At 68.8% G+C, this 57,671-nt stretch carries 47 protein-coding genes (1 of these 47 only partly in view); 20 read left to right on the top strand and 27 right to left on the bottom strand.

Annotated features, from left to right (window positions below):
- The 3 genes from KY661_RS22520 to KY661_RS22510 form a co-directional block, all read right to left on the bottom strand.
- Positions 1-3,889, bottom strand: partial view of a hypothetical protein gene (locus KY661_RS22520; RefSeq protein WP_225412174.1) — the 5' portion only. It extends 257 nt beyond the left edge of the window; 3,889 of the gene's 4,146 nt are visible here — the first part of the coding sequence; it begins with the start codon at positions 3,887-3,889; the stop codon falls past the left edge of the window.
- A gap of 125 nt (positions 3,890-4,014) precedes the next feature.
- Positions 4,015-5,475, bottom strand: coding sequence for an MFS transporter (locus KY661_RS22515; protein WP_225412173.1), 1,461 nt, complete (start codon positions 5,473-5,475; stop codon positions 4,015-4,017).
- Between the two features lie 78 nt (positions 5,476-5,553).
- Positions 5,554-6,225: an NUDIX hydrolase gene (locus KY661_RS22510; RefSeq protein ID WP_225412172.1), complete on the bottom strand. Its 672-nt coding sequence runs from the start codon at positions 6,223-6,225 to the stop codon at positions 5,554-5,556.
- Between the two features lie 127 nt (positions 6,226-6,352).
- On the opposite strand from KY661_RS22510, the gene KY661_RS22505 reads away from it, so the two are divergent.
- The 3 genes from KY661_RS22505 to KY661_RS22495 all read left to right on the top strand — a co-directional run bounded on the left by KY661_RS22505 (position 6,353) and on the right by KY661_RS22495 (position 12,379).
- Positions 6,353-8,707, top strand: coding sequence for a bifunctional metallophosphatase/5'-nucleotidase (locus KY661_RS22505; protein ID WP_225412171.1), 2,355 nt, complete (start codon positions 6,353-6,355; stop codon positions 8,705-8,707).
- Positions 8,707-10,776 (top strand): hypothetical protein, encoded by a 2,070-nt coding sequence (locus KY661_RS22500; protein WP_225412170.1) that lies wholly within the window; start codon positions 8,707-8,709, stop codon positions 10,774-10,776. The genes KY661_RS22505 and KY661_RS22500 overlap by 1 nt, the downstream gene beginning before the upstream one ends.
- Positions 10,777-10,843: 67 nt before the next feature.
- Complete coding sequence (locus KY661_RS22495) at positions 10,844-12,379, top strand: hypothetical protein (RefSeq protein ID WP_225412169.1); 1,536 nt, start codon at positions 10,844-10,846, stop codon at positions 12,377-12,379.
- 51 nt (positions 12,380-12,430) lie between these two features.
- Here KY661_RS22495 and KY661_RS22490 read toward each other — a convergent pair whose 3' ends face one another.
- The 8 genes from KY661_RS22490 to KY661_RS22455 are packed head-to-tail and all read right to left on the bottom strand — an operon-like array spanning position 12,431 to position 20,823.
- Positions 12,431-14,254 (bottom strand): GspE/PulE family protein, encoded by a 1,824-nt coding sequence (locus KY661_RS22490; protein ID WP_225412168.1) that lies wholly within the window; start codon positions 14,252-14,254, stop codon positions 12,431-12,433.
- On the bottom strand, positions 14,239-16,017 hold the full coding sequence (locus tag KY661_RS22485) for a matrixin family metalloprotease (protein WP_225412167.1): 1,779 nt from the start codon (positions 16,015-16,017) through the stop codon (positions 14,239-14,241). The genes KY661_RS22490 and KY661_RS22485 overlap by 16 nt, the downstream gene beginning before the upstream one ends.
- A complete protein-coding gene (locus KY661_RS37335; RefSeq protein ID WP_263437251.1) occupies positions 16,014-16,559 on the bottom strand; it encodes a hypothetical protein in 546 nt (181 codons plus the stop codon). Before KY661_RS37335 ends, KY661_RS22485 begins: the two co-directional genes overlap by 4 nt.
- A 12-nt stretch (positions 16,560-16,571) precedes the next feature.
- Positions 16,572-17,333: a uroporphyrinogen-III synthase gene (locus KY661_RS22475; RefSeq protein ID WP_225412166.1), complete on the bottom strand. Its 762-nt coding sequence runs from the start codon at positions 17,331-17,333 to the stop codon at positions 16,572-16,574.
- A gap of 11 nt (positions 17,334-17,344) precedes the next feature.
- Positions 17,345-18,289: a hydroxymethylbilane synthase gene (gene hemC, locus KY661_RS22470; RefSeq protein ID WP_225412165.1), complete on the bottom strand. Its 945-nt coding sequence runs from the start codon at positions 18,287-18,289 to the stop codon at positions 17,345-17,347.
- A complete protein-coding gene (gene hemA / locus KY661_RS22465) occupies positions 18,286-19,611 on the bottom strand; it encodes a glutamyl-tRNA reductase (RefSeq protein ID WP_225412164.1) in 1,326 nt (441 codons plus the stop codon). Before hemA ends, hemC begins: the two co-directional genes overlap by 4 nt.
- A 2-nt stretch (positions 19,612-19,613) precedes the next feature.
- A complete protein-coding gene (locus tag KY661_RS22460) occupies positions 19,614-20,423 on the bottom strand; it encodes a cytochrome C assembly family protein (protein ID WP_075008075.1) in 810 nt (269 codons plus the stop codon).
- Positions 20,424-20,457: 34 nt separating this feature from the next.
- Positions 20,458-20,823, bottom strand: a complete 366-nt coding sequence (locus tag KY661_RS22455; protein WP_225412163.1) for a hypothetical protein — start codon at positions 20,821-20,823, stop codon at positions 20,458-20,460.
- Between the two features lie 198 nt (positions 20,824-21,021).
- On the opposite strand from KY661_RS22455, the gene trxA reads away from it, so the two are divergent.
- The 3 genes from trxA (at position 21,022) to mgtE (ending at position 23,642) form a co-directional block, all read left to right on the top strand.
- Positions 21,022-21,354 (top strand): thioredoxin, encoded by a 333-nt coding sequence (trxA, locus tag KY661_RS22450; protein ID WP_225412162.1) that lies wholly within the window; start codon positions 21,022-21,024, stop codon positions 21,352-21,354.
- 429 nt (positions 21,355-21,783) lie between these two features.
- On the top strand, positions 21,784-22,128 hold the full coding sequence (locus KY661_RS22445) for a hypothetical protein (RefSeq protein WP_225412161.1): 345 nt from the start codon (positions 21,784-21,786) through the stop codon (positions 22,126-22,128).
- Between the two features lie 134 nt (positions 22,129-22,262).
- Positions 22,263-23,642 carry a magnesium transporter gene (gene mgtE / locus KY661_RS22440; protein ID WP_075008072.1) on the top strand — a complete coding sequence of 460 codons (1,380 nt, stop codon included), beginning with the start codon at positions 22,263-22,265 and terminating at the stop codon, positions 23,640-23,642.
- Between the two features lie 12 nt (positions 23,643-23,654).
- On the opposite strand, the gene rodA is transcribed toward mgtE, so the two are convergent.
- The 4 genes from rodA to mreC are packed head-to-tail and all read right to left on the bottom strand — an operon-like array spanning position 23,655 to position 28,138.
- On the bottom strand, positions 23,655-24,782 hold the full coding sequence (gene rodA, locus KY661_RS22435; protein ID WP_225412160.1) for a rod shape-determining protein RodA: 1,128 nt from the start codon (positions 24,780-24,782) through the stop codon (positions 23,655-23,657).
- A 7-nt stretch (positions 24,783-24,789) separates the two neighbouring features.
- Positions 24,790-26,787 (bottom strand): penicillin-binding protein 2, encoded by a 1,998-nt coding sequence (gene mrdA, locus KY661_RS22430; protein WP_225412159.1) that lies wholly within the window; start codon positions 26,785-26,787, stop codon positions 24,790-24,792.
- The gene (locus KY661_RS22425; RefSeq protein WP_075008069.1) at positions 26,784-27,287 is read right to left on the bottom strand and encodes a hypothetical protein; all 504 of its coding nucleotides are present in this window, start codon (positions 27,285-27,287) and stop codon (positions 26,784-26,786) included. The genes mrdA and KY661_RS22425 overlap by 4 nt, the downstream gene beginning before the upstream one ends.
- Entirely contained in the window at positions 27,284-28,138 is an 855-nt protein-coding gene (gene mreC, locus KY661_RS22420; RefSeq protein WP_075008068.1) for a rod shape-determining protein MreC, read from the bottom strand. Before mreC ends, KY661_RS22425 begins: the two co-directional genes overlap by 4 nt.
- A gap of 228 nt (positions 28,139-28,366) precedes the next feature.
- On the opposite strand from mreC, the gene KY661_RS22415 reads away from it, so the two are divergent.
- On the top strand, positions 28,367-29,932 hold the full coding sequence (locus tag KY661_RS22415; protein ID WP_225412158.1) for a SurA N-terminal domain-containing protein: 1,566 nt from the start codon (positions 28,367-28,369) through the stop codon (positions 29,930-29,932).
- Positions 29,933-29,996: 64 nt separating this feature from the next.
- On the opposite strand, the gene KY661_RS22410 is transcribed toward KY661_RS22415, so the two are convergent.
- Positions 29,997-31,091 carry a sensor domain-containing diguanylate cyclase gene (locus tag KY661_RS22410; protein ID WP_075008066.1) on the bottom strand — a complete coding sequence of 365 codons (1,095 nt, stop codon included), beginning with the start codon at positions 31,089-31,091 and terminating at the stop codon, positions 29,997-29,999.
- Positions 31,092-31,142: 51 nt separating this feature from the next.
- Here KY661_RS22410 and KY661_RS22405 point away from each other — a divergent pair, with 51 nt between their 5' ends.
- Positions 31,143-31,739 (top strand): Maf family protein, encoded by a 597-nt coding sequence (locus KY661_RS22405; protein ID WP_225412157.1) that lies wholly within the window; start codon positions 31,143-31,145, stop codon positions 31,737-31,739.
- Positions 31,736-32,401 carry a YggS family pyridoxal phosphate-dependent enzyme gene (locus tag KY661_RS22400; protein WP_225412156.1) on the top strand — a complete coding sequence of 222 codons (666 nt, stop codon included), beginning with the start codon at positions 31,736-31,738 and terminating at the stop codon, positions 32,399-32,401. Before KY661_RS22405 ends, KY661_RS22400 begins: the two co-directional genes overlap by 4 nt.
- Positions 32,402-32,422: 21 nt before the next feature.
- On the opposite strand, the gene KY661_RS22395 is transcribed toward KY661_RS22400, so the two are convergent.
- On the bottom strand, positions 32,423-32,632 hold the full coding sequence (locus KY661_RS22395) for a hypothetical protein (RefSeq protein WP_225412155.1): 210 nt from the start codon (positions 32,630-32,632) through the stop codon (positions 32,423-32,425).
- A 263-nt stretch (positions 32,633-32,895) separates the two neighbouring features.
- On the opposite strand from KY661_RS22395, the gene KY661_RS22390 reads away from it, so the two are divergent.
- The 6 genes from KY661_RS22390 to KY661_RS22365 all read left to right on the top strand — a co-directional run bounded on the left by KY661_RS22390 (position 32,896) and on the right by KY661_RS22365 (position 40,191).
- Positions 32,896-33,705: a DUF3108 domain-containing protein gene (locus tag KY661_RS22390; RefSeq protein ID WP_398577224.1), complete on the top strand. Its 810-nt coding sequence runs from the start codon at positions 32,896-32,898 to the stop codon at positions 33,703-33,705.
- Positions 33,706-33,723: 18 nt separating this feature from the next.
- Positions 33,724-35,388 (top strand): DUF4091 domain-containing protein, encoded by a 1,665-nt coding sequence (locus KY661_RS22385; RefSeq protein ID WP_225412154.1) that lies wholly within the window; start codon positions 33,724-33,726, stop codon positions 35,386-35,388.
- A 26-nt stretch (positions 35,389-35,414) separates the two neighbouring features.
- On the top strand, positions 35,415-36,302 hold the full coding sequence (locus KY661_RS22380; protein WP_225412153.1) for a DUF3108 domain-containing protein: 888 nt from the start codon (positions 35,415-35,417) through the stop codon (positions 36,300-36,302).
- Between the two features lie 114 nt (positions 36,303-36,416).
- Positions 36,417-37,748, top strand: a complete 1,332-nt coding sequence (locus KY661_RS22375) for a hypothetical protein (RefSeq protein WP_225412152.1) — start codon at positions 36,417-36,419, stop codon at positions 37,746-37,748.
- A 21-nt stretch (positions 37,749-37,769) separates the two neighbouring features.
- Positions 37,770-38,867, top strand: coding sequence for an imelysin family protein (locus KY661_RS22370; protein WP_225412151.1), 1,098 nt, complete (start codon positions 37,770-37,772; stop codon positions 38,865-38,867).
- A 31-nt stretch (positions 38,868-38,898) separates the two neighbouring features.
- Positions 38,899-40,191, top strand: coding sequence for a di-heme oxidoreductase family protein (locus KY661_RS22365; protein ID WP_225412150.1), 1,293 nt, complete (start codon positions 38,899-38,901; stop codon positions 40,189-40,191).
- On the opposite strand, the gene KY661_RS22360 is transcribed toward KY661_RS22365, so the two are convergent.
- From KY661_RS22360 to cysS, 7 genes are all read right to left on the bottom strand, one after another.
- The gene (locus KY661_RS22360; RefSeq protein WP_225412149.1) at positions 40,148-40,525 is read right to left on the bottom strand and encodes a hypothetical protein; all 378 of its coding nucleotides are present in this window, start codon (positions 40,523-40,525) and stop codon (positions 40,148-40,150) included. The two genes, KY661_RS22365 and KY661_RS22360, sit on opposite strands and share 44 nt — an antisense overlap.
- 62 nt (positions 40,526-40,587) lie before the next feature.
- Positions 40,588-42,159 (bottom strand): elastin, encoded by a 1,572-nt coding sequence (locus KY661_RS22355; RefSeq protein WP_225412148.1) that lies wholly within the window; start codon positions 42,157-42,159, stop codon positions 40,588-40,590.
- Between the two features lie 51 nt (positions 42,160-42,210).
- Positions 42,211-42,729 carry a DUF507 family protein gene (locus tag KY661_RS22350; RefSeq protein ID WP_075008055.1) on the bottom strand — a complete coding sequence of 173 codons (519 nt, stop codon included), beginning with the start codon at positions 42,727-42,729 and terminating at the stop codon, positions 42,211-42,213.
- A 141-nt stretch (positions 42,730-42,870) separates the two neighbouring features.
- Complete coding sequence (gene uvrC / locus KY661_RS22345; protein WP_225412147.1) at positions 42,871-44,811, bottom strand: excinuclease ABC subunit UvrC; 1,941 nt, start codon at positions 44,809-44,811, stop codon at positions 42,871-42,873.
- Positions 44,812-44,820: 9 nt separating this feature from the next.
- Positions 44,821-46,914 carry an excinuclease ABC subunit UvrB gene (gene uvrB, locus KY661_RS22340; RefSeq protein WP_225412146.1) on the bottom strand — a complete coding sequence of 698 codons (2,094 nt, stop codon included), beginning with the start codon at positions 46,912-46,914 and terminating at the stop codon, positions 44,821-44,823.
- Positions 46,915-46,993: 79 nt separating this feature from the next.
- A complete protein-coding gene (locus KY661_RS22335) occupies positions 46,994-48,655 on the bottom strand; it encodes a M28 family peptidase (protein WP_225412145.1) in 1,662 nt (553 codons plus the stop codon).
- A gap of 19 nt (positions 48,656-48,674) precedes the next feature.
- Positions 48,675-50,153: a cysteine--tRNA ligase gene (cysS, locus tag KY661_RS22330; RefSeq protein WP_225412144.1), complete on the bottom strand. Its 1,479-nt coding sequence runs from the start codon at positions 50,151-50,153 to the stop codon at positions 48,675-48,677.
- 97 nt (positions 50,154-50,250) lie between these two features.
- Between cysS and KY661_RS22325 the strand changes: the two genes are divergently transcribed.
- Positions 50,251-50,946, top strand: coding sequence for an FHA domain-containing protein (locus KY661_RS22325; RefSeq protein WP_225412143.1), 696 nt, complete (start codon positions 50,251-50,253; stop codon positions 50,944-50,946).
- A 12-nt stretch (positions 50,947-50,958) separates the two neighbouring features.
- Here KY661_RS22325 and KY661_RS22320 read toward each other — a convergent pair whose 3' ends face one another.
- Complete coding sequence (locus KY661_RS22320) at positions 50,959-51,615, bottom strand: hypothetical protein (protein WP_225412142.1); 657 nt, start codon at positions 51,613-51,615, stop codon at positions 50,959-50,961.
- Between the two features lie 63 nt (positions 51,616-51,678).
- On the bottom strand, positions 51,679-52,176 hold the full coding sequence (locus tag KY661_RS22315; protein ID WP_075008048.1) for a CarD family transcriptional regulator: 498 nt from the start codon (positions 52,174-52,176) through the stop codon (positions 51,679-51,681).
- A 164-nt stretch (positions 52,177-52,340) separates the two neighbouring features.
- Between KY661_RS22315 and KY661_RS22310 the strand changes: the two genes are divergently transcribed.
- Positions 52,341-54,848, top strand: coding sequence for a DNA internalization-related competence protein ComEC/Rec2 (locus KY661_RS22310; protein ID WP_398577225.1), 2,508 nt, complete (start codon positions 52,341-52,343; stop codon positions 54,846-54,848).
- On the top strand, positions 54,848-55,102 hold the full coding sequence (locus KY661_RS22305) for a hypothetical protein (RefSeq protein WP_075008047.1): 255 nt from the start codon (positions 54,848-54,850) through the stop codon (positions 55,100-55,102). Before KY661_RS22310 ends, KY661_RS22305 begins: the two co-directional genes overlap by 1 nt.
- Positions 55,103-55,109: 7 nt before the next feature.
- On the opposite strand, the gene KY661_RS22300 is transcribed toward KY661_RS22305, so the two are convergent.
- Positions 55,110-56,297, bottom strand: a complete 1,188-nt coding sequence (locus KY661_RS22300; protein ID WP_225412140.1) for a carbohydrate-binding family 9-like protein — start codon at positions 56,295-56,297, stop codon at positions 55,110-55,112.
- Between the two features lie 117 nt (positions 56,298-56,414).
- Here KY661_RS22300 and KY661_RS22295 point away from each other — a divergent pair, with 117 nt between their 5' ends.
- Together KY661_RS22295 and KY661_RS22290 are read left to right on the top strand one after the other, a co-directional pair.
- Complete coding sequence (locus KY661_RS22295; RefSeq protein WP_225412139.1) at positions 56,415-57,206, top strand: RICIN domain-containing protein; 792 nt, start codon at positions 56,415-56,417, stop codon at positions 57,204-57,206.
- Between the two features lie 36 nt (positions 57,207-57,242).
- Positions 57,243-57,668, top strand: coding sequence for a translation initiation factor (locus KY661_RS22290; RefSeq protein ID WP_225412138.1), 426 nt, complete (start codon positions 57,243-57,245; stop codon positions 57,666-57,668).
- Positions 57,669-57,671 lie beyond the last annotated feature (3 nt).

Here is a 57,671-nt window from a genome sequence, read left to right as displayed (position 1 = left end):
AGGCCAGGAAGCTCTGGTAGTGCAAGGGGCTGCGCACCGAGCCATTGGAGGCGAGATCCTTGTCCGTGAGCTCGAAGTCGATGATCCACGGATCGCCCGTCGAGGCGTTCCGGCCCACGAAGAACGAGTCGAGCATGTCCCGCACCAGGAAGATGGAATGCCGTGCAGTCCCCCCATTCGTCCCCAGGAAATTGACGCGCACATCCCGGATGCGGTGCTTGAGCAACGCGGAGTTCAGCCCGCCGTAGGTGATGTTGACGTGGAAGAGGTAGGGCGTGTTCAGGTAGTCCAGCCCCAGGGCCGTCAGCACCTCCTTCTCGCCCGTGGACGCTTGCGCGAAGGGATTGCCCGTCACGCGCCGGTAGTGGGAGCGCTGGCCACTCGTGAAGTGGTTGAGCTGGGCGTCCAGGTCGATCAGCCGAAGCTTCATCTGCTCGAAGTTGACGAAGGTGAAGGCCTCCTCCTTGATCACATCTCCGCTCAGGAGGTTCTGCCCCGTCTGGCTGGAGAACGGCAGCTTCTCGTACTGCGCCTGACGGACCACCTTCCAGTAGCGCCTGCCCAGGTCATCCAGCAGCAGCATCGTCATGGCATACGTCTGCTTGAGGAGCAGCAACCGGTCCAGCGCGCTGAGCGCGGCCTGCTGACTGACATAATCGGACACCTGCTGCTTGAGCCGCTGCACGCTCGCATGATGCGATCGCAGGGTGAAGGCATCCATCTTCGCCGCCTCCAGATCCAGCTTCGCCTTCTCCAGGCTGGCCACCAGATCCAGATACTCGTTGATGGTGCGGCGCTGAGACTCGGAGGCCACCGTGGCCGACACCTGGTTGGTGATGAGGCTCCGGGCCCTCGGGAACGGCTCGATGCCGTCGACGACCTTCAAGAGGTCCGGCTTCGTCTGTGCAAACGCCTTCTTCAGCGCGCTGCCCGCCGCAGAGCCCGCGATGCCCGTGAGGGAGCCGAGAAAGTCCTTGGACTGCGCCGTGTCTCCAGCCGTCGCGGGCGCCTTGCCGGACTCCTGGTTGAACCAGCCGCCGAGCGCATCGGTGAGGGAGCTGAAGGCCTGCTCGCCCGCCTTGGTGAGAAACTCGGAACCAAAGGCCGAGAGCGCCGCCTTGCCCAGCCCCAGCAAGAAAGAGCCCAGGGTGACCTGCGTCGAGGCTTCATAGGTTTGCAGGGCCTCGGTCGTGGCCTCGTACTCGTTCTTGCGGCGCGTGATGCTTTGCAGGAGGCCATCCAGTGCGGCCTCCGCGGCATCGATCCGCAGGTTGGCGGTTTCCAGATCCAACGCCGTCTTGTCGAGTTCCAGCTGGAGCTTGCTCCCCTCGATGCTGAACCAGGCGGCCAGATCCTGGCTAACGGACAGGGTGATGTAGCGGTCGACGTTGCCCTTCAACAACTCGAAGCGGTCATCGAAGTCCTCGCGCAACGCCTGGTAGCGGTCACGGGGGTTGATGCGTGGCTCCCTCGACTGGCCATAGAAATCCAAGCCCGCCTTCAGATGTGAGAAGTGGAGCTGAACCCGGCCGAGGCTGGGGCACACATTCTGGGCGACTTGCCGCTGCACCAGGGACGCCGTGGCGGGAAGCTCCTCGCACGACGCGATGTCCGCGTCGGCCAACACGCCCCGCAGGCGCATCAACGTGAGCATGTACAGGAACGAGGCCTTCTGCGCGTTGCCGTTCTTGAAGTGGGCATTGCCCAGCGCGGCATTCACGACCCACTGGTTGGGAGATAGCTGCGAGCGCAGGATGTCGGTGGACCGGCGGGGGGTAAAGCGAAGCTCGGTTCCCCCCGGCAGGCCATCCTGGCCCGTGTTGGCTCCATTGAAGGACTCCCGGCCGAGGTGGCAGGTATAGACGATGGGTCCATTCGGCGGGGTGTTGACCACCCGGCTCTGGGTCAGCATCCCACCCTTGGCGCCCGGGAACCCTCGCGTTCCCTTGGCGGACTTCATCGAGATGGCGGCCGAGAGGTAGACCCCGTTGTAGGTAGGCGGCGGCACCACCTGGGTGTGGTTCGTCTGGATCCGCCCCGTGCAGACATACGTCCCGAAGAAAGGATTCTCGCGGCAGGTCCCCTCGGAGCAATCGGTCACGCCATCGCCGTCATTGTCCAGCCCGTCGGAACACTCGGTCATGGAGTTCTCCTGGTTCCCGCACACGGTCACCAGGGGATTGTTCAAGCACTGGTAGTCCCTGCAGTCCTTGTAGCGATCCGAGTCATTGTCCAGCCCGTCGGAGCAGGTCGCATTGGAGCTCTCGGCCAGGAACGGATAGCCGCTCACATTGCAAACCTTCACGTACGGGTTGCGCGAACAATCGAAGTCACTGCAGTCGACGTAGCCATCGCCGTCATTGTCCAGGCCATCCGCGCAGGCCTCGACGGAGTTCTCCTGGGTGCACACCGTCACCAGGGAGTTGTACCTGCATTCATTGTCCTTGCAGTCCGTGTAGCCATCGCCATCGTCATCCAGGCCATTGCTGCACGAGGCGTTGGAGGACTCCTCGAATCCCGTCGTATAGGGATAGAGGGGTCCGATAGGCTCCGTGCCCCCGCACTGCTCCAGATACCTGCACCCAGTGCTGGCGCAGTCCGAGCCAAAGCCATCGCTGCAAGCCTCGGGAGATCCCTCCACGATATGGCTGGTGGCCGTGGGGCCCATCGGGCAGACCGTGACAAAAGGATTGTCGAAGCAGCTCGGATCCGAGCAGTCCAGGAGCCCGTCCCCATCGTTGTCGATACCATCGAAGCACTGCTTGTTGTCCGCCTCGGTGAGGACGTCACAGATGGACACGGACGGGTTGTCCGTGCAGCGGGCCGATTCACACCCCAGCGCCGGATCACTGAAGCATTCCCAATCGCTGACCGGCGCCGTCTTCTCTGGCTTCCGGGGCGCGCCCGTTCCGATCAAGGTGGAGTACCGCACGAGGACAGTGCCCCCGCTGCCCCCGTTGCTGCCATTCCCGCCATCCTGCGCATCCTTGTCCGGATTCGTTCCCAGACACACCAGGTGGGGGCTGCTGGCGGAGCCTCCCATCTCGGTGCCTGTGATTTGTCCGCCCACGTACGGGGTGCCCGGGTGTCCCGGCTCTCCGTTCATTCCCGAGGCATTCACGCTCAGCGTGTCGAGCACGTTGGTGTAGAGCAGGAATGCCCCACCCGGGTGGCCATGGCGTCCATTGGAGGCCTTCGTGGGAGAGGACTCATTCTCGGCCATCCGGAAGAAGCGGGGCTGGGTGCTGATGGCATTCCCATGGCCCCGGAAGTTCTCGGCGATGATGAGGAGCGACCGGCCCTCGGTGAAGACCGGCCCTGCCACCTCCACATCCCATCCCAGCAACACGATGATGTCCGCGAGCTGTGTCTCCGAGGCCTCCTCGGTGGAGGAGGACTTGCGGTTGTACAGTTCCTCGCACAGGTGCGTGGTGTTGCAATGCACCGTGGGGTTCACCATCTCCTTCGTGACCCGGGGGTTCTGTTCCAGGTGGACCCCATCTCCCTTGGGCAACAGCACCTGATTGCCCAAGAGGAACGTGGGGTAGTCGCGCGAGTAGGCCTCCAGGAACCGCACCTGCGCGGAGTCCTCATGCAGCTTGCGCAACGCGACAATGACTTCCGACTCTTCGCCGAGCCGGGCCGCCAGGCCCGCGAGCGACAGTTTCGCGGCGCTGGGCTCCAGCGGCAGGCCCCAGGTCGCGTCATACGAGGACGGATCCTGGAACTGGCTGGTCAGGGAAGCCGTGGTAGAGCCAGGAGAGGGAGCCTCGGGCACCCCTTCCCCGGGCGTCACCGGCTGACAGCCATACACCCAGAGCAGCAGCAACGAGAGGGCTTGAATCCGCCTTCTCGCATCTCGAGAGGGAACGTTCTTGAACAATCGCATGGGTGGGCTCTACAGCCCCCCTGCCGCCCTCCGCGCGGGCCTTGCAGCAAGGCGCTCCTCCCGTGCAGTGAAGTGGCCTGCTCAGCCCGCGAGCTGGCCGGCGAACAGGCCTCCTCCGCCCGGAATCACCCTCCCGTGCCCGTCCGGGGCGTGGGAAGCGTCTCCACGGGCGCCGCCGTGGGCAGGGGCGCCGCCTTCGGTTGGGGCCTGGCGTTCCACACCCGCGTGGCGAGCAGCAGCCCCACGAAGGACAACGGCACCAGGGCGATGGGCCAGTTGCTCCAGTTGGCCGCGCTCTTGGCGGCCTCCCCCGAGGGAAGGATGCGCCCGAGCAGCAGCGACTGCACGGCGGTGCCCAGGTAGACGGAGCCGTCGATGATGCCCACCGCGACGCCCGCGTTCTTCTTGCCCCCGAAGTCCATGCTGGCCGTGCCGGAGAGCATTCCGTGCACGCCAATGACACACAGGGACATGAAGATGACCGTCCACCCCAGCATCATGCTGTCGATGAGAAAGAGGCTGGCCACCGCCCCCACGCTCATGCCCCCGTAGAGCACTGCGGAGACGGGCCCCCGCCGGGAGTCGAAGAGCCGGTCGGAGATGACTCCCGCGAACATGCCGCCGGTGATGCCCGCCACGCACAGCAGCATGCCCCAGTTGGAGGCGACGAACGTTCCGCCAATGCCTGTCGCATCCGCGAACTTGGGGTACCACTGCATGATGGCGTTGCGCATGTAGCCGCTGCAGAACTCGATGAACAGGATGACGACGATGGTGGGATTGCGGAGCATCCGCGGCACCACGGCCTTCAATCCCAGCCGGGGGCCCGTGTCCCCCGAGGAGGCATCCGCGGTGTCGAAGTCCGGGTGGCCCGTGTCCCCCGGCGTGTCCCGGATGACGAAGAAGTCCAGCACCACGAAGGCCAGCAAGATGGCGGCCGGAACGAAGAACACCCAGTAGGTGGGCGCCGCCTTGACGATCAGCGCACTCCAGTCATACGCGAAGTAGACACCCAGCGAGATGAGGATGCCGAACACGCCGCCCAGCAGCCCGCGCTCACGGACGTGGAACCAGGCCGCGTTCACCTTGACGATGGAGACCGCCCCGAAGCTCTGGAAGTACATGTTGGCTGCGTAGAGGACCGACAGCACCGCCACGAGCCCCCCGGGCGGCTGCCAGTCCTGGGTCAACACCGCGTAGACCACCGCGCCCATCAACACGTTGCAGACCGAGGAGCCGGCGGCGGACAGAAGGATCGTCTTGCGGCCGCCCAGCCGGTCCGCCAGCGGACCATTGAGCAGGAACGAGAAGCCGTAGACGATCGCACCCCAGAAGAAGATGGTGCCGAAGTCCGCGTTCGTCATCCGGTTGCCCATCGCGCTGGTGGCGCTGTTCACGTTGTAGCGCCCCATGTACAGGAACGCGTACGTCATCCCCAGCGGGAACCAGTTGAAGAACCGGCGGCGCTTGAAGGCCTCGGAGTGTCCCAGTTCCACCTTGGGCAGCCGCGCGAAGACCAGGCCAATCGCCGCGAGCAGGATGAGGATCGGCAGCAGCTTTTGCAGCCACTCGGGCATCGACGACATGCGGGGGGACCTCAGGGCCGGAAGGGAACCGCCGCGCACCCTATCCGGTCCCCCCGTGCTGGCCAACCCGCGGCGGCGCTACGGCTGGCTGGCCAGCAGCCGGGTGATGGCGATCTCCGTCTTCGCGTCCGGCACCTCGCCGCGCCGGCACGCCGCGAGCAACGCCTCGATGGGGTGCCAGCGCAGCTCCGTCCCCTCCTCCAGGGGCGAGCCATCTCCCTCCGGCGTCTGTGGCTGCTTACCCGTCACATCCACCGCCGCCGGAAACACCTTCTCCGACAGGATGCCCGGGGCCACGAAGAACCCCGCGCCCAGCAAGCGGATCTCCTCGGGCGACACCACGTAGCCCGCCTCCTCGCGCACCTCCTCCGCCGCGCGGTGCCGCAGCCCCTCCTCGCCCTTGTCCTCCAGCTCCAGCAGCCCCGCGACGATCTCCTCCACGCGCAGGTAGCTGCGCCCGTCCGGCAGCGCCATGTCCTTGCCCTTGCGGAAGAACGCCGCGGGCCGGAGGTTCATCCGCGTGAGCACCTCCAGCCCTGTTTCACCGCGCCGGTAGACGAGCACCGCCACCGCGTCCAGGCGGGGCCGGTCCACCACATCCACCCGGTACACCTTGGAGGCCGAGCCATCCGCGCGCCGGTTCTGGCAGCGCAAGCGCCTCACCCGCAGAAAGCCCTCGTCGCATCTCGCGGTAGGCGAGAAATCCTCGATGATCTCGATATCAGTGACAGACGTGTTGTTTGACCGCATGCCTGCTCCGTGAGCGAAAAACCGTCATCGGGGCGTTGCTTGCCCGAATCCGTTTGATTTCGTACCTTGCGCCGTCTCCCGCGTCACCCCCCTCGACAAGCGTTCGGACCCACTGATGCGCTGTGCCTTGCTCGGCCTCTCTTGTCTCCTGGTCTCCGCCTCGTGCATGCCGTTGATGGATGGCGAGGAGTACAACCTGGCGGGACAAGAGGTTCGTCTCTCCATCCTTCACACCTCCGATATTCACTCGCGGCTCATCCCGTACGACTTCGCCCCGCTGAAGACGGATACGGACCTGGGGCTCATCCCCGAGGCAGGCCCCTTCGGCGGTGCGACCCGTATGGCCGCGCTGCTCAAGCGCGAGCGCCAGCGCGGTGAGCGCGTCATCCACCTGGACTCGGGTGACTGCTTCCAGGGCGCGCCCATCTTCAACACCAACAAGGGCGAGGCGGAGTTCCGCTTCCTGTCCGGTGTGGGGCTGGACGCGGCGGTGGTGGGCAACCACGAGTTCGACGCGGGCGCCCCCAACTTCGTCCAGAAGGCGCGCGACCACGCCGTGTTCCCGCTGCTGTCGGCCAACTACTTCTGGAACGACGCCCGCGAGAGCGGCAACAACGGCGCCTCGGCCGTCACCATGCCCTACACCATCCGCACCATCAAAGGCCTGCGGGTGGGCATCATCGGCATGGCCAACATCTCCTCGCTCAACTCCATCGTCGAGGGTGGCAACTCGCTGCAGGCCACCCCGCTGGAGCAGAACGAGGCGGCGCGCGCCTACGTGGACCTGCTGCGCCCGGTGACGGATCTGGTCGTCATCGTCAGCCACCTGGGCCTCACCGAGGACCAGGACCTGGTGCTCGGCTACGAGGGCTACTACGAGTACGAGGCGGCCCGTCCCTTCATCCTGCGCGAGAACAACCCCTGGAAGATCCTCGAGTGGCGCGGCGAGGAGGGCAACCTCAAGTCCGTGGTCCGGGTGCAGATCCCCGGCGTGAGCGGCATCGACGTCATCATGGGCGGCCACCTGCACGTGGTGCTCAACCCGCCGCAGAGCATCATTGACCCGAGCGGCCGCAAGGTGCTGCTGTCCCACTCGGGCGCGTTCGCCAAGTACGTGGGCCGGTTGGATCTGGTGGTGAAGGTGCCCCAGGAGCCGTCGCTGGATGGCGCGGAGCTGGTGAGCCACGACTACCGCGCCATGCCGCTCGACGCGCTGTGGTGCAACGACGCCATGCGCGCCTACTACCAGGACAGCTTCTGGAACCCGGGCCAGTTCGCCACCAACCCCCGGGTGCGCACCGCCATCGAGGAGTGCCAGAACCTGGAGGACCGTTGGACCACGGGGCTGATGCAGTCCTACATCCTGGGCATGGACACCAACCTCCAGCTCACGTCCATCTTCTCCTACGCGCCGAGCGATGTGGCGCGCCGCAACAACTCCACGGGCGGCGACTCCCCGCTGGGCAACCTCACCGCCGACTCCATGCGCAAGCGCCGCCGGGTGGAGGCGGAGATGGCGCTCACCAACTCGCTGGGCATCCGCGACAACCTCTACGCGGGCGTCATCACCCAGGAGGCGATGTTCAACGTGTTCCCCTTCGAGAACACGATCAACATCATGTACCTGTCCGGCGTGGAGATGCAGGAGCTGTTCGACTTCGTCACCGAGCGCTCCGCGGAGCGCGGCTGTGTCAGCCAGGCCCAGGTCTCCGGCGCCCGCTTCACCATGGACTGTGCCCAGGCCCAGCTCAATGCCCTGAGCATCCCCTGCAATCCCGATGATGGAGGGGCCGCCAAATGGTGTCCCCAGACGGACCGGGCGGGCCATGCCCCCTGGCAGTGCCTGGCGGACCAGAACCAGAGCCGGTGCTGGGCCAACCCCGCCACCGACATCCAGATCAACGGCAAGCCGCTGGACCCCCGAGGCACCTACCGCATCGCCGTCAACGACTACATCGCCAAGGGCGGCTCGGGCTTCCGGGTGCTCAAGAGCAACACCACCCGCATCGAGACGGGCATCTCCCTGCGCGACTCGCTCATCGGCTACATGCAGGGCTTCTGCACCTGCGAGGACATCAACGAGGGCCGGGAGACGTCCAAGACGGGCGAGCGCTGCGGCACCCTGATCGATGGCCAGTGGACGGTCAGCGAGCAGGTCCGCTCCTTCTGCGCCCAGGCCCAGGACTTCAAGAGCGCCCTGCAGAAACAAGTGGGCAGCTGCACCTGCGGCGGGCTGCTGAGCAAGCCCGATGATCTGCAGCGGTGCGGGGTGCCGGACCTGACGCCCGAATCCCTGCAGGCCACCTGCAACATCCCCCCGGGCCCCTTCACGGGCCGGTGCAACTGCCGCGAGGCGCTGGCGGGGACCAACCCCACGTGCGGCACCATCACCCCGCAGCTGAAGAACTTCTGTGAGAACCCCACCGCCATGGGCATTTCGGGCGAAATCGAAGACGGCCGGATCGGCCGGAGGGTGAAGTGATGAAGCGGCTCCTTCTGGGCACGGCCCTGATGATGGCCGGCTGTTACACCGACTCGAGCGACACGCCGGACCCGTCCTCGGCCAGCAAGCTGAGCACCTTCCAGGTGAAGGTGAAGAAGCTGTCCGCCGTGGCCTCCAACGGGGCCCTCACGCCCCTGTCCGTGACGACCTCCTGCATCTACCGCTACGGCGTGAGCACGGACGCGGTGCCCGCCGAGGTGCGCGGGACGCCGGAGTGCCGCTACGCCATCCCCAAGAACCCGGTGGACATCGAGCTGGAGATCACCGCGCTGGATGCCGCGTCCCAGCCCCTCACCTCGTTCAATGGCCCCGTCTCCTTCCGCGCGGTCCCGGGAGACCTGTCCGGGGACTACGCGACGCGGTGGACGACCCTCACGAACGGCACCGGCACCGGCACCGTGCGCGTGTCCCACCTCTACGGGGACGTCCGCGTGTGGGTGCAGGATGAGCCGCCCCAGGTGGACTTCCTGGACGGCGGCGTGTCGGGAGACCCCAGCCAGCTTCCCCCGGATTCGGACACCCCGCCGACCTTCGCCACCGGCATCACCCCGGCCATTCTCTTCGAGGAGCCGACGATCGCCCGGATGCAGGAGCCGGACGTGCAGACCGACAGCCGCGGCTCGCCCTTCGACCGGCAGTACCTGACCGTGGGCCGGGCGCCCGAGAATGGCACCCCACTCGTCCAGAACTGCCCCCTGGGCTACAACCTGCAGGACCCGAACGCGAAGGACCCCAACCACGGCAAGCTCGTCACCATGGTGGTGACCGGCCTGGATCCGGGCGGCTTCTTCGTCACGGACCTCACCGCCTGCCGCGTGCGCGAGTACACGGGCACGGGCTCCAACGTCCGCACCCCCGAGGAGGACGGCTTCACGCCGGGCACCTACGGCTCGGTCTACGTCTACAACTACTCCTTCCCCGAGGGGCTGTACCCGGGCGATCTGCTCTGGTCCCTCTCGGGCTCGGTGCAGGACTTCACGGCCACCACCCAGCTCACCTTCCCCTCGTGGATCATCCGCGAGCGCGTGCGGGACACCCTGCCGCCCGCCCAGTGGACGAAGTACCTGGATCAGGTGCCGGTGCGTGAGGTGCTCCTGCGCTACTGCGGCCTGGACAACAAGCCGGAGGTCTTCAACACCGACCCGCTGTGCGGCTACAGCTACGGCAACATGAAGATGGAGAGCATGGAGTCCTCGCTGGTCAAGGTCCGGCGCGTGCGCTTCCCCCAGGTCTTCAAGAACTGTGACGCCAATGGCGACGGCGCGGTGACGTTCTTCTGCCCTGGCCGCAGCAACGGGGCCTGGACAACCTGCGCCAACGTGGAGCCTCCTGAGGAGGCCGTCGAGCGCAAGTGCAATGCCGAGTGCACCACCGGCACGGGCGAGTTCGCCGGGCAGATCTGTTCGGAGCGCACCACGCTCAACAGCTATGGCCAGTTCGTGGTGGAGATGGCGAACCCGGGTCCCCGCGAGGCGGGCCGGGACAACTCGCTGAGCGGGCGCACCCAGGTACTCAAGGTCTCGGCCCAGTCCACGGCCACCACCGTGGCGCTCAACTCCACCGTCGCCAACGGCCCTGCCCAGGTCAACGTCTGGTGTGACACGCCGGTGAAGGTGAAGTTCGGCGCCCGGACCGTGGCGGCCACCGCGGGAGACACGGCCCTGGCGGCCCGCACGAACCTGGAGCACTCGATGGCCAGCACCGAGCAGTACGTGGCCGTCATCGCCGACGGCGCCATCAGCGGCCGGGGCGAGTGCCACGTGTCGCTCAACAGCCGCACCCGCATCAACATCATGACGCGCGATGCCATCCCGGAACTCCGGGTGGACTGCAGCGAGAGCGACGCGGACGCCGAGAGGGCCCGGCAGTGCCGGTTGCTGCACGCGGCCACCTACAACGTGACTGGACACCTGAAGCAGGTGAGCGCCGCACGGCCCCGCTGGGTCATCAACCTGCGTGACGCGGATGACCTCTGCTGCTTCCCGGGCCCCGAGGGCGAGTGCCCGAGTCCCATCAAGACGTGTCCTGACGAAAACGCTGTTCCGTAAGAGCCATCCAGCCCCGGTCACGGGGCTTCTGGGAAGAGGGGCCTCGCGGCCCCTCCGTGGAGGGAATTTGAAAACGTTGCGCACCGTGGCCCTGACCGGGCTGTTGTCCCTTGCCGCGCCCGCCTGGGCCGGTGACTTCGTCGATACGCGTCTGTCCTTCGTCTTCGCGGATGACAACGTCCTGGCCGGCGCCGGGGAGACGACGCCCAACAGCCCCAATGCGCGCTTCGGCGCGGGGAACCAGAACACCCAGTTCTACGACAACTTCAACACCCGGTTCTCCGGCTTCGAGTCGCTGTCGAACCTGACGCTCTACAAGCGCATGCCCGCGTTCTTCGAGGGCCTCACGACCGAGGCGGCCCTCACCGTGCTCTTGCTGGAGAGCCCCTCCGGCGGCGTGACGCTCCAGGACAACTCCAGCTACATCCGGCTCAACTACACCCCTCCGGGCTGGGGCGAGAAGGAGGGCATCTCGCTCACCGGCTTCCCGGTGTCCGCGGACCGCTTCCGGCTCGGCTACGCCTACCGCATCTCGTGGGGCGGCAGCAGCATCTTCACCACGCGCGCCACCGCGCAGGGCGTGCCGGGCGCCAAGCTGCAGATTACCCGGGACCGCTGGTACGCGTACGTCGGCGGCAAGACGGCGCTCGTGCTCAATGATCTCATCCTGGAGCAGGAGACGCTCTACGGTGCGATGGCGGGCGCGGGCGTGGACATCCTGGAGACGCTGCGCCTGGAGGTCGGCGGCGGCTACTTCCAGAAGGGCATCATCCCGGGCCTGGCCAACCAGGGCATCCGGGCGCCCGTGAACTCGGCGGGCGTCTCGGGCCAGGCCGTCTACCACGTGGGCGTCCCCGTGGGCACCAGCGTGGACTTCCGGCTCTACCGGAATGACCCCGAGGTGTACCAGCGGTTCTTCGCGCCGGAGTCGTACCCGGGCGGCCTTGCCTACTCCATCTCGCTCGAGGGCAGCTATCTCACCCAGTCGCTGGAGGATCCCGACGTGAGCGCGCGCACCGTGCCCCAGGGCGCCACGGCGATCGCCCTCCAGGCCCGCGCGAAGCTCGACTACCTGCGCCTGCACGTGCTCGGCCTCTACCGCAGCCTGTCCTTCATCCAGTTCGACGTGCCCGGCCTGCCGCCCTTCCGCGACTTCCCGGATGGCACGGAGCTCAAGCCCGAGATGTTCATCGCCGTGGGCGCGGACTACCACCTGAAGGATCTGCACCTCACCCCGGGCTTCATCGCCGGTGTGCAGATGCCCGCCTCCTACCGCAGCCCCCAGTTCCTGGGCGGTGGCAACAACCCGCCCCCGGGCCTGTCCGGCACGCGCACCGTGGTGGTGCGCGACGTGAACCAGCTCAGCATCCTGCCCCAGACGTGCGGCTCCTCCTCGGAGGCGTGCGAGGCCGAGCCCATCCTCTCCGCCAAGGCCACCTTCCGGTGGGATCTCTCGGAGACGGTCGCCGCGGTGGGCGAGGTCTATTACACGTACGACTCGAACCGGACCACGTTCCGGGACGACACCACCGGCGTGGCCCAGCCCCGCTTCGAGGATCCGCACGGGCTGGGATTCAACACCCTGCTCCAGGCCCGCTTCTAACGCGGGGCCACGGGCCCCGGCGGTGGCGCTCCCCGCGCCCCGGGGCCCTCCTCAGCGGGACGTCATCCGCACCACCTCTTCGAACGAGGTGAGCCCCTGGGCCAGCTTGCGCACCGCCGCCTCGCGCAGCGTGCGCATGCCCGCGCGCCGGGACGCCTCCACCAGCGTGTGGTAGGGCGCCGCCTGGGTGACGAGCTCCTTCAGCTCCGCGCCCACGCTGACGATCTCGAACACGCCCGTGCGGCCCAGGTAGCCCGTCCCCCGGCAGCGCACGCACCCCGCCCCCTTGCGCAAGCGGACGCCGCCGGGAAGCAACGGCAGGGGCACCTGGAGGGCGATCAGCTCGTCCGGCGTCAGCGTGGCCTCCTGCGCGCAGTGCGCGCAGACCCGGCGCAGCAGGCGCTGCGCCATCAGCCCCACCAGGCTCTGCGAGAGCAGGAAGGGCGGCACGCCGAGATCCTTCATGCGCGCTACCGCGCCGATCGCGTCGTTGGTGTGCAGCGTGGAGAGCACCAGGTGGCCGGTGAGCGCGGACTGGATGGCGTTCTCCGCCGTCTCCCCGTCGCGAATCTCGCCGACCATGATGACGTCCGGATCCTGCCGGAGGATGTGGCGCAAGGCCCCCGCGAAGTCGAGCCCCACCTTGGGCTGGACCTGCACCTGGTTGAAGCCCTCCCACACCATCTCGATGGGGTCCTCCACGGTGGTGACGTTGACGTCCGGCCCCGCCACCGCCTTGAGCGCCGAGTAGAGCGTCGTCGTCTTGCCGCTGCCCGTGGGGCCCGTCACGAGGATGAGCCCGTGGGGCTGGTCGATCCAGGACTCGAAGGCGCCCTTCTCGTCCGGCTCGAAGCCCAGCTGGGCGATGTCCTGGACCAGCGTCTCCGGATCGAAGATGCGGATGACCACCTTCTCGCCGAAGGCGGTGGGCAGCGTGGACACGCGCAGCTCCACCTCCCGGCTGTCCCGCTCCGTCTTGATGCGCCCGTCCTGGGGCTTGCGCTTCTCGGAGATGTCCATGCGCGAGAGCATCTTCACGCGCGAGACGATGGGCGGGTGGACCCCGGCGGGCAGCGTGTACACGGTGTGCAGCACGCCATCGATGCGCAGGCGGACCTGGGAGGTGGACCGCTTGGGCTCGATGTGGATGTCCGAGGCCCGGTTGTCGAAGGCGTAGCGCAGCAGGTAGTCCACCGCCTGCACCACGGGCTTGTCGGAGGCCTCCAGCTCCTGGGTGCCGCTGAGCGAGACGAGCTGCTCGAAGTTGGAGAGCTGGGGCGCGGCGGCGAAGTCATCCGCGGCCCGGGCCAGCGTCTTCTTGAAGCCGTAGATCTCCGCGATGGACTTGAGGATGTCCACCTTCGCCGACAGCACCGGCTCGATGGGCAGGCCCGTGAGCCGGAAGAGGTTCTCGAACAGCTCCCGGTCGAACGGGTTGGCGACCGCCACCACGAGCCGCCCCTGCGGGGAGCGCTCCAGGGGCAGCAGCACGTGCTTCTGGGCAAAGGGGCGCGACACCGTGCGGGTGGCCAGCCCCATGTCCAGCTTGAGGGGATCGATCTTCCGGTAGGCCATGCCCGCGGCGTGGGCCGCCGCCTCCGTCACCCGGTCCTCGTCCAGCGGGCCCCGGCCCTCCGGCAGCGGCACCTGGAAGGCGGCGATCACCTCGACCGGGGACACATCGTAGCGCGCCGTCTCCTTGGAGCCGCCCTGGGAGCGGGACTTGAGGACCCGGGCCCGGGCCGCCGACTCCCGGGCCAGAATCTCCTGAGCCTGCTGAGGCGAGAGCAGGCCCTGGGCCACCAGCGCCTCCAGAACGAACGCCGTGCTGAAGTCCGCCTGGCCGCGGCTGGGGGCGTTCACCGGCGAGACCACGATCGGCGCCCTCCCCCCCTCAGCAGCGCGAACACCGCGAAGAGGGCCAGCGCGGAGGCGGCCGTGCCCGAGGAACACCCGCAGCCCCCCGGACTCTCGCTGTCCCCTCCCCCGCTTCCTCCATCCGTGGGGGGCGGAGGCGGCGGGGTGCCGCCATCATTGCAAAGCGAGCAGCCGCCATCGGGGGCCTGGTCCGAATAGCACCCGTCGGCGCCGCAGAGGAAACCGTTCGGGCAGTCCGTGTTGGTGCGGCAGGGAGGCTGGCACGCGTAGACCGTGTCCAGCGGGTTGCACTGCATGGGCTCGGCACACGTGCCGCCCGCGCAGTCGCGCATGCACAGCTTGTCCGCGCCCACCGTGCGGCAGGTCGAGCCCGCCGGGCAGTCACACGCCGTGGAGCACGACCGCGAGCAGATGCCCTGGGGGTGGTTGCCAATCAAGGTACAGCCCAGCCCAGGCCCGCACGCGTTGCTGGCATCGCAGGGATCTCCCACCCCGCGGGCCGACTGATCATTCTGGACGCAGACGCCGTCACACACCCGGCAGACGAAGGCAGTGCCCCCTCCCGGGTTGCAGTCCGCATCGGCGTAGCACTTGGGAATGCAGGCAGAGCCCTGGGCCAGCGGGGCACAGGTGTAGCCCTCCCGGCAGCCCCCGGAGACAGCATCACAGCGCTGGAAGCAGCGGTCATCGGCTCCCAGCTCGGCGCACAGCGAGCCCGTGGGGCAGACCGTGGGGCTGGCGCCCGCCACGCACGACTGCTGGCAGTAGCCGCCGACCCACGCTGTCCCCGTGGAGGGCAACTGCAGGGGCGGCTGGCAGATGCCACGGGGCGAGCCACACTGGGGGGACTGCTCGCACGGGGCGCCCACCTGGGTGACGAACTCATCGGGCACGGCCAGGCACGCGCGCGCGGAGCCCGCCACGGCGGTGGAGGGCCGGCACAGGAAGGGGTTCGGACACTCGCCATTCGTGTTCCCGATGCAGCCCTTGGTGCAGTACTGCGCCGACGCGCCCTCCGCCGTCCTGCGCGTCACGCAGGTCAGCCCATTGGCACACGGGTCGCTCGCGGAGCACGGAGAGCCCACATCGCCATTCTCGGGATAGAGCGCACACGCCCCCGTCACGTCATCCGGGTCGAGCGCGCGGCGGTTGCCCCCCACCGGCAGCTCCGGGTTCATCACCGAGGTCAGCGGGTTGGCGTTGTCATCGAAGCCCAGGCAGTGGCCCACCTCGTGGGTGAGGGCCGTCTGCAGGTCGATGAACCCCTGGCTGGGGGTGGTGTTCGGCAACGTGGTCCACTTGAACTTCACCGCGTTGACGAAGATGTCGCACTGGTAGAGGTACCCCGCATAGGTGAGCGCGAGGGTGGCCGAGGGCCGGTTGCCATAGTTGAGCGCCGTCTCGTAGTACGGGTCCGTGGTCTGGGTGACCCAGATGGTGCTCACGTTGAATGTGTCATACGGGTCCCCCAGGTTGTTGGGGTTGATGGCCGCGTTGGCCGTGCTCCGGCCCATGTATTGGAAATCCGGATAGGCACACTGCACGTCTTCCCAGGTCTGGAAGGCGGCGTTGGTGGCCTTCTCCACCTCCGAGAGCGCGATGCCCGCGGGCGAGCCGGCCCGGGCGTCCAGGTAGTAGCGGAACGGATTGTCCCGCGTGTGGAGCATCTCGTAGCCCAGGGGAACGTACGCGTCCGCCGAGCCCGCGAAGATCCCTGCCAGCATCACCAGCGCTGCGTACCCGTGCCATCTACCGTTCATCGCTTGCCCCTCGTCTGCGACGCCGGGGGCGAAGCCGCCCGCCGGATCTCTTCAATCACTTCGGAGAGCGGCCGCGACGCGGGGCCCCCCTTCACCTGCGCGGAGAGCTGCACCTGCCGCGGGCCGTTCTCCCCCGCCGTCACCGGACTCTTGCCCGCGCCCAGCCCCACCAGCCCGCAGCGCGTCACCACCTGGGGGTCCGGGCAGCGCAGGAAGAACAGCGCCGTCTCCCCCTCGGTGAGCGTGGCATCCCCCACCAGGCGCGACTCCCACAGGCCACTGCGGCCCCCCAGCTGCACCACCTCGAGCGCCCGGGGCCCCTTCCCCCGGTACTCCTCCAGCACGTCGAGCTGGCTCACGGTGGTCATCTGCCGCACGTTGCCCTGGGGCACGCGGACGTGGGAGCCCTTCACCCGCGCGAGCACCACCCGGTCCGAGGCTTGAACGAGCGCCTCCACGGACTGCGGCGTGCCCGGCGTGGCCAGGGCCCCTCCAGACAGACACAGCGTGGCGAGCAGCCCCCAGGGGCGAAGGAGATTCATGCAGCCGGCACTCTACCCGTGAACCGCACGGACTGTGGCGTCCACCAGCCCCTCCGAGGTGGGACGCTCGGCCACAGCCGCCACCGCCACGCCCAACCGGGCCAGGGTCCCCGCCGTCGTGGGGCCAATGGCCACCACCTTGGCTTGGCCCAGTCCTCTGGCGCCCATGGCCTCCAGGAAGAGCTCCGCCGTGCGCGGGGAGGCGAAGAGCACCACGTCCGGCGGCGTCTGCCCGAGGGCCTCGTGGGCCTCGGGCGGCAGCTCCGCCGGGGTGGACCGGTAGGCCGTGACGCGGGTGACACGCACCCCGTGCTCGCGCAGGGCGAGCTCCAGCTCCCGGCGCCCCTCCTCGCCCGCGGGCAGCAGCACCTCATCGTCCGGGTGCAGGGACTCCCGGATCGCCTCGAAGAGGCCCAGGCCGGTAGCCTCGGCGGGCTCCGCCGCCACCGTCAGGCCATAGCCTTCCGCCGTCCGCGCGGTGCGAGGGCCCACCACGGCGATTCGCACGTGGCCCAGGCGGTCCGCCGTGCCCGCCTCGCGCAGGGCCTCCATGAGCGCCTCCACGGCGAAGGGGCTCGCGAAGACGACCCACCGGTAGCGCTGAATGGACTCGGCGGCGGCAGCCAGCGGCCGCGCGTCCTCCGGCGGCCGCAGCTCCAGCACCGGAAGGCTCATCACCTCCGCGCCCTCATCCTCCAGGAGGAAGCACAGCTCCTCCACCCGTTCCTTCGGACGCGTGACCAGCACGCGCTTGCCTTCGAGTCGCCGTTCCACGGCGGCGGACTCTAGGACTTCGGACCCGGGCCCGCGCGGCCAAAATCGCGAAGAATCTCGCCCGCGCCGCGGGACAACAGTTCCTCGGCGAGCGCCTCGCCCAGCGCGTGGGCCTCCGAAATGGGGCCTCGCACCTCGCCGGCCACCACCTGGGTGCCATCCGGCCGGCCCACGAAGCCCCTCAGGTACACCCGGCCCTGCTCCAGCGTGGCATGGCCCGCCATCGGCACCGTGCACCCGCCTTCCAGCTTGGCCAGCAGCGCCCGCTCGGCCGTCACCGCGATGCGCGTCGTCTCGTCCTCCAGGGGGGCCAGCAGCGCCCTCACCTGGGCGTCCTCCGTGCGGCACTGGATGGCCAGCACCCCCTGCCCCACCGCGGGCAGGCTCACCTCGGGGGACAGCACCTCGGAGATTTCCCGCTCCAGCCCCAGGCGCTTGAGCCCGGCATGGGCCAGCACCGCGCCCGCGAGCCCCAGCTCCCGCGTCTTCTGGAGCCGCGTCTGCACGTTGCCGCGCAGGCTGACGATCTCCAGGTCCGGCCGCCGGGAGCGCAGGATGCAGCTGCGGCGCAGCGACGAGGTGCCCACCCGGGCGCCCTGGGGCAACCTTTCGAGCGTCAGCCCCGTGGGGCTGCAGAAGGCATCCCGCGGATCCTCACGCACCGGCACCGCCGCGAGCATCAGCCCCTCGGGCATCACGGACGTCATGTCCTTGAGGCTGTGCACGGCGATGTCCGCGCGGCCATCCAGGAGCGCCTGCTCGATTTCCTTCACGAACAGCCCCTTGCCGCCCACGGCGGACAGCGGGGCCGAGAGAAACCGGTCTCCCTCGGTGGTCATCTCCACCAGGGACACGGACAGCCCTGGGTGGCGCCCGGCGAGCAGCGCGCCCACGTGGCGGGCCTGCCAGAGCGCCAGCGGGCTCTGGCGGGTGGCGATTCGCACGGAGCCGCTCATCGCTTGCCCCCGCTGGCGGCGATGGCCGGGGGCGCGGCGGCCTGGGCCTCCGCGCGGGAGGCGGCCTCGTCTTCCAGTCCGAACAGCTCGGCGGCGGCCCCCGCGAGCCGGTTGCCCTCGTGCTCTGGGCCCACGGCACGCAGGCGCGCGGTGGGCTCGTGCAGCAGCTTGTTGACGATGGCGCGGCCCATGGCCTCGATGCTCTTGCGCTGCTTGTCGTTCAGTCCATCGCCCATCGCACTCAAGGTCTTCTCCACCTCCGCGCGGGCAATCTGCTCCGCCCGCTGCCGGAGCCGCGCCAGCACGGGCATGCCCTCGCGGAGCGCCCGCTCCCGCATGAAGCGGGACACCTCTTGGATGACGAGCACGCCGGCCTTCTGGGCCTCCTCGGCCCGCGCCGCCTCGTTCTCCGCCACGAACTTCTGGATGTCATCCACGTCGTAGGCATGCACCCAGTCCAGCTCCGCCACGTCCGGCGCGATGTCCCGGGGTACCGCCAGATCCACCATGAACAGGGGCCGGAACCGCCGGGACCGGCCCACCGCGCTCACGCTCTCACGGGTGAACAGCGGCACCGGCGAGGCCGTCGAGCACACCACCACGTCCGCATCCTTCAGGAGCCCATGCAGCTCCTCGAAGGGACGGGCCTCGCCGCCCACCTCGGCGGCCAGGGCCTGGGCCCGCGCCAGGGTGCGGTTGGCCACCAGCAGCCGGTGCGGCCCGGCCTGCCGCAGGTGCCGAGCGGCCAGCTCCGCCATCTCGCCGGCCCCCACCACCAGCACCGTCTTGTCCTTCAGATCGTCGAACACCTTGCTGGCCAGCGACACCGCCGCCGAGGCCATGGACGTCGAGGCCCGGCCGATGGCCGTCTCGGTGCGCACCCGCTTGGCGCAGCCGAACGCCGCCGCGAACACCCGCATCAGCGCGCTGCGCACCGAGCCCGTGCTCACGCCCAGCTCATAGGCCTCCTTCACCTGGCCCAGAATCTGCGCCTCGCCCAGCACCATGGAGTCCAGGCTCGAGGCCACGCGGAACAGGTGCTCCAGCGCCCCGGCGCCCTGGTGGGCATAGAGGTGGTGAAGCGTCTCCGGCCCGCCCAGCCGGCTCAGCTCCTCGCGCACGAGCTGGTCCGCCTGGAACAGGTCCGGGGCGCACATGTACACCTCCACCCGGTTGCAGGTGGAGACGAGCAGCACCTCGGAGGAGGGCGCCTGCGCCAGCCGCCGCAGCAACTCGGCTTGCTGGGGCTCCGGCAACGCCAGACGCTCGCGGACGTTGAGGGGGGCGGTCCGATGGGACACGCCCAGACAGAGCAGTTCCATCGCTAACGCATCCCCCCGGCAGAGAAGTCATACGACGACAGGAACGACACCAGCACCAGGCAGAACCCCGCCATCGTCAGCAGCGCGACCCGCCGGCCCCGCCACCCCACGAGCACCCTCGCCCCCGCGACCGAGGCAAACAGCCCCCAGGCCACGAAGGTGGCCACCACCTTCGCATCCATCATCCACGTCAGCCCCCGCGGCGAGCCCGCCACGAAGAAGGCCCCGGTGGCCAGGGTGATGGAAAGTGCGACGAACCCCCACACCACCAGGCGGCGGTTGAGGGTGTCCAGGAACTCCAGCGAGGGAAGCCGGGCGAAGAGCAGCCCGAAGTGCTTGCCGCGCACTTGGCGTTCCATGAGCAGGTACATCACCCCCACGCCCGCCGCGACGGCGAAGGCGGCCAGCCCCAGCAGGGCGATGCCGACATGCACCGGCAACAACGGCTGGCGCAGCGGCGCGTCCAAGGGGGCCCGCCCCTCCTGCAGCAGCAGCCCGGGCAGCAGCACCGCCACCGCCAGGGGCGTGATGAAGGCGCCGATGACGGGCTTGCGGTAGCGCACATCCAGCACGAGCCCGATGGCGAGCAGGAGGAAGGCCAGCGTGGAGAAACCCTGGGCAGCGCCCACGGGCATGATGCCCTGAGCGCCCATGGCCAGGGCCAGGGCCACGCCGTGAAGCGCCAGCCCGCCGCCCACGAGCAGGCGTCCGGCGAGGACCAACGCGTCCCACTGGCGCACCAGGTACGTCAGGTACACCAGCGCCGCGAAGGCGTAGGCATGGCAAGCAAGGGAGACCAGCGGTTGACTCATGGCGGCAGCGACATAACCCCGGGCGGCCTTTCGATCAGCCCATCTTGTTCAGGATGAAGGCAGCCAACAGATCCTCCTCGTTGCCCGCCTTCTTATCAGAGGGGCGCGGCGCCACCTCTGTGAGGTACCCGGGCACGATCTCATAGGCGGTCTCCCCCAGGAGCACCGAGTCCGCCATCTGTTCGGCCCCCAGGCTGGCGAGCTGGGCCTCGGTTTTGACCTTGGCCACCAGCTGGTGGGTGTCGTCCCCGGAAACGAGCTGCACGAAGTGGACGGCGGGGACCGTGGGGAAGCTGGCGCCCCCCTCCTCCGCCACCACCAGGTGGCCATCGCGCAGGTCGGCTTTGTCGGCCAGGGCCCACTCCTCGAGCTGGGTCTGGGGAAGGAAGAGCTTCGTCACGTCCACCAGTTTACATGAAGCCCCCCCGCTCCGGGCGGACTGTCGTGATGCCTGCCTGCTTGAAACATCCGGGCACGAGCCGCATCTGACCGGATGGAAGCGGCGAAGGGCCGCCGATTTCTTGCAGAGCCCGGGGCGGGCGTACTAGACGCGCCGCCCAGGGGCCCATGCCTTGACGAGATGACCCACGGAGGATTTATGGCAGGCGCGAACGTGCTGAACATCGGAGATGGGGATTTCACCAAGGAAGTCATCGAGTCCGACAAGCCGGTGCTCGTGGACTTCTGGGCCAGCTGGTGCGCGCCCTGCCGGGCCATCGCGCCGGCCATCGATGCGCTGGCGGATCAGTACAAGGACCAGGTCAAGGTCGCCAAGATGGACATCGACAGCAACCAGGAGACGCCCCAGAAGTACGGCATCCGCTCCATCCCCACCCTGCTCATCTTCAAGGGCGGCAAGGTCGTCGAGCAGATCGTCGGCACCGGCGGCGGCAAGGCGAAGATCGAAGAAGCGCTCAAGAAGGCGCTTTAATCGGATTCACAACCCTCGCCCGCGCGGAGCATCCTGGCTCGCGCGGGCGCGGCTCCCGGTTGTACCGGGGCGCGCGGGCGTCCCGCCTTGTGGCTCTACTCCCCTGCCTGGAGAGTGTTCGAGCCGTGAACTTCGGAACGCCACACGCATAAAACGTGCATTTCGTTCTGGAGAAACACCCGTTTTCATCCGTATTCTCTGTGACGCTCGTGCCGCGTGGGGGCTTGCCCCCCAACAGCTGCCGAGTGCCCGGCGGGAGATCATCCCCTGCGCGGGCTGTGCAACAGGCCCGGCCCACCTGTGAGTTCTGTCCACCTGGAGAGGGGTCCCCCCTCATCCAGGTGTTGACAGTTCTGTTCCCGAAGGCGAATAAGCGTTTTCTACGGTTTTCTCTGGCTTCACCTGCTATCAGGATTCTCAGGAGTATTCATGTCTCGCCCCTCTCGCAAGAATGTCACCACTTCTCCCCAGGCACTTCCCCCCGCACTCGCATCCTGGGCGGAGGCCATCGGAGATGCGATCGGCCGGGGAATGGCGCGGGCCCTTCACAACAGTGGATTGGACTCCCTGGGGGGCAGCAACAGCACCGTTCTCGGCTCCTCGTCCATGCGGCGCCGGGGGCGTCCGCCCAAGCTCGTGACGGCCGGTCCGGTTCCTCCCGAGCGCCGCTGCACCGTCTCGGGTTGCGATCGTGAGTCGCGGTCCAAGGGCCTGTGCTCGGCGCACTACCAGGCCGAACGGCGCCGCCAGCTGGCCTCCGGCAAGCCCTCCTAATCCAAGGCCCTTTCCCCTCCTGGCACGCAGCCGGGAGGGGCGCAGTAACGAAGGCGAAACGGCAGAAGAATCCCATATCGCGGGCGGCGTGTTTCATACACCATGCGCCCCCTCCACCCCGCGTGGGGACTGCGATGCTGGGAAACCTCCTCAAGCCCGAATTCGAAGAGCTGATCCGCTCCCGGGACTGGAACTCGCTGCGCGAGGCCTTCACCGAGATGGATCCGGCCGACGTGGCCGAAGTCATCGAGGATCTGCCTGCCCAGGAAAGCGGCGTGCTCTTCCGGCTCCTGCCGCGGGACATCGCCGCGCTGGTGTTCGAGTACCTCCCGCCCGGCCAGCAATCCGAGGTGGTGGGGACGCTGGCCACCGAGGAGCTGAAGAACCTGCTCAACGAGATGGCGCCGGACGACCGGACGCGTCTCCTGGAGGAGCTGCCCGCGGAGGTGACGCGGCGGGCGCTCACCTCGCTGTCGCCCACGGAGCTGAAGGTGGCGCGGCAGCTGCTCGGCTACCCCGAGAAGAGCGCCGGCCGCTACATGACGCCGGAGTACCTCACGCTGCCGGGAAACCTCTCGGCCTCCGCGGCACTCGACTACGTGCGCTCGCACGGCCAGGGGCGGGAAACCCTGCACGTGCTCTACATCGTCGATGAGAAGGGCCGGCTGCTGGACGAGGTGCGCCTGGCCTCGCTGGTGCTCTCCAAGCCAGACACCCGCGTCATCGACATCCACGACCGGCAGCTCGTCAGCATCCCGGCCACCGCGGACCGGGAGGAAGTCATCGGCTTCTTCGAGAAGTATGACCGCGTGGTGCTGCCCGTGACGGACTCCCGGGGGGTGATGCTGGGCATCATCACCGTGGACGACGTGCTCGACGTGGCCGAGGAGGAGGCCACCGAGGACATCCAGCGCATGGGCGGCATGGAGGCCCTCGAGGCCCCCTACCTGGAGAGCGGCCTGCTGGAGATGCTGCGCAAGCGCGTGGGCTGGCTCACGCTGCTGTTCCTGGGGCAGATGTTCACCGCGACGGCCATGGCGCACTACCAGGACGCCATCGCCCAGGCCGTCTTCCTGGGCACCTTCGTGCCGCTCATCATCTCCTCGGGGGGCAACTCCGGCTCCCAGGCCACCTCGCTCATCATCCGCGCGCTCGCGGTGCGCGACGTGTCGCTGCGGGACTGGTGGCGCGTGGCGATGCGCGAGAGCATCAGCGGGGTGGCGCTGGGGGTGTTCCTCGGGGTGCTGGGCGCGCTGCGCATCGCGCTGTGGCCCGGCCACGAGACGCTCTATGGCGAGCACTTCCTCTGGGTGGGCGTGGCGGTGGGCTTCAGCGTGCTGGGGGTGGTGACCTTCGGCACGCTGTGCGGCTCCATGCTGCCGTTCTTGCTGCGGCGGCTCGGGTTGGATCCGGCCACCGCGTCCGCGCCCTTCGTGGCCACGCTGGTGGACGTCACCGGCGTGGTCATCTACTTCACCGTGGCGAGCACCCTGCTGGCGGGCCGGGTGTTCTGAGGCCCCGCGCCCTTAGAACATGTGGCGGCGCATGCTGATGTTCACCAGCAGCCCGATGCTGAGCATCACCGACAGCATGGAGGAGCCGCCGTAGCTCATCAGCGGCAGGGTGATGCCCGTCACCGGCAGCAGCCCAATCACCATGCCGATGTTCTCGAACACCTGCCAGAAGAGCATGGCGGTGACGCCCACGGCCACGAAGGCCCCGAACCTGTCGCGCGCGTTGAAGCCCACGGCCAGGGCCATGGAGAACAGCCCGCCATAGAGCGCCAGCAGCACCAGGCAGGAGAGGAACCCATGCTCCTCGGCCCACACGGAGAAGATGAAGTCCGTGTGCTGCTCGGGCAGGAAGGACAGGCCCGTCTGGGTGCCCTCGCGCCAGCCCTTGCCCGTCATGCCGCCGGAGCCCACGGCGATCTTCGACTGGGCGGCGTGGTAGCCGCTGCCGCGCAGGTCCGCCTCGGGATCCAACCATCCGGAGATGCGCTGGCTCTGGTGCTTCTTGAGGTGGTGGCGGACGATCGTTGTGCGCGGCTCGGGCGAGTCGCGGATGTAGTCGTTCCAGATGATGCCCGCCCCGGCCAGCAGCCCCACCACCATCATGGCCACGAGGTACCAGCGCACCTTGCCGAAGATGAGCACCGTGAGCGAGGACAGGAAGATCATCAGCGCGGTGCCCAGGTCCGGCTGCACCAGCACGAGCACGAACGGCACGCCCACCGCCAGCACCGGCTTCCACAGCCGCCACACGTTGTAGGAGCCTTGGCCCGGCCGGAAGTCGTCGTGGTAGATCTTCGCCAGCATCAGCACCACGCCGATCTTCATGAACTCGGCGGGCTGGACGCGGATGGGCCCCAGCACGAACCAGCTCTCGGCGCCCTTGGCCTTGTGCCCCACGAAGCGCAGCGCGATGAGCGCCACGATGTTGAGCACGTAGATGGGCACCGTCATGCGCTGGATCCACCGGTAGTCCACCAGGCACACCACCAGCGCGGCCCCCAGGGCTACGCCCAGGTAGATGGTCTGGCTGTACCAGACGGGGGCATGGGGCGGCCGGGACGCCGAGGCCAGGTTCCAGATACCCAGCGCCGCGATGCCCAGGACACAGAAGAGCAGGCCCCACGGGATGTGGGGGACCATGCGGCGTTCAATGCGCAGTTGCATTCGGCAGGCCTGGGGGCGTCACGCCACGGGAGAGAATCGCACTCTCCAGGTTGGGGGCGGGAGGCAGCGTGGGGGTGTAGGGCTGGTTGGCGCGCGGCGGCGGCGAAACCGCATCCTGCGCCTTCAGGTCGAAGTACTTCTGGATGACGGCCATGCCCGTGGGCGCCGCATCCGAGCCACCATGGCCGCCGTGCTCGTTGAGCACCACCACGGCGAGCTCCGGGTTGTCCGAAGGGGCGAAGCCCGCGAACCACGCATGGTCACGCGCGAAGAACTCCATCTGGTGCGTCTTGAGCCGCACCGCGCCCAGCGTGGCCACCTGCGCGGTGCCCGTCTTGCCGGCCACCTTGATGTCCTTGAGGCGCTGGCGGTAGGCGGTGCCACCCGGCTCGTTCACCACCGCCATCAGCGAGTCCACGACCGCCTTGAGGTGCGCCGGGTTGATGTCCACCTTGCGCACCACCTGCGGCTGGAACGCCTCCATGACGTTGCCGTCCAGATCCTCGATGCGCTGCACGAGCTGCGGCTTGTACAGCGTGCCGCCGTTGGCCAGGGAGGCGTACACGAGCGCCAGCTGCAGCGGCGTCACGTTGTCATCGCCCTGGCCGACCGAGCTGTTGAGCGCCATGCCCTTGGAGTAGCCGCCCGGCGAGAGCCGGTCATGGTAGGCGGTGCTGGGCATGATGCCCGGCACCTCGGCCACCACGCCGATGCCGGTGGGGCTGCCCAGGCCCAGGGCCTTGCCCATGTCGGCGATGGGGTCCAGCCCCAGGGTGTCGGCGACCTTGTAGAACCAGGTGTCACACGAGTACTGCATCGCCTGGCGGCCCGTCACCGGACCGTGGCCACTGTCCTTGTGGCAGCGCCAGGTGCGCGCCCCGAGCTTGTAGCCGCCCGGGCAGTTCACCACCGACTCCGGCCGGAAGAGGCCCGACTTGTAGGCGGCCAGCGCCGAGATGACCTTGAAGGTGGAGCCCGGGCTGTAGTGCTCGGCGGCCACGCGGTTGATCATCGGCTGGAGCGGATCCTTGGCCAGCGCCGCCATCTGGGCCGGGGTGACGCGGCCCGTGAGCAGGTTCGGGTCAAAGCCCGGCCGGGACACCAGCGCGCGGATGAAGCCGGTGTTCACGTCGATGGCCACCACCGCGCCCGTCACGCCCGGGAAGGCCTGCTCGGCGGCTTCCTGCAGCCGCATGTCGAGCGAGAGCACGACGTTGCCACCGGCTTCCGGCTGCACCACGGAGTGGTCGCCGAGCATGACGTTCAGCTCCTCGATGGTCTGGCCTCGCGCGTTCACCACCTGCTTGCGCACCCCGTCCACGCCGCGAAGCTGGGACTCGAAGTAGCGCTCCAGACCGCGGCGGCCGATGTAGTCGCCCAGGGCGTACTTGGCGCCGTCGGCGTTGAGCCGCTCCAGCTCGTCCTGGTTGATCTCGTTCATGTAGCCGAGCACGTGCGAGAGCACCGTGCCGGCGCGGTAGTTGCGGTGCGGCACCGGCACCACTTCCACGCCATCCAGGACATCGTGCCGGGCGTTGAGCCGGTCCAGCTCGTCGCGCGTCAGGTCCACGCGCACCGGAATGGGCTGGAACGGGGCGTTGCGGCGAGCGGCGCGGACCTGATCCTCCACCTTCTGGCGCTGGTCGGCGTCCAGCGCGAGCAGCTCGGACAGCTTCGGAATGACCTGCTCGAAGCAGTGGATGCAGAAGGCCGGGGTGATGAACGCGTCGAACGAGGGACGGCTGTCCACCAGGATGGTTCCCCGGGCGTCCTTGATGACGCCGCGGTCGGCGCGGAGGCGGACCTCCTTCACGAAGTTGGCCACGCTCTTGGCGGAGTACTCCTCGCCCCGGATGAGCTGGAGCCGGTAGAGCTGCATGGCCAGCAGCACCATGCCCCCCACCATCGCCAGTCCCAGGAACAGGAAGCGGCGCTTGAGATCTCTTCCCGGCGTGGTGTTGCCCAGCGTCGGAGGCGTCACAGCAGCCCTCCCATCTGGGAACGCTCCTGGCGAACCTCGAAGCGGCGCAGCAACGGATAGAGCACCAGGGCCGCGAGCCCCGTCAGCGCCACCTGCAAGGGCAGCCCGGGCAGCACCGCCATGGCCGAGCCATCCTTCACCGTCAGCCAGCTGAAGAAGGCCGCCAGCAGGCCATGGCCGATGTCCGCGCCCATGACGAAGAGCACGAAGGCCACCACGCCGCGCACATCCACCAGCGAGTCCACCAAGCGTCCAATCAAGAAGATGAAGACCCCCAGGAACGTGAACAGCCCCGTGGGCTGGCCACTCATCAGGTCCAGCAGATAGCCCACCGCGAAGGCGGAGAAGGCCCCCTCCAGCAGAGAGGCCCTTAGGGCCAGGAACGCCAGCAGCACCACCGTCACATCGATGCGGCTGAGCACGAGGCCCGAGCGCTGCACCACCACCGACTCGAGCGTGAGCAGCACGAGCGCCAGCCCCACCGTGACCAGGAACTTCATCGCGTCCCACCCTCCAGCGACTGGGCCGCCACGCCATAGGGGCTGCCCACCACGAGCACTTCCTCGAGCTTGGTGGTGTCCACCGCGGGCACGATGTCAGCGCCCTGGAACATGCCGTGCTCCTTCTTCTCGAGGTTCGTCACGCGGCCCACCACCATGCCCGCGGGGTACACGCCATCCGTCCCGGAGGTGATGATGAGGTCTCCGTTCTCCACATCCTCGGTGCGCAGCATGTTCTCCAGAATCAGCGGTCCACTGCCCGAGCCCACCGCCGTGCCGCGGGCCCGCGAGCGCTGGACGCGCACCCCGACCCGGCTCTGCGGATCCGTCACCAGCGCCACGTCCGCATAGTGGCCCGTGGTCCGGATGACCCGGCCCACGATTCCATCCGGCGTCACCACGGACATGCCCTCGAACACCCCTTGCTTCTCCCCGCTGCTGATGCGCACCGACAACAGCTTCGCCACCGGGTTCACTCCCACCACGCGCGCGGGGATTTCCGGCCCGGGCACCGCCTCCGTGTAGCCCAGCAGCTGCCGCAGCCGTTCGTTCTCCGTCCGCGCCTCGCCCAGGGACTGCACCGCGGCGCGCAGCTGCATGTTCTCCAGCCGCAGTGCGTCATTCTCCCGCCGCACCCCGCGCAAGTCCACGTAGCCATTCACCAGCCCGATTCCCCCGTCGATGATCCAGTTGAGGCCCGACTGGAGCGGCGACGTCAGGGCGATGACGGCGCGATCCACGAAGTTGGGCTCGCGCCCTCGCCGGCCGGAGGCCAGGAAGGCCACCAACGGAACGAGCAACAGCGCGCTCACCAAGAGCAGCTGACGGTACCGCTTGAGGAGCGACAGCACGAGGAAGGAATGTCCTGTGGGGAAAGGGGGGCAACGGCAGGTTAGGGATCAGCTAACCACTCTAAATCGCTTGCATTTTCTGGGGTACTGTCCTAGGCAGTCAAGGCCTCGTTCGGGGGTGGCGGAGAACCGTTCACCTACCGGCCGGGCATCCAACAAACCCGCGCCGAGAGTCCTTCCGCGAAATCAGCGGTTGCCCGGCGCCCTACGAGAAGAAACGACGGCAACATGGACGGTATGAACGCCCGGAAGGTGCTCTCGCTGGTGGGCATTATCGCCATCGCGGTGGTGTTCGCGCTGCAGTTCGGCCCGGGAAGCTCGGGTTTCGGGTCCGCTGGCGGCCCGGTGATGCCCAGCTCCGTGGCGGTGGTCAACGGTAAGGAGATTCCCCTCCGGGACTTCAGCCGCGTCTACGCGGGGCAGCTCAACTCGCTGCGCAACCGGGGCGTGCCCATCCCCGAGTCCTATGCGCGCCAGTCGCTCCCCAGCCAGGTCATGGACCAGCTGGTGACGCGCGAGCTGCTGTCCCAGGCCGCCGAGCGCCACGGCATCGTTCCGTCCGACGACGAGCTGCGCAAGCTCATCCACGAGAACGTGGACTTCCAGAAGGACGGCCAGTTCAACTTCGAGCAGTACAAGCGCGCCCTGCGCGACTACTACCGCACCACGGAGCCCAAGTACGAGGAAGAGCTGCGCCGGCAGCTCGCCGCGCAGAAGATGCTCCAGGTGGTCAACAGCGGCGCGGTCGTCTCGGACGACGAGGTGCGCGCCCGCTTCGAGAAGGACGCCAACCAGGCCAAGGTGGTGTTCGCGCGCTTCCTGCCCACCATGTACGCGGCCCAGGTGCCCGCCCCCACCCCCGCGCAGCTCGAGGAGTTCCGCAAGGCGAGCGCCGAGCAGATCTCCTCCTATTATGAGACCAACCGCTTCATGTACCAGCAGGCCGAGCGGGCCAAGGCCCGGCAGATCCTCGTGAAGCTGGCGCCGGACGCCACCGCGCAGCAGAAGGCGGACGCGAAGGCCCGCGCCGAGGCGATCCGCCAGGAGATCACCGGCGGCAAGGACTTCGCCACCGTGGCGCGCGAGCGCACCGAGGACCCGGGCACCAAGGCCTCCGGTGGAGACCTGGGCTGGGTGGAGCGCGGCAGCCTGGAGCCCACGCTCGCCGAGGCCGTCTTCGCCCTGGCCCCCAACAGCGTCTCGGAGCCCATCGAGACGAAGCTCGGCTGGCACGTGGTGAAGGTGGAGGAGAAGCAGGCCGCCTCCGACAAGAAGCTCGACGAGGTCTCCCCGGAGATCGCCACCACGCTCTACAAGCAGCAGAAGGCGAAGGACCTGGCCAAGGCGGCGGCCGAGAAGGCGCTGGCCTCCGTGAAGGGCGGCCAGACGCTCCAGCAGCTCTTCCCTCCCGAGAAGGACGGCCAGCCGGCCCTCCAGCGCTTCGAGACGGAGACGCGGCCCGAGGCGGTGGAGACGGGCAGCTTCACCGCGGGCGGCGAGTCCGTGCCGTACCTGGGCCTGGCGCCCGCGCTGTCCACGGCGGCCTTCGCCGCGCCGGGGCCGCAGGTGCTGGATCAGGTGTTCCCGCTCAACGAGGGCTTCGTGGTGGCGCAGGTCACCGAGCGCGTGAAGCCCACCGCCGAGACGTTCACCCAGAAGAAGGACGAGCTGCGTGAGCAGACCCGCCGCGCCAAGCAGATCGAGATGACGGAGTCCTTCCTCAAGGCCCTGCGTGAGACGGGCACCGTGGTGGAGAACAACGAGGCCATCCAGAGCATCGTCGGCTCCAGCTAAGCGGCGGGCCCTTCGCGGTCAGCCCCAGGGCGGCCCTCTTCCGGAGGTGCCGCCCTTTTTGCGTTCAGGGCTCCCCCGGCTCCGGGAGGGGCTCCGGGCGTGGCCCGGCGGGCAGGGGCTCCGCGAGGCAGACGCCATCCCGGCCCCGGGCCTTCGCCGCGTACATGGCGAAGTCGGCCGCCCGGATGAGGTCCATGGCGGAGTGGGCGTGGTCCGGGAAGGTGGCCACCCCCAGGCTCGCGGTGAGGCGGATGTCGAGCCCCTGGGACTTGAGGAAGTGCTGCTCGCGGAACGCATCGCGGATGCGCCGGGCGATGGTGAGCGCCCCCTCGGGGGCCGTCTCCACCAGCATCAGCGAGAACTCGTCCCCGCCGTAGCGGAACACCAGGTCCAACTGGCGGCTGCAGCTGATGAGCAGCTCGCCCACCTCCTTCAGGAGGGCGCTGCCCACCACGTGCCCGTGGGTGTCGTTGACGTGCTTGAAGCGGTCCAGGTCCAGGAAGACCAGGGACAGCGGGTGGTGGAAGCGCTGGGAGCGCTTCACCTCGTGCTCGAGCTGCGCGCGCAGGTGCCGGGCGTTGTAGCAGCCCGTGTGCTCGTCGGTGATGGTCAGCTCCTGCACCCGCCAGAAGTTCTTCGCGTTCTCGATGGCGATGGCCGCGTAGTCCGCGATGGCCGTCAGCGTCGTCAGGTCATCCTGGGTGAAGAGCGGATCCTGCGGGCCGTTCACCAGCTCGATGATGCCCAGCACCCGCCCCCGGGCGATGAGCGGCACGGCCAGGATGGAGCGCGTGCGGAACGCCGAGGCCTTGTCGAAGCGCGGCGCGAAGGCGGGGTCTCCGCCCACGTCGTCCACCAGCCGGGCGGTGCCCGTGGAGAACACCGTGCCGGCGATGCCCTCGCCGGGCGAGAGCTGCAGGGACTTGAGGGCCTCGGCCCCCTCCCCCACGGCGATCTCGAAGTAGAGCTTTCCCGAGCGCTCGTCCTGGAGGATGAGGGACCAGTTGCGTGGCTGGAGCAAGTCACTCACCTTCTGCATCACCAGGCTGAGCACCTCCCGCAGCTCCAGCGTCGAGGTGAGCGCCTTGGCCATCTCGTTGAAAGCGGCCAGTTGCTCCACCGTCCTCTTCATGGCCGAGAGGAGATCCGCGGGATTCATCAGGGGTCCACTCCGAGGCACGGTTCTGCTAAGGGATTCGGTCCTATCGCCATGTCCACTCTAGAGGATCCTACACCCCTCGTCCTCGCTTCCGCTTCGCCGCGGCGGCGGGAACTTCTGTCCCAGCTGGGCCTGCGCTTCACCGTGGCCGCAGCGGACCTCGATGAAACCCCGCTGAAAGGTGAAGCAGCGGATACTTATGTCCTCCGGCTGGCCCGCGCCAAGGCCCAGGCCGTGGCGGGCAGGTTCCCGGGCGCCTGGGTGCTGGCCGCCGACACCACCGTGGCCCTGGGCCCGGAGTTGATGGGAAAGCCCGCGGACCCCACCGAGGCGCGCCAGATGCTCCGCCGCCTCTCGGGGCAGACGCATGCGGTCTACACAGGGGTTGCCCTCGCGGGCCGGGCCGAGGCGTCCACGGTGGTGCGCACCGCCGTCACCTTCCGGACACTGTCGGACGCGGAGATCGGCTGGTACGTGGGCACCGGCGAGCCCCTGGACAAGGCGGGGGCCTACGCGGTGCAGGGGCGCGGTGGGTTTCTCGTGGCCGCGCTGGAGGGCAGCCCCACCAACGTCATCGGCCTGCCCCTGGGGGAGACCCTGGAGCTGCTGACGCGCGCCGGCGTGCCGCTCGCTTGGAGCACCCCATGAGCGCCGTCGCGGAGCGGCTCGCGGACATCCGCGCCCGGGTGGCCGCGGCCTGTGCCCGCGCGGGGCGCCCGGTGGAGTCGGTGACGCTGGTGGCCGTGTCCAAGCTCAAGCCCGAGGCGCTCATCCGCGAGGCCTACGCGGCGGGCCAGCGGGACTTCGGGGAGAACTACGCCCAGGAGCTGCGGGACAAGTCCTCCGGGATGGAAGCGCTGGCCGGGCTGCGCTGGCACGCCATCGGCGCCCTGCAGACGAACAAGGTGAAGTACGTGGCCCGCGCCGCCCACGCCTTCCATGCGCTGGAGCGGATGGACGTGGCCCGGGAGCTGTCCAAGCGCCGCATGGAGGCCCCCCTGCCCTGCTACATCGAGGTGAACCTCGGGGGCGAGCAGAGCAAGAGCGGCCTGCGGCCCGAGGCGCTGGGGGCCTTCCTGGAGGAGGCGCGCACGCTGCCGGGCCTCCGGCTGGAGGGGTTAATGGCCCTGCCCCCGCCCACCGAGGACGGGGAGCAGGCGCGCGGCCACTTCCGGCGCCTGCGGGAGCTGGCCCGCGAGCACGGGCTCACGGGCCTCTCCATGGGGACGACGCACGACTTCGAGCTGGCCATCGAAGAGGGGGCCACGCTCGTGCGCGTCGGGACGGCCATCTTCGGCGAGCGGGACTGAGCGCGCCGAAGGGGGGAGCGCCTACAGCTCCTTGAACTTGAGCCGGCCGCTGTCGTTGATGCTCACCAGGAAGTCATTGCCGCAGTAGTTGCAGCGCAGCTCCGCCCCGTCGGCGATGGGCTCATCCGTGGGGTTGTTGGCGTTGCACGTCGGACAGTCGAACTCCTTGAGGGGCTTGCCATTGCGGCCCTTCCCCTTGCTCCCTTTGTTGTCGTCATCCTCGAAGTCCATGCGCCAACCCTCCTCACGCGAGCATTGAGCCACGGTGCCCGGGGCACCGCCTGGCACCCAGGCTAGCAGCGGAGCAATCCCACTGCCACATGCTCCCACCTCGGTAATCCCCCTTTGAATGCCGGAGACAAACCCCCGTCCGGGGAATGGTCCGCTTCCGGCAATGATTGGGGGAGGCGGTTGGCGGCGCTCAGGCCGGCTGCCTACATTCTTCGCCCTACCGGCTGTCCGGAGGGCAGGATCCCGAGCGAGGGAGCTCAGACATGCACAAGCGGTTTACAGGTGCGATGACGGGACTGCTGTCCGGATTGCTGCTGATGGCGGGCACGGCGAGTGCCCAGGTGGCCAACCCGTCCTTCGGGCCTGGCGAGCAGGCGCTCTACCGCGTCCAGTACCTGGGAGTCACTGCAGGCACCGCGCAGATCACCGTCGGCGCGCCGATGCAGCAGTGGGGTCAGAAGGTGTGGCCCATCATCTCGCTGGCGAAGACGGACTCGATGGCCAGCGCCTGGCCCATCAAGGACAAGTTCGTGACGTACTGGGGCGAGGACGGCCAGCGCTCGCTGGGCAGTGACTTCTTCGCCGACGAGAACCACAAGCGCCGCCGCCAGCGCATCCAGCTGGAGGACGGGGGCAAGTCCGCGCGGGTCATCCGGCAGAAGGAAGGCGCGCAGCCCACCGAGTCCACGCACGAGCTGCCCGAGGGCACGATGGACGTGGCCAGCGCCGCGTTCGGGCTGCGCCGCCAGGGGCTCGCCGATGGCCAGGAGTACTCCGCCCCCGTCTTCACCGGCAGCAAGAGCTTCGTGATGCGCGCCAAGGTGGAAGGCCGCCAGCAGATGAAGACGCCCATGGGGCCGCGCGAGGTGTTCCGCGTGTCCGTGCAGACGGACTTCTCCGAGAAGCTGCAGACCCGGCGCGACATCACCCTGTACTTCACGACGGACCCCAGCCATGTGCCGGTGCGCCTCGAGGCGGACTTCGTGCTGGGCACCATCGTGGCGGAACTCACCGAGTACAAACCCGGCCGCCTGCTGACGATGAACCAGGTGGCCCGCAGCACCGACGGCTAAGCCGCGAAAGGTGGAGAGATGGGAGCAGGATGGGCGTGGGTGCTCACGGCGGTGCTGGCCGCATCGCCGGAGCCGAAGGTCGTTTCTCCGCTGATCAAAGTCCGGCCCGGCGCCGCGGTGGAAGGCCGCGCCGAGGCCAAGCTAAGCGTGGCCCGGGGAGAGTGCGAGGCCACCCAGGTGGTGCTCCCGGGCGCCATCGAGCGCGTCACGGCCCAGCCGCTGACGCTCCGGGCCGAGGGCCAGTCCCTGACGGCCTCGGTCTGGCGCGAGGCCTACCTGGACGTGAAGACGCCGTCCAACAGCCAGGGCCGCACCGGCCCCTGGCCGGACGCGCTCGTTCCCGTGGAGACGCCGGGAGAGCCGTCCCTGCCCACCGTCCTCTATGTGGAGGTGTGCGCCCCCGAGGCGCAGGCGCCCGGCAAGTACCGCGGCGAGCTGCGCGTGAAGGCGGACGCGAAGACGATGGCGGCCGTGCCCTTCACGGTGGAGGTGCAGCCCTTCGTGTTGCCCGCCACGGCCTCGCTGCCCACGAGCTTTGGCATCTCGCTCTACAGCATCGCCAAGGGACATGGCGTGGCGCCGGAGTCCCCGGAGGCGCAAAAGCTGCTGCGCGACTACGCGCGCACCCTGCTGGAGCACCGGGTGAGCGCGCATGGCCTGGGCATGGATGCGCCGCCGGTGCGCTTCGAGAACGGCCGCGCGGTGGTGGACTTCCAGGCCTATGACGCGGAGATGGCCCCCTTCCTCGACGGGAGCCTGCTGCCCTCCGGCGCCCGCTTCACCACCGCGGATGTGCGGGACAGCCGCAAGGCGAGCACCGAGGAAGAGAAGGTCGCGTACTACCGGGCCTTCGCCGAGCACTTCAAGAGCAAGGGCTGGAACGCCCAGCTCTTCTTCTACGCCAAGGACGAGCCGAAGCCGGAGGACGTGCCCCTGGTGCACACGCAGTCGAAGCGGGTGCGCGCGGCCGGCAAGATTCCCGTGCTCGTCACCTCGCCGCTGGACGAGGCCCTGAAGGGAACGGCGGACATCCTCACCCCCACCCTCAACTGCTTCTTCCCCCGGCCAGGGCCCCAGACGTGCCGCAACATCCTGCCGATCTCCAAGCTGCGCGCGCGCCTGCCCGCGGACACCAAGGTCTGGTGGTACCAGAGCTGCAACTCCCACGGCTGCAACGGTGGGCCCATGGCCGAGGCCGCCACCGAGCGGGCCTATACCGGCTGGGCCTCCTACATGGTGGACCACCCCGCCCCCCTCAACCGGGCCATGGGGCCGCTGGCGTTCCTCACCGGCGTGGATGGCGAGCTCTATTTCGACACCGTCTTCGCCTACAACACGCAGGACCCGTGGAAGAACCTCTTCGAGTTCGGCGGCAACGGCGACGGCACCCTCTTCTACCCGGGCACCCCCAAGCGCCTGGGCACCTCCACGCACCAGCCCGTGGTGTCCCTGCGGCTCAAGCACCTGCGCGACGGGCTGGAGGACTACGAGTACCTCCACCTGCTGGCGAAGCTCGGGGATGCGGAGAGCGCCAAGGCCCTGGCGCGGCGGCTCACCCGCTCGGGCTATGAAATCGAGCCGTCTCCCGCCGAATGGGAGACGGTCCGCCAGGCCCTGACTTCCCGGCTTCGCGCCCGCTGGGAAAACTCCGAATATGCGAAGCGCCCAGGCGTCCCACGTTGAGTCCGTTTCCCGCCGCTCCTGAAAGAATGACCTCCATGCGCTCAGCCCTCGCGGCCAGTCTCGTCCTGCTCGCCACCACCACCTACGCCCAAGGGGCCGCGCAGTCCGAGGACAAGGAGCCCGAAGCCGCGACGGCCGCCCCCGCCACCTCCAAGGTGGCCCTCTGCCCCAGCGCCCTGCCCACGCTGACGAGCCCCCTGGCCTTCATGCCCGGCGAGGACCTGGAGTTTGATCTCGATGCCATGGGCGCCCAGGCGGGGAAGATGTCGATGCGCACCCACCGCCCCGACAAGGGCGTGCTGCCCGTGCAGATCGACGTGCAGAGCAATGCCTTCTTCTCCAAGGTGCGGCGCGTGAAGGGCTCCGCGGTGAGCTACCTGCACCCGCGCACGCTGCGGCCCTCGCGCTACGTGGAGAACGCCACCGAGAACGACGTGCAGCGCAAGGTGGACGTGGCCTTCGGCGCCAAGGACCGCTCCGTCAAGGTGGACTACACCCTGGGCGGGCGCTCCGGGCGCTACCTGTACACCTATGACAAGGACGGGCTGGATGTGGCCGGCGCCATCTACCTGATGCGCCAGCTGCCCATGAAGGAGGGCCTGCCCCTGTGCTTCGACGTGTACGGCATCCGCAAGCTGTGGCGCATGACGGGCGTGGTGGAGAAGCGCGAGCACGTCTCCCTGCCCATCGGCGAGTTCGAGGCCTGGTACCTCAAGGGCACGGCGGTGCGCCTGGACCGGCCCTCCATCCAGCGCGAGGTGCACGTGTGGATTTCCGATGACGCGCGCCGCCTGCCGCTCGTCGCCGTGGGCACCGTGGACGTGGGCGCCGTGCGCGCCACCCTCACCGCGTACTCGCGCCCCGGCGACAAGAAGCAGCGCGCCCAGACGGGCAAGGAAGAACTCAAGTGGTGAGCCCCCGCCCCCGCTGAGCCGCCCCCTCCTTCCCCGGCCCCGGGGGATGGTTTTGACTCAAAATGAGTCTGATTTGCATAATCGTTTTCACACGGCTAGGGTGCGCGCCGCCCGATGCGCCCTGCTCTTTTGCTTGCCGTGCTGTTGTCCGCCGTCCCCGTTCTGGCTGATCCGCCCCCTCCCGCCAGCGCCGAGGCGCGCACGGAGGACGAGGCGGCGCCGAAGCGGCCCCGCCTGGAATTCAAGATGTCGGGCTATGGGGATTTGCAGTTCACCTACCACAACTACGGTGAGAACCAGAACCGCGTGGGGGGCTCGCAGCGCGACTCGCGGATGACGTTCGACACCACCCGCCTGGCGCTGGAGCTGGAGGCGGAGCTGCCCGAGTACGGCCTCGAAGCCGAAATCGAAGTGGAGTTCGAGCACGGCGGCACGGGCGCCTCGATGGAGCTCGAGTACGAGGAGTTCGGCGAGTTCGAGATGGAGGTGGAGAAGGGCGGCGAAGTGGTGGTCGAGGAGCTCGTCCTCAAGAAGAAGTTCGGCCCGCGCTTCTCCATGGCCATCGGGCGCTTCTACGTGGCGGTGGGCACCCTTAGCGCGTACTCCCGCCCCACCGACTACCTGGCCACGGTGCGCTCGGAGTCCGAGACGCTCATCCTGCCCAACACCTGGCACGAGATGGGGCTGCAGGCCCGGGCGGACCTGGGCGCGGTGAAGCTCACCGCGCAGGCGGTCAACGGCCTGGACTCCACCGCCTTCAACTCCCAGCGCTGGGTGGCCGAGGGGCACCAGCTGCGCTTCGAGATGGTGCGGGCCCGGGACATGGCGCTGGTGCTGCGCGCGGATGTGGACCGCTTCGAGGGCATCGTCTTCGGCGCCTCGGGCTACTACGGCGGCACCACGCGCAACCGGCCCAAGCCGGACCTGGTCAAGTCGTGCGAGGCATCCGGCGACGGCCGCCAGGTGGCCCCGTGCGGCTATGTGCCCGGGGGCCTGCTCATCCTCGATGCGCACCTGTCGGTGGAGAAGGGCCCCTGGCGCGCCAAGGCGCTGGTGCTCTGGGGCAACCTCCAGAACGCGGATGACATCTCCGCGCGCAACTCGCGCCTGTCCAACTTCCTGAACGTGACGCGCACCCCCGTGGCGGAGCATGCCCTGGCCACCTGGGCCGAGCTGGGCCGCGACGTGGCCCCGGTGTTCGGGCTTGGAAGAGACCACGTGGTGGAGCCCTTCGTGCGCTTCGACTACGTGGACTCGCAGTTCAAGCCGCGCGCGGACCTGTTCGACAACCCCCGCTTCGCCCGCTCCATCTACACCGCGGGCGTGGCCTACACGCTGGCGGATCTCTTCTTCGCCAAGTTCGACTTCGGGCACCGCCGCCTGGGGGACTCCTCACGCTTCCGCCCCGAGAACACCCTGCGCCTGTCCACCGGCTTCTCCTACTGACCCGTGAAGGAACCCCCGCACATGCTCTTCTCCCGCTCCTGGCTCCGTCCCCTGGCCCTCACCGGCGCGCTCGCGCTCCTGTCCTGCGGAGACGATGACTCCACCCCGTCCACGTCCTCCTTCGACAAGGAGATCGTCGTTCACTTCGCCGATGACGTGGTGGTCCCCACCTACCAGCAGCTCGCCGCGCGGCTGGAGGCCCTGAACACGGCGGCCACCGCGCTCGCCGCGGGCCCCACCGCCGAGCGCCTCGCGGCGGCCCGGAAGGCCTGGTTCGACGCCCGGGTGCCGTGGGAGCAGAGCGAGGGCTTCCTCTTCGGCCCGGTGGACTCGTTCGGGTACGACCCGGCGCTGGACAGCTGGCCGGTGAACCGCTCGGACCTGGACGCGGTGTTGGCCAGCAACGATGCCTTCACCCCGGAGTACGTGGGCAACCTGGAGGACACGCTCAAGGGCTTCCACACCGTGGAGTACCTGCTCTTCGCGCGGGACCCCGGCACGGGCGCCGAGAAGACGGTGCAGGACTTCACCCAGCGGGAGTTCGACTACCTGAAGGCCATCTCCACGCAGCTCCGGGACATTGGCGCCGCGCTGGCGAACGCCTGGACCCAGTCCGTGGACGGACGCGCTCCGTACCGCGACGCCTTCGCCGGGGCCGGGGAGGAGGGCAACACGTTCTACCCCTCCGTGCAGAACGCGGCCCAGGAGATGGTGGGTGGTATCGTCAACATCCTGGACGAGGTGGCCAACGGGAAGATCGCCGACCCTTATGATGCGAAGGACCCGGAGCTCGTCGAGAGCCAGTTTGCCTACAACTCGCTGTCCGACTTCACCAACAACATCCGCAGTGTCGAGAACGCTTACCTGGGCCACCTGCCCGGGGCCACGGCCAAGGGCCCCTCTCTCGCTGACTTCGTGAAGGACGCGAATCCGCAGCTGGATACCCGGATCCGCCAGGAGCTGACCGATGCCATTGCCGCCCTTGCCCGCGTCCCCGAGCCCTTCCGTGAATCCATCCGGGATCCGAACGCCGCGGACGAAATCGAAGCCGCCCAGGAGGCCATCCGCAAGGCGCAGGACACCTTCCAGACGGACGTCACCCAGCTCATCAACCGGTAGCGCGGTATCCCGGGCGCTCCTGCTCTCCACGGTGACGGCGCTGCTGGCCGGCTGTGGGGAAACGGAGCCCCCCCGGGCCGGTGGCGCCACCACCATCGACAACCGCACCTCCCTGGCGTTCGCGCAGCCGGCGCCCCACCTCACCGAGGAGGGGCTGGCGCTGCACCGCGCCGGGGATGCGGCCTTCGCGGCCCTCTTCGTCCCCGGCCCCGCCCCGGTGAACCCCGGGCTCGGCCCCCTCTTCAACAACAACTCCTGCAATGCCTGCCACCTGCGCAACGGGCGCGGCATGCCGGTGATGGGGCCCGGCCCCCAGCGCACCCAGCTGCTCGTGCGCGTCAGCATGCCCGAGGGCGTTCCTACTCACCCCCATGGCCCCGTGCTCGTCCCGGGCCTGGGCACTCAGATTTCCGACCAGGCCAACTACGGGTTGACGCCGGAGGCCTCCGTTCGCCTGGAGTGGGTGGAGACCGAGGGCGCGTACGCGGATGGCACCCGCTACTCGCTCCGCGCGCCGCGCCTCCACATCACCCCCAGCGACGGCTCGGCGCTGCCCACGGGCATGCTCACCTCGCTGCGCCTGCCGCCCCCCGTGTTCGGGCTGGGGCTGCTCGAGGCCGTGGAGGTCTCCACGCTCCAGGCCCTGGCGGACCCCACCGACAAGAACCGGGACGGCATCTCGGGCCGCCTCAATGAAGTCTGGGACGTGCAGCGCCAGGCGCTGGTGCCCGGACGGTTCGGGCTGAAGGCCAACAGCCCCACCCTGCTCCAGCAGTCGGCCGAGGCCTACCTGAACGACATGGGCGTGACGACGCCCCTGTTCCCCGAGGCGGACGGCACCCACGAGCTTCCCCTCCACACGCTGGAGGCCGCGGCCTTCTACGCGCGCACGCTCGCGGTGCCGGCGAGGGATCTGCTCGACGACGCGGAGACCCAGCGGGGCGAGGACCAGTTCCAGGCCCTGGGCTGCGAGCGGTGCCACCGGGAGACGCTGCACACCGGCCCCGATGCGCTCGCGGACCTCCGCCACCAGCGCATCCACCCGTACACGGACCTGCTCCTGCACGACATGGGAGCAGGGCTCGCGGATGGCCGTCCGGATGGAATCGCCACCGGACAGGAGTGGCGCACCGCGCCGCTGTGGGGCCTGGGGCTCACCCAGACAGTGCTGCCCTACTCGGGCTACCTCCACGATGGCCGGGCCCGCACGCTGGAGGAGGCCATCCTCTGGCACGGCGGCGAAGCGGAGCGCTCCCGGGAGCAGTTCCGGAAGCTGCCGGTCAGCGGCCGCAAGGCGTTGGTGAAGTTCTTGGGCTCGCTCTGAGCAGCCCCGACGCCTTCGAGAGCCGGCGGCGCACCTGCGTCACCACGTCCATCAGGGTGTCGAGCCGCTGAAGCACCCGCTGCTCGTCGGCCACCGAGAGCAGCGCGATGGGCGAGGGCTGCTCCGCCCCCAGCGCCTCGATGACTTCGGAGAAGTGCGCCTCCACGTCCCCCAGTGCGTCGAGCCCTTCCCGGAGATCATCCTCCAGAAGCTCCACGAGCACCGCCGCGTCCGCACGGGCCGGGAGCGCCGCGGACAGGCTTTCCACGGCCTCACGCAGCGGATCGCTCCGCGGGGTGGAGGGACGGGAGAGGGCTGCAGCGAACGTCGGCATGCACAGGACGCTACAGCCCTGTGGCCGGGGGTCAATTTTTCACCCCGGCCACTCCCCCTCCTTTAGATGGAGGGCGGCACCCCGGTGCCCCCCGCCGGCGCGATGAAGCCCGGGGCCGGGGCCCCCACGCTCGGGGCCAGGGGGAACGCATTGGCCGGCGAGGGCGTACCCACCAGGCCGGGCGCGGGCGCGGCATTGAGCGGCGCGGGCGTGCCCAGGAGCGGCGGCGCGTTCGCGGCGGTGAGCGGGGCCGGCGAGCCCAGGAGCGGCGGCGTGGGAATCGTCACATCCGTCCCCATGGGCGGCGGCGTCGCGATGAGGCCCGGGCTGATCTGCGCCGTGCCCGAGAAGGTGGTGAAGTTGGGCGGAGAGATGGGCACCACGGTGAAGGAGCCCTGCGTGGAGGCGGTGGCTCCCGCAGAGCGCGGCAACGCCACCCCTGCCTCCGCGGGGCCTCCCGGAGGGGGGGCGCCCACGAGGCCCTGGCTCTCCAGCGCGAGCTGCGAGCCCGGCGCGGGCGTGCCCGGCATCACCCCCGAGATGTTCGCGGGCGGCGTCGGCGCGCCCCGGGTGGGGAACGAGCCACTGATGGTGTCCGGCGTCACCGCGCCCCCCCGCACCACCGGCGCGGGAGCAATGGCGGTCAGCGAGTCCGCCGTCCCTACCGCGACGCCCTCCGTCCCCACGCTGAAGCCGGGAATGACGGAGGGATCCGGGGACGCCGGACCGCCAAGCACCCCCGGGCCGACCGGGGTGATGGGCCCACCGGGAAGCCCCGTCACCGCGGTCCCTTCCACGGAGAAGCCGCTGCCGCCGAGCCCATCGCCCGGACGCGAGGGGGGCGCCAGCGGCGTCGCCAGGCTCACCCCGCCCAGGGATGACGCGAGGCTCATCGGGTTCTGGGGCTGCTCAGAGACGTTCGGAACCTGGGCCAAGGACTTCAGCACCGTGCCGTCGAAGTCGATCTGCACATCATCGAAGGACAGCTGCAGGAAGCCCCGGGGCTCGACGTTGAGCGGCAGGTTCCACACGAGCACCTGAAGCTCCGCGTCACCCGTGCGGGCCTGGGGCAGCGTGATGTGGGTGTCGTCATCGGCCTGGGCACCGTGCGACAGCGCCGCGGCGTGGATGATGGCCGAGTCCGTCAGCAACCGTCCGTTGAGCGACACACGCCCCACGCCCCAGACGGCCGCGGCCGCATGCACCCGGGTGGTCGCTATCCAGCCAAGCCCGCTATTGCCGTAGACATCCTGATCCACCAGGACGCCGCCGCCCACGGGATGACCGGGCCGGGGAAGCGACCCAGCGGCCGCTGCCCCGGACACCTGGGCGGGCGGGAAGCCGGGCTGGGTCAGCTCGATTTGATATTCGGAGGTGCCCAGCCGGAAGCGGGCCTCGACGCGGGCCTTGTCACCGTAGCTGGCGCTGGGGTCCAACACCCGGTCCTCGACCGTGAGGCTGGCCGAGCCGGTGCCGCGCTCCCACAGGTTGGGGAAGGGAGTCGTCCCCTGGGCGAAGAAGCCCACCGAGGACGTCGTCCTGGCGCTGACCTCGCGCCCATCGAACGTCATGCCGCCTGGTGCCTGGGTCACCAAGAGACCCAGCATCATCGAGTTGAGAAGTGAACCCACCATCGCTGCCTCCTTCCCCACAAGGTAGGCAGCGGGACGGGGATTGGCAGCCGGCTAGATGAGGCCCCGGGCGCGGCGGATCTGCTCCACCGTCTTGTTGTACTCGATGTCGAAGGCGCTGGTGCCCTCCTGCAGGTGCTTCAGCCGCGAGCGCGCCTCCCGGTCGATTTCATCGTCCACGTCGAGGTGCTTCTTCATCACGCTGAAAATCTTCATACGCAGCACATTGTCGGGGGAGAACACTTCCTCGACATTGCGGCTGATGAGCAGGAACTCAATCATCTGATTGATGACGTATTCGATGCCCTCGTCGCCCATCTTGAAGCCGCGGACGTCGGCCATCTCACGCTTGACCTGGTTGAACTTGGAGTAGTCGTACCCCCGCCGCTCCAGGGCCTCGCGCGTCGCCTGGTTCACGCGCTCCTCGTTGGCGAGGTACTCACGCATGATGGCTGACAGATCCATCTCGGCGTCCGCCACCCGCATCATCTCGACTTCGATGTCCCCATCCTGCGTCAGCTGCTGGATGCACTCGCGAGAGATGATCGGGATCACCTTCGGATAGAGCCTCATGTGTCCACCCCTCACCCTGTATTGCGTGCTCGACGATTGCGGATCGCTATAAAACAGCGCCGTGTCCAGCCGCAATGAAAAATCCCTGGAACTTCGTGGTTCCAGCGCACTTTCCGCTCTGAATTCCCGAGTGAAAATTAATCACGCCGAGCCAGCTGGCGACCCTCCCTGCGAGGATTTTTCGCCTATTGCCGCGTCCGCATCGGCCAGCGAGGCTTCCCGGACCGGGTCCGCCGCGTCCTCCTCCTCGTGGCCGTGAAGCCCCGCGTGGACGCGCTCGGCCAGGGACGGGCCGACCACCTCCGCCAGCTCCTCGATGCTCGCCTCGCTCACGCGCTTGAGCGAGCCAAAATGACGCAGCAGCAACTTGCGCCGCCCCTCCCCCACCCCGGGAATGTCCTCCAGGGCCGAGTGGATGCGGCTCTTGCGCAGATCCTTGCGCTGGAAGGTGATGGCGAACCGGTGCGCCTCGTCCCTCATGCGCGTGAGCATGAAGATTTCCGCTGAGTTCTGCGGCAACACGATGGGGTCCTTGCGACCCAGCACGAAGATGCGCTCGGGGCTGCGGGCGCTCTCGGCGTCGCGATCAAACACCTCTTGATCCCGGCTCTTGGCGAGGCCCACCACGTCCACGCCCTCCACGCCCAGGTCCTTCATGGCCGCGTGGGCGCTGGCGAGCTGGCCCTTGCCACCGTCGATGACCAGCAAATCCGGCAAGTCCTTCTCTTCCTGGCCTCGCTTGAGACGGCGGGAGATGACTTCGTACATGCTGGCGAAGTCGTCCTGCTTCTCCAGGGTTTTGATCTTGTAGCGGCGGTAGCGGGACTTGTCGGTCTCGCCATCGGTGACGGCCACCTGGGAGGCGACGATGCTGGAGCCCTGGAAGTGCGAGATGTCGAAGCACTCCATGCGGCGCGGGTAGTTGCGCAGGCCCAGCTTCTGCTGGAGCCGGCCGAGCACCGCATCCGTCTCGTCCTTGGTCCGCTTGCGCTCCACGAAGGACTGCTCGGCGTTCTTGTGCGCCATGAGCACCAGCTCGTGCTTCTCGCCGCGCTTGGGCACCAGCACGCGCACCTTCTGGCCCTTGCGCTCGGACAGCAGCGCCTCCAGCCCCTCCAGGCTCTCCGGCTCCAGCGGCAGCAGGACTTCCTCGGGCACGAAGCTGCCCTGGTCGTAATAGAGGTTCACGAAGGAGGCGAGCAGTTCCTCGTCGGGGAACTCCTGGCTGCCGAAGGGGAACGCCTGGCCCCCGTTGAGCCGGCCCTGCCGCACCCAGAGGACATAGAAGAGGATGCGGTCGCCTTCCCGGAAGAAGGAGAAGACGTCCTGGTCCTTGAAGTCGGTGGTGGCCACCTTCTGGCGCTCCAGGCTGCGCTCGATGGCCTGGAGCTGGTCGCGCAGGCGCGCGGCCTCCTCGAACTTCAGCTCGGAGGCGGCGCTGCGCATGCGCCCCCGGAGCCCATCCACCAGCTCGCCCGCCTTGCCCTCCAGGAACATCCCCACCTCGTCCACGCTGCGGCGGTAGTCCTCGGGCGGCACCGGGTAGACGCACGGGGCCGGGCAGCGGCCGATCTGGTGCAGCAGGCAGGGCCGCTTGCGGTTGGCCAGCACGTGGTCCGTGCAGGTGCGCAGGTGGAAGTAGCGGTTGATGATGCGCAGCGTCTCGCGGATGGCGCCCGCGCTGGAGTACGGCCCGAAGTAGCGCGCCCCGTCCCGCTCGTACTTGCGCACCACCTCCAGCCGGGGGTACGGCTGGCTGCGGTCGAGCCGCAGGGAGATGAACTGCTTGTCGTCCTTGAGCAGGACGTTGAAGCGCGGCTTGTGCTTCTTGATGAGCTCGTTCTCGAGAAGCAGCGCTTCCTTCTCGTTGTGAACGAGCACCGTCTCGATGTCGCCCAACATCGTGTCGAGCAGGGCGATGAAGGCGCGCGTGTCCCCGGTGCGGGTGAAGTACGAGCGCACCCGGTTGCGCAGGTTCACCGCCTTGCCCACGTAGATGACGAGGCCCCGGCGGTCCTTCATCAGGTACACGCCGGGTTCGGTGGGCAACGAGTCCAGCTTCTCCTGGAGCCGGGCGTCCATAGGGGAGTCCTAGCGCTTCCTGCGGCCCTTGGCCGCGGGGCCTCGGCGGCCCTTCATGGCCGACGTGTCCTCGGCCTTGGGAGGAGGAGCCTGCAACAGCGAGCGGCTGGGCGGCTTGAGGCCCAGGTCCATGTCCTTGAGCAGCACGATGCGGTCCCGGTACTCCGCCGCCTTCTCGAACTGCATCTCGTCGGCGGCGTGCTGCATGTCCTTGGTGAACTGCTCGATGAGCCGCTTGATCTCCTTCGTCTCGAGCAGGTCGTTGGGCGCATCGGCCGCCAGGGGCAGCGCGGTGGGGTCCGCGTCGTACTGGAGCGACAGGTCCAGGATGGCGCTCTTGACCGAGCGGGGCGTAATCCCGTGCTTCTCGTTGTAGGCGCGCTGCACCTCGCGGCGGCGGCTCGTCTCCTCGATGGCGAGCTTCATCGAGTCGGTCATCGCATCCGAGTACATGATGACGTGTCCCTCCACGTTGCGCGCCGCGCGGCCAATGGTCTGGATGAGCGAGACATGGCTGCGCAGGAAACCCTCCTTGTCCGCATCGAGGATGGCCACCAGGGACACCTCGGGGATGTCCAGGCCTTCGCGCAGCAGGTTGATGCCCACCAGCACGTCGAACACGCCCCGGCGCAAATCCCGGATGATGGCGGTGCGCTCGATGGCGCCGATGTCCGAGTGCAGGTAGCGCACCTTCACGCCCACGTCGGTGAAGTACTCGGTGAGGTCCTCCGCCATGCGCTTGGTGAGCGTGGTGGCCAGCACGCGCTCTTTCTTGGCCACGCGCTTTCGGACCTCCTCCAGCAAGTCGTCCACCTGGTTGCGCGCCGGGCGCACTTCGACTTCCGGGTCCAACAAGCCCGTGGGGCGGATGATCTGCTCGACCACCACGCCCCTGCTCTTCTGGAGTTCGTACTCGGCCGGGGTGGCGGAGACGAAGACGGCCTGCTGCACCATCTCCTCAAACTCGGTGAACTTCAGGGGCCGGTTGTCCAGGGCGCTGGGCAGCCGGAAGCCGTAGTTCACCAGCGTCTCCTTGCGCGAGCGGTCACCCCGGTACATGGCGCCGATCTGCGAGACGGTCTGGTGGCTCTCGTCCACGAGCACGAGCATGTTCCGGGGGAAATAGTCGATGAGGCACGGCGGCGGCTCGCCCGGGGCGCGGCCCGAGAAGTGCCGGGAGTAGTTCTCGATGCCGTTGCAGAACCCCACCTGCTCCATCATCTCCAGGTCGAACATGGTGCGCTGTTCGAGCCGCTGGGCCTCCAGCAGCTTGCCCTCGCGCTTGAACTCCTGGAGCCGCTCGGACAACTCGTCGCGGATGGTCTGGATGGCCTTCTTCCGGGTGTCGCCTTCCGTCGCGTAGTGGCTCGCGGGGAAGATGACGATCTTGTCCAGCGCGCCCAGGGTGACGCCGCGCAGGGGATCGAACTCGGTGATCTTCTCCACCTCGTCGCCGAAGAAGCTCACCCGGATGGCGCGCTCCTCCTCGTAGGCGGGGAAGACTTCGATGGTATCGCCCCGGGCGCGGAAGGTGCCCCGGTGGAAGTCGAAGTCGTTGCGCTCGTACTGGCTCTCGATGAGCTTGCGCATGAGCGCATCGCGGCCCAGCTCGGCCCCCAGGGTGACCGTGGCGGCCATGTCCACATAAGAGCGCGCGGCGCCCAGGCCGTAGATGCAGGACACGCTGGCCACGATGACCACGTCGTCCCGGATGCGCAGGCTGTGGGTGGCCGAGTGGCGCATGCGTTCGATCTCGTCATTGATGGACGAATCCTTCTCGATGAAGGTGTCCGACGAGGGGACGTACGCCTCGGGCTGGTAATAGTCGTAGTACGAGACGAAGTACTCGACGGCGTTGTGCGGGAATACTTCCTTGAACTCCCCGTACAGCTGGGCGGCCAGGGTCTTGTTGTGGGCGATGATGAGGGTGGGCCGCTGCACGTTGGCGATGAGGTTTGCCATGGTGAAGGTCTTGCCCGAGCCCGTGACGCCGAGCAGGGTCTGATAGCGGTCGCCCCGAAGCAGCCCCTCGGTCAGCTCCGCGATGGCCCTTGGCTGGTCGCCCTGCGGCGCGTGTGCACTGACGATCTGGAAGTCCGGCATGTTCTGGCTGATTTAACATCCGGCCGCACGGCAGGCTGTCCCTTCCTGCACGCTTGCCCTCCAGTGGACGGACGCGGGGCTATTTCGCCCGCTTCAGGGCTTCCCGCCGGGGCGCCTCGAACTCGTCCCCGGGATTCCAGCGGGGCAGCTCCGGGGCCCGCGCCACGTGCGCGCCCAGCAGGAAGTAGAGCTGGGTGTCCTCCACCGCGCCGGACCAGTCCCACTCGGGGCGCAGTTCGTCGGAGGGCTGGTGGTAGTGCTGCCCTTCCCACGTCTCCCGCTGCCGCAGGCCCCACCCTTCGGGCCTGCCCACGAAGTCCATGCCACTGCTGAAATACGCCGCCGGGATGCCCCGCTTGGCGAAGCTGAATTGATCCGACCGGTAGAAGAAGCCCCGGTCCCCGAGCTGGTCACCCTTCACCCCCCGGCCCTGGGCCCCGGCCAGCGCGGTGATGAGCGCATCGAGGTTGGACTTGCCCAGGCCGATGACGGTGACGTCCTTCGTCCGGCCGTTGATGTTGGCCCCATCGATGTTGATGTTGGCGGCCACCCGGCCCGCGGGAAACGGCAGGTGTCCGGCGAGGAACTCCGAGCCCAGAAGCCCCTGCTCCTCGGCGGCCACGGCGGCGAAGAGCACCGAGCGCCGGGGCGGCTTCGGCAGCGCCTGGAAGGCTCGGGCCACCGCAAGCATCTCCGCCACGCCGGAGGCGTTGTCCACCGCGCCGTTGTAGATGGCGTCCTCGCCCGGCCGGGCGTCCGCCTTCATGCCCAGGTGATCATGATGGGCCGTGTAGAGCACGGCCTCCCCGGCCAGCGCGGAATCGCTCCCGGGCAGCAGGCCGAGCACGTTGGCGGTGGGCCGGCGCCGGACCTGGTTCGCGAACCGCGTGGAGACCTTCACCCCGAGCGGCACGGGCCGGAACTCGCGCGTCTGGGCCGCCGCCACCAGGGCCTCCAGCTCCTGCCCTCCCAGCCGGACGAGCCGCCGCGTGGCGTCCTCGGTGGCCCACGCCTTCACCTGCAAGCGCGGCGCGCCCGAGGCGGGCAGCTCGAACTGCTCGCCCGTCCACGAGGACTGCACCACGCGCCAGGAATACCCCGCGCTGGGCGTCGTGTGCAGGAGGATGGCGCCCGCAGCGCCCACCTTCGCCGCCTGGAGATACTTGTAGTCCCAGCGCCCGTACCAGAGCCGCGACCGGCCCGCGAAGAGGTGGGGGTTTTCCGCCGGATCGCTGTTGAGGATGAGCAGGGTCTTCCCCTGGAGGTCCATCCCCTTGAAGTCGTCCCACTGATACTCGGGCGCGACAATGCCGTAGCCCACGAACACCAGCTCCGAGTCCTTCAGCACCACCGGAGACGCCTGGACGCCGGACACCGCGATGAAGTCCTCGCGAAACTTCAACTCGAGCCGCCCCGAGGCGGCGCGGAAGGTCATTGTCTCCGGATGGCCCTCGAGCCCCACGAGCTCGAAGGGCTGAAGGTACGAGCCCCCGGTGCCTGCGGGCTTCAGCCCCAGCCCCTCGAACTGCGAGGCAATGTACGCCTGGGCCAGGGCATCGCCCCGCGTCCCCGGCGCCCGCCCCTCCAGGAGATCATGCGCGAGGAACCGCACATGGCTGATGAGCAGGGGGGCGCCAATGGCCTTCGCCGCGGCCTTCTCCTCCGGCAGCGAGAGCGGCACCCCCTGGGCCAGGCCCGGCAGGGCCAGGAGGCAGGTGAGCAGACCGGACAGGCGCTTCATGGCGACGGGCCCTGCGTGCTCAGGCGGTCTCGGCCACGGGCGCGGCGACCTTCCAGGAGGTCCCCGCCGCCGTGTCCATGATCTCCACGCCCTGCCCCTTCAGCTCCCCGCGCAGCCGGTCCGCATCCGCGAAGTTCTTGGCCTTGCGGGCCTCGTTGCGCTCGGAAATCAACCGCTCCACCTGCGCCACGTCGATGCCCCGCTCCTGCACGGCCCGGTCCCGCCGCCGCAGCAACCACTGGGCGGGCTCGTCCTCGAACAGCCCCAGCGCGCCGGAGAGCTTGCGCACGTTCTCGCGCAGGGCCTGCAGCGTCCGGCCCACGAGCGCCTTGTCCTTCACGGGCGGCTTGTCGGTCAGCTCGTTCATCTGCCCGAACAGCCCCGAGAGCACGCCCAGGGCACCCGGGCAGTTGAAGTCGTCATCCATGGCGGCTTCGAACTGCTGGAGGAAGCGTCCGGGCTCCCCGTGCAGGGGCCCCGGGCCGAAGTCCTTCCCGGCCACGCGCTCGTCCACCTTGCGCAGCGTCTCGTAGAAGTACTCCAGGCGGTATTCGCTGTCGGCGATGGCCTTGTCCGCGAAGTGCAGCGGGTGCCGGTAGTGCGTCGACAGGAAGAAAAAGCGCAGCGCCTCCGCGTCAACGCGCGACAGCGCATCCCGCAGCCGCACCACGTTGCCCAGGGACTTGGACATCTTCGCCCCCTCGATGTCGAGAAAGCCGCAGTGCATCCAGTACTTGGCGAACGGCTTGCCGCTCGCGGCCTCGCTCTGGGCGATCTCGTTCTCGTGGTGGGGGAAGATCAGATCCAGCGCGCCCCCGTGGATGTCGAAGGACTCGCCCAGGTACTTGGCGCTCATCGCCGAGCACTCGATGTGCCAGCCCGGCCGGCCCTTGCCCCAGGGGCTGTCCCACGCGGGCTCTCCCGGCTTGGCGGCCTTCCAGAGCGCGAAGTCCAGGGGCTCCCGCTTCTGCTCGCCGGGGGCCACCCGCTCGCCCGCGCACAGGTCGTCCAGCTTGCGCTTGGAGAGCTTCGCGTAGTCCGGATAGCTGCTCACCGAGAAGTACACGTCCCCCTGGGACGCGTACGCCACGCCCTTGGCCACCAGCGCTTCGACGATGCGGATGATTTCTGGGAGGTGATCGCTCACCTTGGGCGACACGTCCGGCGCCACCAGGTGCAGCGCGCGCGAGTCCTCCTCGAAGATCTTCACGAAGCGGCCGGCCAGCTCGACCGGCGTCTCCCCGGTCTCGTTCGCCGCCTTGATGATCTTGTCGTCCACGTCCGTGTAGTTGCGGACGTAGTGGACCTGGTAGCCCCGGTAGCGCAGATAACGCACCACGACATCGAACGAGGTGAAGGTCCGCGCATTGCCAATATGTATGTAACTGTAGACCGTAGGACCACACACGTAGAGGCGAACGACGCCGGGCTCGGCGGTCACCAGGGGCTCCTTCTGCATCGTCAGCGTGTTGAAGAGCGCGATCGACGGCGGGGCCACGGTGGGGTTCCTTCCTGAGCAAAATGAATGAAGGCGGTCACTCTAGTCGCCAGGATATGGCAGGGCCAGCCACCAATCTGGGAGAATAGGAACAGGCATGGCTCCCTCCAACCCCAAGCGGCCCCCTCGTCCCCCTCAGCCTCCGGGTCTGCCGTCGCCCAAGAAGCAGGAGGTGGAGCTGCCCTTTGACGACGACGAAATCACCCCGCTGCAGGCGGATGATCCACGTCCCCAGCGCGTCCCCCAGTTCCCCGTGGGGCCCCGCCGCTCGCCCCGGGGAGCGCGAAACGTGCGCCAGCTCAACCAGGACCGCGAGCTGATGCCCCGGTTCGACGCGCGCGAATACTCCGGGACCAGCCCCCTCGCGGTGTCGCTCTACGTGGAGAAAGGGCCTGGCGCAGGCCAGCTCATGCCCATCCCCCAGGGAACGCTCGTCATCGGCCGCGCGTCGGCGTGTGACTTGCGCCTCCAGCATCCGTCCATCAGCCGCCGCCACGTGCAGTTGCTGCGCACCGGGGACGTCCTCCTCTTGAAGGACCTGGGCAGCCAGAACGGCACCTTCGTCAACCGTGTGAAAATCGAAGGGGACACGCAGCTGCACCCGGGGGATGAACTCACGCTGGGCAACTCCGTCCTGAAGCTGCGCGGCCCGGGAAGCCCGGCCACGGCGGCCCCGAGCGCCGCCCTCCCGGAGGGCCGCCCCATGCGCCGGCCCTTGCGGCTCCGGCACATCGCCCTGGTGACGGCGGGCCTGGGGCTGCTCATGACCCTCTTCTCGTTGATCTTCCTGTAACGCCCCGCGCGCTCAGCCAGCCGGGGACCGGGGACGGCGCAGGCTCCGCACCAGGAGCACGGCATTGGCGGCGGCGAAGGCGCCCAGCAGCAACGCCACCCCCGCCCGGCCCCAGTCTTGCCCGGGCCGCTGCCCCTCGATGACGATCCACAGCCGGCCGTCCCGGGGTTGAAGCTCGCCCTTCTCGCGCAACAACGCGAAGGCCTCCCGGTAGCGCGGGGCGTCCTCCTCGGCGAGGAGCCGGCCGCGGACCGCGAACGGCCGGGGATCCGGCGGTGGAGGGGGCCGCCCCGGAGTCCACTCTTCCCCCGGCAGGGCCGGCCGGCGGACCACGAAGGGGGACTCCCTCAGGCCCACCAGCACATAGAGCGCCTCACCGTCCCGCTCATAGGCGCCGTGCGACGCCGGCACGCCGTGCAGCTGGGCATACCGGTTGGAGCTCAATGCTTCGAGGCGGTACTCCCCTTCCGCCCCGAGCGACAGGGGGGGGCGCGGCGAGACGAGGTAGGCCAGCTCCCGCCGCTGCATCCACAGCAGCGCCACGCTCACCGCGATGGCCGCCAGGGCCATGGGGGGCCGGACCGCGCCCCGGGAGCGCCGTGCCAGCCGGGCCTCCAGCTCCGCGATGCGCCGCTGCCGCTCTTCCTGGACGCGCTGTTCCTCGGACATGAAAAAGCCCTGGACCCCACGAAGGGGCCCAGGGCCAAGCATGCGCCAGCGGCAACGGGCGCGCTAGGAGGCGATGTTGAAGATCTTCTTCAGGTCGGACTCGATCTCCTCTTCGGAGCAGTCCTTGGCCAGCGACAGCTCCTTGATGAGCAGCGAGCGCGCCGTGTCCAGCATCTTGCGCTCACCGAAGGAGAGATCCTTGTCGCCCTTCAGGAGGTACAGATCGCGCAGCACCTCGGCGATCTCGAAGACGGAACCCGTCTTGATCTTCTCCATGTACTCCCGGTACCGGCGGTTCCAGGTCGTGGAGTCGACCGAGATGTCCTTCTCCTTGAGGATGGAATAGACCTGCTTGACGTCCTCCTCGCTGATGATCTCCCGCAGGCCCACCGAGCCGACCTTATTGATCGGGATCATGATCCGCATCCCATTCTCCAGGATGCGCAGCACGTAGAAGGACTGACGCTGACCGGCCACTTCGGTGTGCTCGATACCCATGACCTCGCCAACGCCCTGGCCCGGGTAAACCGCCTTGTCACCAGTCTTGAAGCTGGTCTGCACTCTTTACCGCCTCCTTGAGAAGGATTCCGGCTTCGGCCACCTGAAGCACGGCCTAACTACCACAAACCACATCATCCAGCAACATTCCGTCACAGAAGCTCTTGACCGCTTCAGAACGCGCCGACTACCGTGTCGGATTTCGTGCGCGTTATCCGCCGCTGTGGGTGACGCGTCAGGGGCAGGACGGGCGAGGTGGGGTGGTGAATCGTTATGCGTGGCGCGACCTCGGCGCGCGACCTTTTGTGTTTCCAGCGCTGAGTCTGTTGCTGGGCGCTGCTGCGAACACAGCAAGAACTGAAAGCCTTCACTGGGTATTCCTAGGCGTCGCGGTTGTCGTGAGCTCAGCCGCCTGGGCGTTCGCTCGCCTGCCTGGTTCCCACCTGGGTGTTTTGCTCGCGCTGGGAGCCGTTGGCGCGGGACTGGCAGGGCTCGAGGCCCGCGTGGATGTGCCCCCCGCGTTGATCCACGGCGGATCCGCCTTCCTGGAGGGCGAAGTCGAGCGCGTGGATCGCTTCGATGAGGCCGTCCGCCTGCACCTGGCCGTGGCCCGGGCTGGGGCTCCGGACGCTCCCGCCGTCCCGGCGCGCTTTCGCGCCACCCTCACCCTGCAGGGCACACCGCCGCCGCTGCTGCCCGGCCAGCGCGTCCACGCCGAGGCGCGCCTTCAGCCCCTGGAGCCCGCGGGCAACCCCGGGGAGAAGGACTTCACGCCCCTGCGGCGCCGGCGCGCGTTCGCCTTCACCGGGAGCATCAAGGCGGGACGGCTGCTGGTGGTGTCCGAGGCGCCTGCGTGGCGCCAGTACGTCGATAGAACCCAGCAAGGGCTCTCGCGGGCCGTCCGGGTGGTGGCCCCGTCAGAAGACGCGGCGGCGCTGTTTCTCACCCTCGCCGCCGGGCAGCGGGCCTCGCTCGACGATGCGCTGGAGGATGCCTTCTCCCGGAGTGGGCTGGCCCACGTGCTCAGCGTGAGCGGCCTGCACGTGGCGGCGCTCGCGCTGATGACGCTGGCCCTGCTGCGGCGGATGCTCGTCCGGGTGGGCGTGCGCTTCCGGGGGATGGATGCCCGGAGGGTGGCCGCCCCCGCGTCGATTCCCTTTGTCTGGGCCTATGTGCTCTTCACCGGGAACCAGCCCCCCGCGGTGCGCTCGGCGGTCATGGCCACGGTGGTGTTGCTGGGCCTGGCGCTGTGGCGCCGCGCCGATGGGCTCAACAGCCTGGCCGCCGCGGCGGTGGTGCTCATCGTCTGGGCCCCCTCCAGCGTCGCGGACCTGTCGCTCCAGCTGTCGTTTCTCGCCGTGCTCAGCTTGCTGCTGCTCACGCCCGCCCTGCGGGAGGCCCTTCCAGTCCCGCCGCCGGACCCCCAGGAGAAGCGCCGGCTCGTGCGCCTCGCCGAAAAGGCACGGGAGACCATCCTGGAGACGTTCTGCGCCAGCGTCGCGGTGACCGGGGCGAGCCTGCCCCTGGTGGCCAGCGCCTTTGGCCGCGCGAGCCTTGCCGGGCTCGTCTCCAACATCGTCTGTCTGCCCCTGTGTGGCCTGCTCACGGGCTTCGCCGCGGGCGGGGCGGCCCTCTTCACGGTGGCCCCGGTGCTGGCCACGCCGGTGCTGTGGGGCGGCGCGTGGGCCTCGGAGGTGCTGCTGATTCTCACCCGCTTCTTCGCGGCGGTTCCGCTCGCCACGGTGGACCTGCCCCCCTTCGGGGGGGTGGCCACGGCCCTGTTCACGTTGGGGCTCGGCGCCTGGGCGCTCGGCAGCGGACGCGGGCGCCTCGGCGCGCTGGCGGTCCCCCTGGCGCTGGCACTGGCCTGGCTCACCCCCTGGCTCATGCCCCGCCCCGCCCTGCGCATCACCTTTCTCTCGGTGGGCCAGGGCGATGCGGCGGTGATCAGCTCGCGAGGCCAGCACGCCCTGGTGGACGGCGGAGGGGTGCCCCAGGGGGCCGACACCGGCGAGCGGTTCGTCCTGCCGTTCCTCGCCCACGAGCGCATTGGACGGCTGGCCCTCACCATCCTGTCTCACCCCCATCCCGACCACGCGCTCGGGCTCATCTCCACCCTGGGCAAGGTCCCCACGGATCAGCTCTGGCTGCCCTCGGGCACCACGGAGGGGGCCCTGTCCCGGAAGCTCATCGCCGCCGCGGGGCCCGCCCAGGTGAAAGAAGTGGAGGTGGGGAGCACCGCCTTCATGCTGGGCGAGGCCACCCTGGAGGTGCTGGGGCCTCCGCCTTCAGACCAGCGGGACCTGCTCGAAGGGGTCAACGACCAGAGCGTGGTGGTGCTCGTGCGCCACGGGGACGTGAGCGTGCTGCTCGCGGGCGACGTGGAGGAGGCAGGCGAGGAGGCCCTGCTCGAACACCTGGGGCCCGTCACCGTCCTCAAGGCACCGCACCATGGCTCGCGGACCTCCTCCACCCCGCCGTTCATCGAACGGACCCGGCCCCGGTATGTCGTCTTCTGCGTGGGGCGCCGCAACCGCTTTGGGTTCCCCCACCCCGAAGTCGAGGCGCGCTACCGCGCCCAGGGCAGCGAGTGCTTCCGGACGGACACGGACGGCGCCGTCACGTTGGAAAGCGACGGAAAGGATGTCCGCCTGCACACCTTCCTTGCACGCGAGGCTCCTCCGCCCGCCCGCCCAGTTGTCCCTGTCGCACACCGTCCCTACCCTGGGGGGTAATGATCTCTGAAGATCTCGACCTGAGACAGCTCACTGCGGACATCAAGGCCGCCCTGGGGCCCGGAGAACCCGTCGGTTACCTGCGGGGCAAGTCCATGATGCGCAACCTGCTGGTGGACATGAAAGGCTTCTCCGAACTGGAGGCCGAGGAACTCATCGACACCTTGGAACTCCAAGGCTTCCTGCGCTTCCTGGGCGATCCCACCGAGCGGTCCGTGGCCGACTCGCACTGGGACATCTCGCCCCACGCCTAGGCTCCGTTCATTCGAACGTGAGCCATCCAAAGCGGGGCAGTGCGTGGAAGTCCCCGATGAACAACGGGGAAAACGCCTGCCCCTCCACGTTCCGCCGCCCGAGGTGTTCCAGGCGGTAGAGGTTGAAGCGCCAGCGGTCCCCCTTCCGAGGGGGGACGTGGGGCACCTCGGCCAGCCGTGCGAACGGAATCTGCATCTCCACCGTCCAGCCCTCGTCCCGGTCCGCCGGGTTGTCCAGCGTCCCGCGCACCTTCACGGCCGTCTTCATGCCTGAGTCCCAGTTCAGGTCCATGCCCTGCCGCCGCGCGGGGAAGTACGCATCGAAGATGACGTTGTGCGGAGAGACTTGCAGCTCGTTGTAGGTCTTCCCGTCCGCGTTGGCGTCCAGGAAGACCTCCACCACCTCCTGCTCGTAGATGGGCGCATCCCGCGTGAGCAGGGTTCCCCAGATATCGGGGTCCTCCACGTCGAACGCGACGTAGAGCGAAGCCTCGTCGTAGAGCAGCCGCGCCTCCGTCCGCAGCGAGGCGCTCCGCCCATCGAAGCTGCCGCGCAACACCCCGGGGGTGGCCTCTTTCCAGGCCGCGTCGTCCAGCACGCCATCCAGCACCAGGGGCGTGGAGACCCGCTGAACCTTGTACTCGGGGAGCTCGGGCGCCTTACCCAGCTCGGGCCCCAGCAGCCGGTTCGCGCCATCCTGTGCACGCGGATCATCCACCGCGAGGCGCTCGTCCCCTTTCCAGAAGCCGAGCATCACCCGGACGGGCGCGGGCGGCATCTGCACGGTGTGGACGTCCTCGACCACCTTCCCCTGCGGCCATGCGCCCAGGGGGGCCGCCCCGTTCTGGAACTCGTGGTCAGCGTTGACCACCATCTGCCCCGTGTCCGCGTCCACCAGGTGGACGAAGAACCGGAACCCCTCCGGGGGCGGGCGCACCGCCTGAAAGTAATGCGAGAGCTGCACGGCCTGCCCCGGGGAGGGCTGCACGGGGGAGACGCGGGAGCCCAGGTACACCAGCGCGCCACCGCCCAGCGTGGCCCCGCTGCGGAAGGTCAGGTCCGCGGGCGCGGTGTCCCGCGTCTTGATCTGGGCCGAAGCCGCCGGCTTCCGGGAGCGGGGACCGGCCTGTTCGTCCCGGCAAGCGGCGAGAATCAGGCCCAACAGGGGGAGGAAAACCAGGGAAAGAGGACGCATCCGGGAGCGACTTTACGCCCAGGACGCCGCCCACGGCCCGGCCCTTCTGAATTATTTCCCCGCCCGCACAGTCCATTGATCAACGCGGCTCCGAAGGAACCATGCCGGGAGAAACAGATGATGCGCGGTCAGGGTGATGCACGGCGAAGTGATGCAGCGGGACGGGTGGTGCAGGCGTTGAAGTGGCTGACGGCGTGTGCGGCCCTCGTGGTCCCCCTGTCGATGGCGCACGCGGGCTCAAGCCCGCAGCACTACCGGGATGAGTCGAAGAACGCGCGGGGCCCCAACCGCTGCACCCAGGACTCGCACTGTGACGGCCTGCGGACCTGCAGCAGCGCGGGCTGGTGCCAGGGCGAGGCGCGCCCCACGCCCCCTGCCCCGTCCCGCCCTCCTCCTTCGGGAACCCCTCACTACAACGCTCCGCCCCCGAGGCCCGAGCCCCACCGGCCGCCCCTCCCGGAGGGACCGCGGCTGCCCCAGCGCCGGATCCAGCTCCAGAGCCGGTTGGCGGATGTCCTGGCCAGCGTGGAGGACAATGACCGCCGGCAGGGTTCAGCCGCCATCGTGGCCCCGCCCCGCCGGCGCGGCCGTGACAACATGAGCTGGGATCTCATCCCCGCGCCCGGTGGCTTCTACATCCAGAACCGGGAGACGGGACGGGTCCTGGATATCGAAGGGGCCAACCCGAACCCGGCCGCGCACGTCATCACGTGGCCGTACTCCGGGGCGTCCCATCAGCTGTGGCGGTTCGTGCCCTCCCCCGTGCCGGGCTACTTCTACATCCAGAGCCAGCTCAACGGCTTCGTCCTCGACATCGAGGGAGGCAATGCCTCCCACGGCGCCCTCATCGCGTATCCGATGAACCGCCCCGCGTCGGACAACCAGCTCTGGCGGATCGTCCCCCGCTGAAGCGGGGCCCCCCGCATCCATGCCAGAGTGACGGGCATGGCACGCCGGAAACACCCAGGACCGGGAACGCCCCCTCCCGAGGACACGCCCTCCCAGGGCTACCGGGATCCCCAGGACAAGGGGCGCTTCCACAACCCCTTCGCGGCCCTGGCCGCCCAGCGCGAGGCCGTCCCGGGCGCCAAGCCCCAGGTCCGCGCCGAGGACTTTCCCCTCACCCCTCCCACCGAGGGGCCCGCGCTGGCGGTGCTGCGCCTGGAGCAACGCGGGGGACAAGAGGTGACGCTCGTAGAAGGGCTGGAGCTGGCGCCCGACGGGCTGCGGACGTGGCTGGAGGCGCTCCAGCGCGGGCTGGGGTGCTACGGCGAAGTGGCCGGCCCCACGCTCGTGTTGAAAGGCGACCACCGCAGGACGGCGCCCGATCTGCTCCTGCGCCGGGGCGTCAAGCGCGTGCGCCAGGGTTGATAT

This window comes from Allostigmatella hybrida, from assembly GCF_020103775.1.
Classification (GTDB): domain Bacteria; phylum Myxococcota; class Myxococcia; order Myxococcales; family Myxococcaceae; genus Hyalangium; species Hyalangium aurantiaca.
This window is presented reverse-complemented; position numbering and strand designations above follow the sequence as displayed.

Bases quoted from the DNA above. Each gene is read 5' to 3' on its own strand.
- KY661_RS22515 (WP_225412173.1), bottom strand. From the start codon at position 5,475: ATGTCGTCGATGCCCGAGTGGCTGCAAAAGCTGCTGCCGATCCTCATC.
- KY661_RS22510 (WP_225412172.1), bottom strand. From the start codon at position 6,225: ATGCGGTCAAACAACACGTCTGTCACTGATATCGAGATCATCGAGGAT.
- KY661_RS22500 (WP_225412170.1), top strand. From the start codon at position 8,707: ATGAAGCGGCTCCTTCTGGGCACGGCCCTGATGATGGCCGGCTGTTAC.
- KY661_RS22485 (WP_225412167.1), bottom strand. From the start codon at position 16,017: ATGAACGGTAGATGGCACGGGTACGCAGCGCTGGTGATGCTGGCAGGG.
- KY661_RS37335 (WP_263437251.1), bottom strand. From the start codon at position 16,559: ATGAATCTCCTTCGCCCCTGGGGGCTGCTCGCCACGCTGTGTCTGTCT.
- hemC (WP_225412165.1), bottom strand. From the start codon at position 18,289: ATGAGCGGCTCCGTGCGAATCGCCACCCGCCAGAGCCCGCTGGCGCTC.
- hemA (WP_225412164.1), bottom strand. From the start codon at position 19,611: ATGGAACTGCTCTGTCTGGGCGTGTCCCATCGGACCGCCCCCCTCAAC.
- KY661_RS22460 (WP_075008075.1), bottom strand. From the start codon at position 20,423: ATGAGTCAACCGCTGGTCTCCCTTGCTTGCCATGCCTACGCCTTCGCG.
- trxA (WP_225412162.1), top strand. From the start codon at position 21,022: ATGGCAGGCGCGAACGTGCTGAACATCGGAGATGGGGATTTCACCAAG.
- KY661_RS22445 (WP_225412161.1), top strand. From the start codon at position 21,784: ATGTCTCGCCCCTCTCGCAAGAATGTCACCACTTCTCCCCAGGCACTT.
- mgtE (WP_075008072.1), top strand. From the start codon at position 22,263: ATGCTGGGAAACCTCCTCAAGCCCGAATTCGAAGAGCTGATCCGCTCC.
- rodA (WP_225412160.1), bottom strand. From the start codon at position 24,782: ATGGTCCCCCACATCCCGTGGGGCCTGCTCTTCTGTGTCCTGGGCATC.
- KY661_RS22425 (WP_075008069.1), bottom strand. From the start codon at position 27,287: ATGAAGTTCCTGGTCACGGTGGGGCTGGCGCTCGTGCTGCTCACGCTC.
- KY661_RS22415 (WP_225412158.1), top strand. From the start codon at position 28,367: ATGGACGGTATGAACGCCCGGAAGGTGCTCTCGCTGGTGGGCATTATC.
- KY661_RS22410 (WP_075008066.1), bottom strand. From the start codon at position 31,091: ATGAATCCCGCGGATCTCCTCTCGGCCATGAAGAGGACGGTGGAGCAA.
- KY661_RS22405 (WP_225412157.1), top strand. From the start codon at position 31,143: ATGTCCACTCTAGAGGATCCTACACCCCTCGTCCTCGCTTCCGCTTCG.
- KY661_RS22400 (WP_225412156.1), top strand. From the start codon at position 31,736: ATGAGCGCCGTCGCGGAGCGGCTCGCGGACATCCGCGCCCGGGTGGCC.
- KY661_RS22395 (WP_225412155.1), bottom strand. From the start codon at position 32,632: ATGGACTTCGAGGATGACGACAACAAAGGGAGCAAGGGGAAGGGCCGC.
- KY661_RS22390 (WP_398577224.1), top strand. From the start codon at position 32,896: ATGCACAAGCGGTTTACAGGTGCGATGACGGGACTGCTGTCCGGATTG.
- KY661_RS22385 (WP_225412154.1), top strand. From the start codon at position 33,724: ATGGGAGCAGGATGGGCGTGGGTGCTCACGGCGGTGCTGGCCGCATCG.
- KY661_RS22380 (WP_225412153.1), top strand. From the start codon at position 35,415: ATGACCTCCATGCGCTCAGCCCTCGCGGCCAGTCTCGTCCTGCTCGCC.
- KY661_RS22375 (WP_225412152.1), top strand. From the start codon at position 36,417: ATGCGCCCTGCTCTTTTGCTTGCCGTGCTGTTGTCCGCCGTCCCCGTT.
- KY661_RS22370 (WP_225412151.1), top strand. From the start codon at position 37,770: ATGCTCTTCTCCCGCTCCTGGCTCCGTCCCCTGGCCCTCACCGGCGCG.
- KY661_RS22360 (WP_225412149.1), bottom strand. From the start codon at position 40,525: ATGCCGACGTTCGCTGCAGCCCTCTCCCGTCCCTCCACCCCGCGGAGC.
- KY661_RS22355 (WP_225412148.1), bottom strand. From the start codon at position 42,159: ATGGTGGGTTCACTTCTCAACTCGATGATGCTGGGTCTCTTGGTGACC.
- KY661_RS22350 (WP_075008055.1), bottom strand. From the start codon at position 42,729: ATGAGGCTCTATCCGAAGGTGATCCCGATCATCTCTCGCGAGTGCATC.
- uvrC (WP_225412147.1), bottom strand. From the start codon at position 44,811: ATGGACGCCCGGCTCCAGGAGAAGCTGGACTCGTTGCCCACCGAACCC.
- uvrB (WP_225412146.1), bottom strand. From the start codon at position 46,914: ATGCCGGACTTCCAGATCGTCAGTGCACACGCGCCGCAGGGCGACCAG.
- KY661_RS22335 (WP_225412145.1), bottom strand. From the start codon at position 48,655: ATGAAGCGCCTGTCCGGTCTGCTCACCTGCCTCCTGGCCCTGCCGGGC.
- KY661_RS22325 (WP_225412143.1), top strand. From the start codon at position 50,251: ATGGCTCCCTCCAACCCCAAGCGGCCCCCTCGTCCCCCTCAGCCTCCG.
- KY661_RS22320 (WP_225412142.1), bottom strand. From the start codon at position 51,615: ATGTCCGAGGAACAGCGCGTCCAGGAAGAGCGGCAGCGGCGCATCGCG.
- KY661_RS22305 (WP_075008047.1), top strand. From the start codon at position 54,848: ATGATCTCTGAAGATCTCGACCTGAGACAGCTCACTGCGGACATCAAG.
- KY661_RS22300 (WP_225412140.1), bottom strand. From the start codon at position 56,297: ATGCGTCCTCTTTCCCTGGTTTTCCTCCCCCTGTTGGGCCTGATTCTC.
- KY661_RS22295 (WP_225412139.1), top strand. From the start codon at position 56,415: ATGATGCGCGGTCAGGGTGATGCACGGCGAAGTGATGCAGCGGGACGG.
- KY661_RS22290 (WP_225412138.1), top strand. From the start codon at position 57,243: ATGGCACGCCGGAAACACCCAGGACCGGGAACGCCCCCTCCCGAGGAC.